A 57,671-nucleotide genomic window follows, 5' to 3' on the forward strand; every position below is an offset into this window, starting at 1 on the left:
CGCTCTCGGGCGTGATCGTCATCGGTTTTTTCAGCCTGAACCTGATCGGCAAAATCAGCGGGCAGCTCAGCTGGATGCGGCATATTTCGGTCTTTTCCTTATTTGATCCCGGTAAGATCGTCGGCAAAACGGCGGATTGGCCAGTGTCCGTCTCTGTTCTGGCAGGCATTGGCGCGGTAGCCTTCGCCGCCGGCATGATTATTTTCCGGAAAAGAAGCCTGCCGCTGTAAATCAAGCTATATTAGGGGAGCAGATAGAGCTTACCGGGCTCGGGGAACGAGCTATGACATCGGGACGCCCGAGGCTTACCGCGAGGTGACCGGAGAACTATGCAGCTTTGTTTGAGTTTTAATTATTCATGTGTTATAACGTATATTTATCCGAATGATGCTGAAGGAGCGCTATACTTGTATAATTTTTTGAAGTAACGAGCAACACGTGGCTGGCCAGCCGGTCATTTTCAAGAATAACTCCTTATGTTATGCCGTCCGACCTGGATAAACGTCACGCCTGGCAATGGGTATATTCAGGTGGACCTATCCAGCATGCGGGTTCCGGACCTTCAGCGAGAAACGGCGCCGGCGGCTGGCCCCGGGCTTCATGTCGTCTTCCGGGACCGGCGAGATACCGTCTGGCTCGAGCAGAGATCACCCATGAACAGATACCGGGCCTCGGACAATCGATCCTGGCGCACGCGCTGGCCTCGACTCCGCTCAAGCAGGGTTTTTCCTGTTACAGCAAGGGAGTGAGACGGTAGCCGCCGGACTCGGCGTCATTCAGGAGGGATGGCTGGGCCTGTACGAGTTTTCAACCAGAAGGGGGAGAAAGCTGCGGCGGTCGCAACGGGAAACGCGGGTTGAACGCAGCGTCTTTATGAGCAGTAATAAGCAGAACGGAACGGAAAACTTGGTGAAAAATTTGCCGGATACTTTGCCGGATAACGTGCCGGGCAGCCAGACGGAAGGCGGTCCCGTCCTGGACGTCTTCATCCGGCAGGCCGGATACGAGCAGGATCAAAGCCGGATCAGCGGAATCCGGCTTCAAGTGAAGCCGGGCGGCCTGACCGGGCTGATCGGACCCAACGGTGCCGGGAAGAGCACCACCATCAAAGCGATTATCGGCATTCTGCCCTTTGCGGATGCCGTAATCGCTTTTCGCGGCGGGAAAGGCTCATACGCCTATGTGCCGGAACAGCCCGTTTATTATGAAACATTAACGCTTTGGGAGCATCTGGCCTTGGCGGCCGCGGTCAACGAGCTCCCGGACGAGGTATGGGTGCCGCGGAGCGAGCAGCTGCTGGAACGTTTTCGATTGGAGGAGGCAAAACATCTGCTCCCCGGCGGTTTTTCCAAAGGGATGCTTCAAAAGATGATGCTCCTGATCGGCTTTCTGTCCAAGCCGGATGTTTATATCGTGGACGAGCCGTTTATCGGCCTTGATCCCCGGGCAACACGCGATTTTCTCAGCCTGCTGAATGAAGAGCGGGAGCGCGGTGCCGGAATTTTAATGTCGACGCATGTGCTGGATACGGCGGAAAAGATTTGCGACGATTTTGTTCTGATCGACCACGGGAGGATGGCGGCGGAAGGGACGCTGGACGATATCCGCGGGTTATGCGGCCGTCCGGAAGCTTCGCTGTTTGACTGCTTTGACCTGTTAACCTGAGTGCAGAGAGGGGAGAGATTTGATGTTCAAGCCGGATATGAACGGCGGTTCGGCCGGGCCAAAACGGCAGGGTGCCGGGAGTACAGCGGTGATCTATACAGCTGAACAAAAAGGACCCTTGGACTCGCCCGAGAAACATAAACGGCTGCTGAGCCCCGGTGCTCTTTACTGGCAGCGGGTCCGCGACCACTACCGCTTTCAGTACAAAGCGCTGACTTCGGTTGTCGACCTGACCATACTTTTGTATATCGTTATACCCGGTCTGCTTTTTGCGGGGAGGGTCTATTACGGCTTATGGACGGAAACGGTGCCTGATATGCTGCTTCAGCTGCCCTTAGCTTCCCTGACTTCCTTATGGCTGCTGTTCACCACGCTGCGGGGGCTTATGCTCCGTCTGGAAAGCGCGGATATTTTGTTTTTGATCAGCCGCCGGAGCTGGATCGGGGGTCTTATGCGGCGGGGCATTGCGGAGTCTATTGGCTATTCGGCCGGTTTGACGTTTATCGGCGGCCTGCTGCTGTCCCCGCTGCTGGTGAGGTTTATGGATCTGGCGCCAGCCCGTGTCGCTGTCCTGGGCATCGTTATTTTTTCCTTCCGAATTGTACATATGCTGCTTCTGCATTTTTGCCGGATCAAATGGACCGGCTGGCAGTCGGCGATGCTTCAGACGTTCAGTCATGCCCTGGTTTTTGTTATGCTGCAGCTCGTTGTAAGAGGAATAACCCATGGAGGCAGCCTAGACTTTGGGCTTGCTTTAGGGGCCGCTCTGATTATGGCAGCGGCAGGTATTCTGCTGATCGTGGCGAGAATGAAGCAGAAGGGGAGCTTTTACGCAGATATTGAAGAGGAGTTGAAGCAGAAGCTGCGGCTGTCGGCCTTCCTTCTCTCTAACGCCGTGGATAAGCCAAAACGGCACCGCAGCAAGCCTTGGCTGTTCCGCCGTTCGAACGCTCTAACCGCCGGGCGTGGAGGGCCCCGAACCCGGCTTGCGGAGCTTACGGTTAAGAGCATCCTCCGGAACGGTACGGCACTGCGGATGCTTCTGATCTATACGGGGGCAGGAGCGGTCAGCCTCCAGTTTCCGCCTTATCCGGTTAATCTCCTGGTGTTTGCCGGCCTGATCCTGCTGCAGGCTTATTGGCTGGACGGCATGCGCCGCGTATTTCTCGAAAGCAGGGTCATGTCCGTTCTTCCAGCCAACGAAGCGCTGGTCTTTCAGGCTGCGGCTCCTGTCATGCGGATGCTGCTTCTGGTTCCTGTAACCCTGTTTTCACTCAGCTTAGGCTGGGCTGTAGTCCGCACCTGGTGGGGAGCCGCGGCCGGCTTTGCGATAGGCCTCCTGCTGTCCTGGTGGCTCGGTTCGTGGCTCTGGAAGCTGTTTGGCGGCTGGCGGAAAAAAATCACCCTCCCGGTACGCCGCTAAGGCAAGGGAGGGTGATTGGAAAAGGTGTTCATACCGGCCGGGACGGGAAGCAGTGCCCTTGGTGCAGGAGGGAGCTGTCCCGATACTCCAGCAGGCCGAAGAAGCAAGGAATTACCGGTTCTGCAGAACGCTCTCCGCTGCGTGCGACCCGGCCGTATGGCCGGTGGAGAATGCAGCGGTTATATTGTACCCGCCGGTATAGCCGTGAACATCCAGAATTTCACCGCAGAAATAAAGTCCGGGCATCAACTTCGACTGCATGGTGGACGGATCGACTTCCTTTAAATGGACCCCTCCCCCGGTTACGAAAGCTTCTGCGAAAGGGCGGGTGCCATTCGCCTGAATCCGGAACGATTTCACTTCCTTAATAAAGGCCTGCCAGGGCTCCTTCGGAAGATGCTCGAAGGTGGTGTCCGGCGAAAGCCCGGCCCTCTGGAAGAGGAGAGGCAGCAGGCGTTCGGGCACTGTGCCTTTAAATACATTTTTTAATGCCTTTTTCGGTTCCTCTTGAGCCATGCGGCGCAGCCAAATTCCGGCATCCTCAGCTGATCTGTCCGGGAACAGGTCGATAGCCAGCGTAACCTCGGGAATTTTGAATTTCTTCCGCACCTGACGGATGAACTGGCTGCAGCGCAGGGCGATCGGCCCGGATAAGCCGAAATGGGTAAATATCATATCTCCGCGGTGCGCGATCACCTTTTTGCCTTTCGGGTCCATGACGGCAAGCTCAACATCCCGAAGCGAGAGGCCCTGAAGCTCCTTGTGCCGGATAAAGGGCTCGTCCGAGGTGATTGGAACTTCAGTCGGATATAGCTCTGTAATGGTATGGCCGGCAGCTTCCGCCCATGGATATCCGTCTCCCGTGGAGCCGGTGTGGGGGACGGAACGCCCGCCGGTAGCCACGATCACTGCACCGGCCTGGAGTTCTCCTCCGCTTTCCAGCTGAACGCCCTGAACGCCTTCCGGGCCGAAGAGGAGTTTTTTGACCGGGGAATGAACCCGCATCTGGACGCCAAGTCCGGCGGCCTTGCCAATCAAAGCGTCAACGACCGTCTTGGCTTTGTCCGACACCGGGAACATTCTCCCGTTATCCTCCTCTTTCAGCCGGATGCCCAAATCCTGAAAAAAATCAATGATTTCATGGCTTCCAAAACGGTTAAGTGAACTATATAAAAAACGTCCATTGCCTGGAATAAAACGAATCAGCTCGTCCGTATCTTTGGCATTCGTTACGTTGCAGCGTCCGCCGCCCGAAATGCCCAGCTTCCTGCCCAGCTTGTCTCCCTTATCGAGCAGGACGACGGATGCGCCCTGCTGAGCGGCGCCAATAGAGGCCATAAGGCCCGAGGGGCCTCCTCCTATAACAATAACATCGAATTTATCCATGGTGATCCTTTCTGCTTTTAATTTGAAGAATTGAACTATCGTCCAGTGGTCAATAATCACCGGCCCATAAACCTTTGCGTATAAATGATGTTTCCAAATAAACGGTGCAAAGTCAACCCTATCCTATAATTATGCCGGCTTCTACTTTTTCTGGAGGAAATCATCAGTTTGCTTAGTTCAGGAGCGAGAATTATTGTAAAATATTGTCGCTTGTGATTTAATTCAATTGAATATATATGTCTGTACATCCCGCTAAGGAGGGATAATTATTGAGCGCAGTCCACGAAATGCTGTTTCTGTTTCTGCTTGCTCTTACACCGGCGATTCTATTTCCGCTGATGTATGAGAGAGCGGATCTCCTATTCCGGCAGGAACAGGATTTGAGAAGAAGAATGAGCTATCATGTTGTGCTGGCGGTAACCTGTGCTATAAGTATGATTTTCTCCTCCATATTTTCAACAAAACTGTATGGCGTAATTCCACTGGCCTATGGGATGGTACCGTTGTTTGCGGCCATGCTTTATGAGAAGACGATTTATTCGCTGCTGCTGGCTGCATTGCAGATGCTTTTGTATTTCATTAGCGAGAATTTCTGGACCTTGTCAGATGTCCTATTAAATACGGGATTGTTGATCTTTCCATTGGTGCTGCTGTCAAAAAAGAGGTTTCTGGATTTGTCCCGAAAAGGCAAATCAGGTATTTTGTCTTTATTTCTGCTGGTAGGCTCAATGCTTTCAACAGCATCCCCGTTTTTTCTACATAAAGAGAGCTTGGATGACCATTTTTCTCTCATCTTTTTAGCTTATTCGAATACTTTTCTTATGATTTTGGCCGGCTTAATCCTGGTTCATATCATTGAAGAAACGCTGGACAAACGCAAGTTTCAATTTCAGCTCGAAGCTTTGTCGCGGAAATATTACCGTGAAGAGGAAAAAATGCAGCAGATGATGGATGCGACACCGCTGTCCGTAGTCCTGGTTGACCGGCAGGGCAGCATCACGATGCTGAATAAAACCTTTATGAAGCTGTATAGGCAGATTCAGCCGGATGCCGTCCGGGAAGATGTGCTGGGGCGGCCTTTGATTCCGGTTTTGTCTTCCCTGCAAATTCATATCGAGCAGCTTGAGCCGGACCTATCGCCTTTCTTCCAGCAGCGATCAATTGTCAGCGAACTGATCCAGAATCAGGAGACGATGTTGTTTACCAGTATTTCCCCAATCATTAAAGGGCATTCTGATGAAGTGATCGGGGCTGTAGTAGTGGTGCAGGACATTACCGAGCTGGAGACGCTGCGCCTGGAGCTTAACAATGTAGACCGTCTGAGCCTGGTTGGACAAATGGCGGCGGGAATTACCCATGAGATCCGGAATCCGATTGCGGTTGTGCGGGGTTTTCTGCAGCTAATGCGGGAGAAAAGCCCGGATTCCCTGGATCATTATTACCGTATCGTCCTGGAGGAGCTGGACCGGGCGAACAGTATCATTAATGACTTTCTGTCGCTGGCTCAGAACCGCCCGGTCCGAAAGGAAGCGACTTCGCTTGAGGATATCATACAGGAGCTGACTCCGCTGCTGTGGGCAGATGCGAACCTGCGCGGTCAAAGCATCGAAGTCAAGCTGGGCGAGCATATCCCCAAGCTTGAGCTGAACCCGAAGGAAATCAAGCAGCTTATTCTGAACCTCTGCCGCAACGGCATGGAGGCGATGGAGGACAAAGGGCTGCTTACGCTCGAAACGAGAAAGGTGCCTACAGGAGTGGAGCTGCTGGTTAGCGATACGGGGCCGGGAATTCCGCCTAACAAACGGGATAACCTGTTTCAGCCTTTCTTCACAACGAAAGCCAAAGGCACGGGACTGGGGCTGGCTTTGTGCAAAAGCATCGTTGAGCGCCATAACGGGAAAGTCAGCGTGGATTCCGAGGTAGGGGTTGGCACGACATTTTCGATTCTGTTCCCCGATCCGCCGCAGGCGGGATGAAGATGAGTTGATTTCCTCCTTGATGAAGGTATAATAAAATAGAATCGGCAAAGCCGCAGTTTTGCCGCAATTAGTGTATGCGAAGCAGAAGGAGTGAATGTTGAAATGGCGATGTCTTTTGATCAATATATGAGAGATATGGTTCAACCGATGAGAGACGAGTTGACCCGTGCAGGTATTGAAGAGCTGCGTACCCCTGAAGAGGTGGAAGAGAAGCTGTCTTCGATGGAAGGAACCGCTTTGGTTGTTGTAAATTCTGTGTGCGGATGCGCGGCGGGCCAGGCTCGTCCGGGTGTTGTCCAGGCGCTGGAGCATGGCGTTAAACCGGATCATTTGTACACGGTATTTGCAGGACAGGATAAGGAAGCGACAGCGAAAGCTCGTGAATATTTTGCGCCGTACCCACCCTCTTCCCCATCCATTGCTTTGATGAAGGACGGAGAACTGGTACATTTTATTGAACGCCATCAGATCGAGGATCATTCCGCGCTTGAAATCGCGACTGATCTGGTCGAGGCCTTTGAACGTTTCTGCCTTTAATAATCAAACTTGTGTTCAGCGCCCTGCAGCCCGCATGTGATTCATGCAGCTGCAGGGCGTTAAGTTATACATATATTCAACTTAAGGAGTGAGTGAAATGAGTTTGCAGCAGGAGATCATCACCAAGCTTGGCGTGAAGCCAAGCATTGATCCGGCAGCTGAAGTACGCAAACGTGTTGACTTTCTGAAGGACTATGTAACCCGTTCCCATACGAAAGGATTGCTGATCGCGATCAGCGGCGGTATTGATAGCGCCGTGGCTGCAGCGCTTTGCAAGCAGGCTACGGACGAGCTGACAGCCGAGAACGGGGAAGAGTTCATCACTTTGGGTGTGTTCCAGCCGTACGGCGAGCAGGAGGACATTGAGCACAGTTATTCGGTGGCCAAGAAATTCGACCTGAAGCATGTCGTAGAGACAAACATTCAGGAGGCGGTAGATGAAGTGGCGCTTGAAGTGGAGCATGGGCTTAAGAAGCTCGGCCAATCCCGCCATATGACACCTCAGGGCAAAGGGAACGTCAAGGCGCGTATGCGTATGGTAGCCCAATACGCTTTGGCTTTTGAACTTCAATTGCTTGTGGTAGGTACAGACCATGCCTCCGAAGCGCTGACAGGCTTCTATACCAAATGGGGCGACGGGGCGGTTGATATTACGCCGCTGAGCACGCTTAACAAACGCCAAGTCCGCCAGATTGCCGCTTATGTTGGCGTACCGCAGGAGATTCTGGATAAAGCGCCTACAGCCGGACTTTGGGAAGGCCAGACGGATGAAGGCGAGCTTGGCGTGAGCTATGAAGCGAACAGCGATTATCTCGAAGGCAAGGACATCGATCCGAAAGCCAAAGACATCCTGGAGAAACTCTACACAAGAACTGAGCATAAAAGGAACGTTATTCCGGGGATTTAACCGTTACTAGGAGTTATTTCATCGAATTAGTGGCTTACCAAGTCAATGATTTAGCGGATAAAATAGCTTTCCCGGACAATAAAAGCTTCCCTGGCAGACTGCCGGGGAAGCTTGTTTGTTTTGAGCTCAGTTCTGGTTTTGGACGCATGATGGCACGGGTTCAAGTCTAGGGCCGGGAGTGGGATGCAGGTGCTGCAGCGCCTTTGGCAGAAGGTTTGATCGGCACGTAAATGTCCATTTCTTTATCGCCTTCGGTCATACAGCGTTCGTCGTACCATTCGATCTCCGGAGCCATGGCGTGCTCGAAGCCTGATCCTGGAAACCATTCGGCAAATACATAATTCCAGGTGTTCTGAATAGCGTCTACAAATTCGTCCGGACCGGCTTTTGGAGTTGTGAATACGGCATATTCCTGTTCGGGAATATGGTATTCAACCAGCCCTAGACCTTCAGGCACTGCTGTATCAGGCGCAACCCGGTAGCCGATGACGTAACCGAATTTCCCTTCCGATGTGCTTTCCGTACAAACGCCGAGCTCAACGTTGTCCAGCTTGCCCGGGATGTTCTCCCAAAGCCTGTTGGCCAGATAATGCTGCCAGAAGGCAGGGATATCCTTGTTGTTCTGTCCATTGTCAATTGTGGTTTCAATGCGGTAGCCGATGATTCGTGTGGCAGGCAAGGTTACTTGCTTGAATTCCATTTTCCAATCTCCCCAATCCTCAAAGTGTTGACCGGTTGTGGAACCTGTGAGTAGTTGCAGCCCGGCAGTCAGTGGAAGCGGCATGCCTTTTCTCCGCTGCTCGGAGGGCTGAATGCCGAAGGCTTTGCGGAAGTTTCGCGAGAAGGTCTCCGGGCTGCGAAAGCCGCATTCCAAAGCAATGTCCAGCACTTTGCGCTGCGTCTGATCGATCAGTGCGGCTGCCCGGTTTAGCCGCCTTTGACGGATATAGCTCATTACAGTGGTCCCCGTAAGGAACTGGAACATCCGGTGGAAATGATATTCCGAATAATGGGCCAGCTCCGCAAGCTCGGCCAGCGTCAGCTCTTCCGAAAGATGCTCTTCAATATAGTCGATAACACGCTGAATGATCGCTTTGTTGTTCATGGACATCCTCCAGACCGGTCATGCTTCCAGTATAAAAGGCGGGAGTGGCGGATTCTTGACGTTTTTTGCTAAAGAGATGCAGGCCCTCCTGTATGCGGTTCGTAGTTTGGTTAATTATAGCATACGCTTGGCCGGGACTCGCATCCTGAGGCATGTCCTGCTACAATGAAGCGTAGATTTACGAATAACCGTTCGATTTTTAAGGGCATCACCGGAAGGAAGTGTTGGATTGATATATGGAATCGGCCATGATGTGGTGGAGATAGAACGAATGAACCGGATTTTGAAAGGAAGCTCGGGAGGCAGATTCCTGCAGCGGATTTTGACGGCTGCTGAACGAGAGCTGCCGGGAGCAGCCTCACGAAAAGCCGAGTTTGCGGCCGGCAGATTTGCGGCTAAGGAGGCGGTTTCGAAAGCCTTTGGATGCGGAATCGGCGCCAAGCTGGCTTTTGACGATATTGAAATTTTGCCGGATGAGGCTGGCAAGCCCAGAGTGACCTTAAACCCGAAAGCCTGGGACAGACTGGGCTGGACGGGGAAAGCCCGTCCGGAGATCCATATCAGCATTACGCATGAGCGCAGCTTGGCTTCGGCTTTTTGCGTGCTGGAACGGGCAGAAGGCGGCCTGCCGGAAGACCGTTTGGGATAACGGAAAGATAGGATAAGAAGCTACTGGGATCCAATGATATCAATAGATTTAATAACGGAATGATTAAGGAATTTAAGGAGCGAGCAATAGCGTGTCTGCAACTGATATGGAGCAATATTTTAGTGAACATTTATTGGAATGGTATGAAACGGCTAAACGTGATTTGCCTTGGCGCAGGCACCGGGACCCTTATTATATTTGGATTTCGGAGATTATGCTGCAGCAGACGCGGGTGGATACGGTAATTCCGTATTTCCACCGGTTTATTGAACGTTTCCCTACGATTACCGATCTGGCTCTGGCGCCGGAAGAAGATGTGCTGAAGTGCTGGGAGGGGCTGGGTTATTATTCCCGGGCCCGCAATCTGCAGGCCGCCGCACAGCAGGTCGTGGAGCTGCACGGAGGACAGGTCCCGAGCGACAAAGCAGCCGTGTCGGCTTTAAAAGGAGTAGGGCCCTATACGGCCGGAGCGATCCTGAGCATTGCCTTCGGCCAGCCTGAGCCGGCGGTGGACGGCAACGTCATGCGGGTGTTGTCCCGGTATTTCCTTCTGGAAGATGATATTATGAAGCCGGCAACGCGGGTCCGCATGGAGACGCTGGCCGCGCGGCTGATCCCGGAGGGCAGGGCAGCGGACTTTAACCAGGCGCTGATGGAGCTTGGCGCTTTGGTCTGCACGCCGAAATCGCCAAGCTGCCGGGCCTGTCCGGTCATGGAGCACTGCCAGGGCCGGCTTGCCGGCGTGGAGACCCAGCTGCCGGTCAAGACCAAAGCCAAGAAACCGCGTCCCGAGTTCCGGCTGACGGCTTTGGTTGAAGGCACCGGCGCTGAAGAGGGCCGCGTGCTGGTTCGTCAGCGCGCGGCGACGGGGCTGCTCGCACGCATGTGGGAGCTGCCCCATGTCCCGGCTGTCGAGGACCAGCCGGGGGAAGGCGGCGGCCTGCCGGATGGTCCGGCTATGGACCGGCTGGCCGCCGCCCTTGCGGCCGAAGGGACACCGGCCCGGCCGCTCGGCCCTTACATGGAAGCGGAGCATACCTTCAGCCATATCCACTGGAACCTGAGGGTGTTCAGGTTCCAGCAGGCTGAGGCGTGTGACGCTTCCACGGGGCTTATGGCCGCGGAGGCCAGCGCGGCCTATGAAGCCGCCGGCGGGGACAACGCCGGCGGCAGTGCTGAGCGGGCTGGAGCTGGCGCAGCGGGGACGGCCCCGCAGCCGGTTACGCGCTGGATTACGCGCGAGGACATGGCGGAGCTGGCTTTTCCCAACGTCTTCCTGCGGATCTTGAACCAATACTTCGACGAGAAGGAAGAGGGCGAGCTGTAAAGCTGCGGGGTTACGGCGTTCAGTCCTTCAGGCTTGAGCTACAGGCTTGAGTTACAGACTTGAGCTACGGTCTGCGGACTCGAGCGATGGGCGAGATTGTGAACGTTGTCTGTGAAGCAGGACAATAATGCAGATTTTCCTATAGTCAAAATCCAATTGCTAAGTTATAATACAAGAACAAACGTATTACCCAATATTATCCATGGTGAAGAACACCTCCGGCACAGGCATCGAGCTGCCCGGGGTGTTCTTTTTGCGTTTTGGGGAAGGTTTGGACAGATTTTTTTCGCATACATAGGTTAAGTCAAAGAGGAAATAAACATCGAGCGGGAAGGAGCTGACGAAGAAGGAGCTGTGTAAGTAAGGTCTAGCTGCAGAGAAGAATAGACGATTAAGCCAGAACAAGTAAAGGAGATACGCTGATGAAAAAGACAATATTAACCGCATTAATGATCGGAGTATTGGCCGCCGGGAGTTTGGGGAGCTATGGCACAGCCTCGGCAGCAGGCAGCACGGGCTTTAAGGATGTGCCCGGCAGCCATTGGGCAGCCTCGGCCATTCAGACGGCTGTAGCCGCAGGTTATTTTAAAGGTTATGCCGACGGGACCTTCAAGCCGGGAGCGCCGGTAAGCAAAGCGGAGATGGCGGCTATTTTGGGCCGGTTAAGCGGCCAGCCTGTAGATGCCTCGGTCAGCAGTCGGTTCACGGATCTCCCGGCATGGGCTGAAGAGGGCGTGAAAGCAGCTGTACAGAAGGGTTTCATTAACCCGGCTGCCTACAGCAGCGGGAAGCTGAATGCCAATGCCTCGTTGTCCCGCGGGGAACTGGCGGTTTGGTTAACGAACGGACTGGCGAAGGTCAATGCCGATTACGGGACTGCGCTGAAGGACGTGACCAACACCGTTGTGCCGGCCAAAGAATATTTTACCGGCAAGCTGCCTGCTGCCTTGAAAAATGCCGTAGCTGTGGCAATGGGCACGGGACTGATGAGCGTCGGGGAGGACAAGCAGTTTGGGGTTGATCGGACAACCACACGAGCCGAAGTGGCCGTGCTGCTTGCCCGCTACGAAGCAGCTGCCCACAAGCAGCCAGCCGACTTCCAGGGCTTGCGGGAGCTGAGAGAAGTGGGACTGACAGGGACGAATTTGAAGGTGATTGCTCCGAGGTATGTGAAGGTTCCTGAGGAAAAATTTTATGAGGGGTATGATTATAGCAAGGTAACGGATGACTTTTCAAAGATTCGGGACAAAGAATTGGTTACAGTAACCGGTTACGCAACGGTCAAAGTTAAAAACTGGATCATTGTAAATCCCTATGTGAGAGGCGATAAACGTAGCATTTACTATCCTGTATTCGTCGATGAAGGAAGCACACTTCTTCATGGTGCATACTACTCATTTGCCGAATTCGATTTAACAAGTAAAGGTTCTAGCCTTTCGCAGGTACAAGCAGGCAGTCTACTTAATTCAGTAAGTTTCGAAGCTTCTACTTCACCCAAATCTAAAGCATTTAAAGAATACTCCTTACCTCACACTAACGATATTACTAAAGCTAGAGGAATCTTTACTGTAAACAATCCTCATTATTGGGGAGATGGGCTCTTGCATTTTGATCCATCGCTCACTACATATGTAAAACTTAGTAGTAAAGACGGTTATGATTTTTGGGTAAGGGCAAAAAAATGAAAGATTTTTGGGTGATCAATTGAAAAAGTATCTCAAAAGAGGATTCGTTGTTTTCCTCACTACTATTTTGTTATTAATGCCGTTAATCTCTATATATGCTGGTGGCGGGCCACAAGGCCAGAAACCAGAACTTAAGTCAACATACTTTGAGCCCTCGACATTTGCGAAATCTCAGAAAAAAATTACAGAAGTAATGGGGATAGGAAAAACAAATATCGGTGTTTATATCTATCAATTAGATAATCTTACTTGGAGAGTTGATGGTGAGTGCAACGATAAAAGACTTGCCAACGATCCTTTAACAAACAAACCTGTTTCATCTACAGTTTGCATTGATCTTGATTTAAATGCGCCTCAGTATGTACCAACCGACTATTTAGACAACAACGATCTGCCACACTCCAAAGATGAGTTTATAATTTCTTCACTACACCCTGTTTATATGGATGACGTGGCTTACTATAACCCTGGGAAGCCAATATTAGTTAGTGTAGATTCTTTCACTGGAACTAGAGTGAAATTCACTTCACAAATTGGTGGAGTAATAGAACCAGATGCATACAGGCCATATAACGGTAACAAGCATACTGCTGACTATATCATTCATACAGACCTATACTGGACGGCGACATCAGAAATAACCAAAGAAATCAGCCTTACCACCGGCGGCCAACTCCCAGTCGGCGCCACCAAGCAGCTTAACGCCGCTGTTCGGACCAAAACAGGCGACGGCAGTTTCGGCCCTGAAACCAACGTCAACACGGGGAGCGGCGGACAGACAACCTGGACGTCGTCTAATCCTTCGGTTGCTTCGGTCAGTTCCTCGGGGCTGATAAGGGCAGTAGGCAAAGGGACAACAACGATCACAGTTTTATGGGTCAAAGACGGGTTCCAGTTGACCACCAGTACGGTGGTGACGGTTGGGGATGACTCTGGAGGAGGCGAGAATCCTCCGGGCGGGGGAGAGCCGATCGGCAGCTGTACATACAGTATAAGCAGTCCGGTACGGGGGACGACGATTTCAGGTTCTGCTATGGAGCCGACTGCCAGCGGCGTCTTGAAGGCCGACAGCCGAGGGGCAGAACGGTTTGACGTCCTAAGGGGGATTCCAACCTCTGAAAGCCTGTATGCCAACGTGTTCGGCGCAAGCTATCTGTTCCAACATAGGTGGGTTAACCTGACCGGAACCGTAACCTATAGCGTTCCCGTCAGCAAAACATATCATAAAACCTGGACCCTCCCAGGCGAATCGGGCAAGGAGCCGGATGACCCGGGCAAACCGCCGGAGCCTCAAGATACAACCGAGCAGGTTCAGCAGACGATCACCGTTAAACGGGACTACAGCTATTGGATCATTGACAATTTGGAGGTTTATCGACTGGCCGAAGCGACCGTAGAAAATTATGCACTGGGCGGATACGGAGGTTCGGTCACGTTAAGTCCGTCAGGGTATTCCGCACCTACGGTCACCACGCAAAATGAAGCAAGCGCAGACGCCCATGTCCATCCGGCCGTCTGCAATGCGATTGATTTGGGGACTCAGGAGGTTTCCGGCGGGGAGACGGAGCCGCCTACGCCGCAGGAAGGCGGATTGTTCCAAGCCCAAGCGGAATCAAGCATCCAGCAGGTTGAAGTCAATAATGACCAGGTGATTTTTAATGGCGCTACGGTCATGAACAATGCCCGGATGAGCAGGTCGGCTCCTGCGCCCGGTTCGATCCCCCAGCCGGGCCAAATCGGCCAGCAGGTGCTGTATCAATCGGGCCTGACAGTCAGCCGAAGTTTGATCAACCAGCCGGACAACCTGACTACCGGTACGCTGCGCTATAGTCTTCTCCCGGGGAATATTAACGGAGGCGCGGATAAAACCTTTTCCATCCCCGGGATGAACCGTGTAACGGTGCATACGCCGGTCGTCATGTATCCAGGTATCACGGATGACAAGAAGCACAACCAGCGGATCACGCCAAACGTCTCCCGTGCCGCGCTGATCCTGGACCGGCCGTTTACGGTGACGCTGCCAACGAACGGCCAGCATCAGCAAGCTCCCGGCTATGGCAACCGGGATTACGCTAAATATACGGCGAGCAAGCAGGTGTTATTTCCGTTTGCTGTTTGGAACTCGGTCAAAAGCCAGTATATCCCGGCCAACACCTGGATCGAGGTTCCGGTCAGCCAGGAGCAGGTGACTTTTCAAATGCCAACCTGGGTTGATGAAGGGGACTATACGGTCTGGTTCCGGTCGATTGCTGAAAATGCACCGGCCAACTTCAGCGGGCAGACAGCAGCGAATCTGGATTTAGCCCACCACGCGGCTATGAACAGCCTGGAGGTGGAGGTGATCGGCCGGCTGTACGATTTTCGGGTCACTGATATTACCGACTACAACTGGGAGCGGGTGTTCCGCAGTGAAATCGGCAAGCTGATGTCCTCCGGTGCGGCCTATTGGGTAGGACTGCGAAATATCGACGGAGGACCCAGGGGGAACGCGCCTCCATTTAAGCTGCCGGTTCATCCGGGCAGCCACCCGGATGCTGCCTACCGCAATGTAGCGGTCAAGACCGGATACACCTTCCGGTTTGATGTCATGACAAAAGGCAATATGTTCTCCGCGCAGGACAGCCTCCAGATTAAACCATCCTTTGATTATGTCAGCCTTACCGGAAGCGAACGGTTTCCGGTCGATCTGTATTACCACAGCGGTGACCAGTCTTTCATCAAGATTGGTTCCCGGGAGGACGTCGTCAGCCGGGGTGTGATATTAAATGAACCGATGAGGAATGTGCCGGATACGGAACTTATTGATACCGCTTTGTACCGGTATGATCACGATTATACATTTGGACAGATCTCCGGGCTGAGCCGCGAAGCGTTTGTCGCCCGGTTTATCGGCGTGTTTGCCAAACGTCCGGTGGGGGAAGGCACGTATCACGCTCTTCAACTGACGGAAGGGCTGCGCACTTTGGCAGGGCCTAAAAGCGGTGTTCCTGCTTCGGTGGCCCCGCAGCGGGCGCTGGCAGCTGTGCAGAAGTGGTACGGCGAATACAGTCTGCCGGCCGGGGTTTATGTGGTGAAGCATGGAACTAACCTGGCGGAATACGGAAGAACGCATCAGGGGATTTCGGAGCATGCGGATATTTTTCTGAAAAACGGCTACATCGTCGTCAATTTCGATATTCAGAGTATAGCGGCTGGGCAGCCCCGGCTAACCTATCGGCAGACGCCGCTGATGAACCAGTGGCAGCTTGAAGGTTATGAAGGACAAGCCCAGGATGCCAAGGGGCATATCTTTCAGTTGAAGGACGGGGACGTGGTCTTCTATGATGCCGACCTGTCCAGCAGGGATGACTTCCTGTCTACGGTGACCCATTAATCGTTCACAGCTGGTTCAGGATCGATACAAACGGAAGTCCTTAGAATAATAACAAAGCAAAACGGCCCTCATCCTTGTCAGGAATGAGGGCCGTTTCTTGTAAAGTCCAGCCGAAATTTACGGCTCGGGCTCGTGCCTCGATACTTCGTGTGATCTTCAGCAAACTGACCACACGGGCCACACTCAATACACGATTACCAAGGCTTAGCGTGCCGCCAGGTAACGTTTATTAACTTCGTCCCAATTAATGACGTTCCAGAATGCGGCGATGTAATCCGGACGTTTGTTTTGATATTTCAAGTAGTAAGCATGCTCCCAAACGTCCAGGCCGAGGATTGGCGTCAGGCCTTCCATCAGCGGGTTGTCCTGGTTTGGTGTGCTTGTTACGGCAAGTTTGCCGTCTTTGCCGACCACGAGCCAGGCCCAGCCGCTGCCAAAACGGGTAGTAGCTGCTTTGGTGAACTCTTCTTTGAACTTATCGAAGCCGCCCAAATCGCTGTCGATTGCCGAAGCAACTTCACCGGATGGCGTGCCGCCGCCGTTTGGACCAATTACAGTCCAGAACAAGCTGTGGTTGGCATGACCGCCGCCGTTGTTGCGGACCGCCGTGCGGATATTTTCCGGAACTGCGCCGAGGTTGGAGATCAGCTCTTCAACGGATTTGCTTTGCAGGTCAGGAGCGCTTTCCAGCGCGTTGTTCAAGTTCGTTACGTACGTATTGTGATGGCGGTCATGGTGGATGTTCATGGTCTGCTCATCGATATGAGGTTCCAGTGCATTTGCTGGATACGGCAGAGCCGGTAATTCATGAGCCATTGCGAATACCTCCCGGGTATTGAATTGGATTTTATTGGCCAAAAACTCAGTTGGAGAAAAGGCCTCCATTATATTACCCGAATTTGGCATTTTCCAAACAGCAGAATGTTATTTTTAGAGGAAGGGGGCGGCCGGGGGGCATACAAATCAAGGGCAAACCTATGAATTATTATCGTTGGATTAATAGAGTGTTAAAATATTCATTTTCAGTAGATTTCCTAATTTACACAAGGTTAATTATCACATGAAATGTAAGCGTTTAATATAAAGCGCTTTCAGAAGAAAATGCGTGTAATCGGGAGATAATTGTGGTTTAATTACTATTGAAACCGATATTTCTCGGTTTTTGTCAGGATTTCCGGACATTGATTTATGTAAAACCCGTCCTGTATTTTACATAAGTCTATCATGCAGAAGAAGAGGGAGATTACAAGCATGCGGGTTCGTTCCTTTCAATTGAGTGATGCTACTCATGTTACAGAACTTTTGCAGGTGTCGTTGTCTGAAGAGTGTTACGAAGATACCAGACGTGCTTTTGCAAGACAGCTTTCTTTTGATTCCGGGCTGATTATGGTGATGGAAGAGGAAGAAGGGGAAGCCGGAATTATCGGCGTGCTGATCGGTACGATCGACCAGAACCTGGGTTGTATCTACCGGGTTGCCGTTCATCCTGAACATCGTCGCCGCGGTGTCGGCAAAGCGCTTGTACAAGCTATGGAGCAGCGTTTCCAGCAGCGCAACGTGAGCAAGATTGTAGTTGCGGGCGACGAGCACAACAAAGCCGCCATGCCGCTTTATGAAGCGATGGGTTATGCGGGCCGTATGCTTGAAGCTTTTCAGAAGCTGAGCATTGCCGCTGTGCATTCTTTGTCCTAGATACAGAATCAGAAAGTAAATAGAACTTAACTGTTTTTTCTTCCGTTATAGCATATCTTCCATCCGTTGCAATCGGTGTGGAGATATGCTTTTCTATTATTATGGCTTAATGAATAAATCAAGAGGTGATCACACTTTGAACCGGCAAAATCCCCAAATTCAACTGAATAGCAACCAAGCTTCTGCGGACTGGGGATGGCTGAAAGAGGAGATCCAGTCGGCTGCCTTTGAGCTGGGCATTGATGCTGTTGGGTTTACGACTGCCGACCCGTTTCTTTCCCTGAAGCCGATTCTGGAGGAGATTCGTGAGAAAGGGTATGAATCCGGATTCGAGGAGAAGGACATCGACAAACGGGTAGATCCCAAGCTGACTATGGCCGAGGCCGAATCGATCATAGCGATTGCAGTGGCTTATCCGTCCAAAATGATCAATCCGCCCAAATCCGAGCCCGGCAAAACACGCGGTATTTTGGCCCGGTCGGCGTGGGGCCGGGATTATCATACGGTGCTGCGCGAAGCGATGGATAAGCTGGCTGATTTTATAAGAGAACGTGTTCCGGATGCCCGGATCGAAAGCATGGTGGATACGGGGGTGCTGAATGACCGGGCGGTCGCCCAGCGGGCCGGAATCGGTTTTAGCGGGAAAAACGGCCTGATCATCTCCCCGACCTGGGGCTCATGGATTTATCTGGGCGAGATGATAACAAATCTGCCTTTTGAACCCGATCCGCCTGTGCTGGAGGACTGCGGTGAATGCACGAAATGCCTGGATGCTTGTCCTACAGGCGCTTTGCTTGGCGACGGAATGCTCAATGCGCAGCGCTGCGTTTCTTTTCTGACCCAAACCAAAGGTTTCCTCAGCGATGAGTTTATGCGCAAGATCGGCAACCGGCTGTATGGCTGCGATACCTGCCAGATGGTTTGCCCGAAGAACAGGGGAAAACATTGGGACCATCGGCCGGAGCTTCAGCCTGAACCCGAAATTGCCAAACCGCTGCTCCTGCCGCTGCTGGATATGAGCAACCGGGAGTTTAAGGACCGTTTTGGACAGAGCGCCGCTGCTTGGCGCGGCAAGAAGCCGATCCAGCGGAATGCGGTGATTGCGCTCGGCAACTTCAAAGATCGTGCTTCTCTGCCGAAATTAATAGAAGTGCTGCTTCATGATCCGAGACCGGAACTGCGGGGAACAGCCGCATGGGCGATCAGCAGGATTGGAGGAGAAGATGCCATTAAAGCAATTAACGAGGCACTCGAAAGCGAACGCGATGAAATGGTTCTGAACTATATTCAAGAGGCGCAGACCAAGCTGCAGGAAGCAGCCGGGGATGCTGCGGCAGACTTGTCCAATGAGCCTGTGGGGGAACAAACGGACGGCGAGGTTTTCTTTTACGAGGAAATGGATTCGCCTATCGGGGCGCTCACCCTGGTCCAAAGCTCGAAAGGCCTTTGCCTGATCGAGTTCGGCGGCATTGAAGCCACCCGGGAGAAGACGCTGAAATGGGTAGCCAAGCAGCGGGACGGAGCGCAGCTCATCCGCTCCTCGGACAAGCTGAAGGAGACGATGGCGCAGCTCCAGGGTTATTTTTCGGGGGAACGTACAAGCTTTGATCTGAAGCTCGATATGAGGGGGACTCCGTTCCAAATGAAGGTCTGGCAGGCGCTGCTGGATGTCCCTTACGGGCGGACGGCCTCCTACAAAGAGATTGCCGAGCAAATCGGGCAGCCCCGGGCGGTTCGCGCTGTCGGGGGAGCCAACAATCGTAACCCGCTGCCCGTTGTCGTTCCTTGTCACCGCATTATTGGGGTTAAGGGCTCGATGACCGGATATGCCGGGGGAATTGAAATCAAGGAAAGTCTGCTCACCTTGGAGCGGCAGGGGAATAAAGCATGAAATACGTCATGATCGAAGATATAGAGCCTGGTCAGATTCTGGGCAAAACCGTATATACCGCAAATGGGACTGTGCTCCTGTCCGCCGGAGTGCAGCTCACCGTCTACATGATCAGCACCTTGAAGCGGATTGGCGTCACCGTGCTTTATATCGAGGATCAGCTGTTTGAGGATATTGAAATGGAAGAGGAAGTGGTCAGCCCTAAGCTGAAGCAGGCCATTTTTCGGGAAATGCATGGCATCTCTCAAGCTTTAAAATCCGGGAAAGACTTTAATGCAGCATCGGTGGCCACTAACGTGGATATGCTGCTAGGCAGCGCTTTGGAGAATAAGGATGTTGCGCTGCATCTGGCCGAAATCCGGACGGCCGACAATGCGGAGTACATTCATGCGCTCAATGTCTGCCTGATCTCCTCTATGATCGGGATCAACATGCAGCTGAATCCGTCGCAGTTAAAAGAATTGGCCATCGGCGCGCTGCTGCACGATATTGGCAAGGTGGTGCCCGAATCGAAGCTGCCATTGGAACAAGGAAAAGAGCATCATGCCTGGCGCGGTTATGACATGCTCAGACAAAAAAGGGAATGGAGCCTGCTTGTCGCTCATATCGCCCTGCAGCATCATGAGAAGCTGAACGGCAGCGGCGAACCGCGGGGGTTGACCGCGGAGGCCATTCAACCATATGCCAAAATCGTAGCGGTAGCCAATACCTACGATAATTTGATCAGCGGCGGAACTTCGGGGGACAAGCCGCTGCTTCCACACGAGGCCTGCGAACAGCTGATGGCCGCTTCCGAGCGGGAGCTGGACCGGGACATCCTGGTGGAATTTATGCGGATCATATCGATTTATCCGAACGGGACTTCGGTCCGGCTGTCGACGAAAGAAACGGGCGTTGTCGTCCGGCAGCACCGCGGGCTGCCGGGCCGTCCCGTCATCCGGATCGTGCGGCGGACCGATGATGAACTGGACATTAAGGAAGTGGATCTGTCCAGTGAAACAACGGTATTTATTGAAGCGGTTCTTTCGTAATTTCATTTGCTACTGCCGGACAAAGAATGCTATTATAAAATCTAGTGCTCTGCACAATTAAGAATTGACATTAACAGGGGTGGCTTAACCAATGTGGGATTATATTATTCCGATTATTACACTGATTGTCGGCCTTGTCGGCGGATTCGCCATTGGCGTATTTTATCTGCGCAGACAGTTGACGAAGATGCAAAGTGATCCGCAAATGCTGCAGCAAATGGCCAAGCAAATGGGCTACAATTTGAACGGCAAGCAGATGCAGCGCGCGCAGCAAATGATGAAGAACCAGCCTATGCCAAAGCCTGGAGCAGGCCGGAAGAAAAGATAAATAGACAAGCTCGGCTGTCTGCTGGAGGGCTGGGCAAAGGGGGCAAGGAACGATGGCAGGCGTTAAAGATTATTTGAATACACAAGTCGGGAAGAATCGGGAGCAGATCGAACATCATATCCGCGAAATTCTGAAACTGGTAGGCGAAGATGTGGAGCGCGAGGGCCTTCTTGATACCCCGGCTCGTGTAACCCGGATGTATGAAGAGATTTTTGCAGGATACGAGGTGGATCCCCGCGATGTATTAGGCGTTACGTTCGAGGAGAACCATGAGGAGCTCGTTATCGTCAAAGACATCGTATATTACAGCCAATGCGAGCACCACATGGCGCCTTTCTTCGGAAAAGTGCATATCGGATACATCCCGAGCGGCCGCATCGCCGGACTCAGCAAGCTGGCCCGCCTGGTTGAAGCGGTTACGCGGCGCCTGCAGGTGCAAGAGCGCATTACCTCGCAGATTGCCGATCTGATGGACGAGGTGCTGAAGCCGCAAGGCGTTATGGTTGTCGTCGAAGGTGAACATTTGTGCATGTGTTCCCGGGGCGTCAAGAAGCCGGGCAGCAAAACGGTAACCTCCGCAGTGCGCGGTACGTTCCGTACGGATTCCGCATCCCGTTCGGAGTTTCTGTCCCTGATCAAGGGCTGATCCGCCGGGCGGAAGCGGACAAGAAGGTCTTGCCTAATCAGGCAGGGCCTTTTTGCATGGAGAGCGAGAGCAAAGGAGAGTGAGCAGACATGGATTGGACCCGCAGCAATTCTACCGGCACTTCGGGCGAAACGTTCGCCAAGCAGGCTCTGACTATTGTGGAAGCTCCGCTGCTGGCGGGCAGGGATATTCTGGAGCCGTTTGCGCGGGAAGAATATTATTGTAAAAAAGTTGGCGAAGGCTCACCGCCTCTGCTGCACATCTGGCGACACCCGCAGGCGATGGTGCTGGGCCTGCGGGACCGCCGGCTGCCGGGGGCACCGGCAGCAATGGAGCGGCTGCGGAGCGAAGGCTGGTCGGTCTGTGTAAGGCCGTCCGGCGGCGCAGCCGTAGTGCTGCATCCGGGGGTGGTGAATGTGTCGCTGATTCTCCCGCATCAGCCGGGAGAACTGAACATTCACCGCGATTTTGCCCGGATGGCCGGGTTTATCAGCGGCGCCGTGCAGCCGTGGTCGGGGGACGCAGTCGCCGGCGAGATCACCGGCGCCTTCTGTCCCGGCGACTACGACATCAGCATCGGCGGCCGGAAGTTTTGCGGGATCGCCCAGCGCCGGCAGCTGAAGGCGTACATCCTGACCGCTTTCGTCATCGTAAGCGGCAACGGAGATGAAATGGCGGGGTTGGTCCGCCAATTCTATGAGGAAGCCTCCGGCGGCCAGCAGGAGGGTTTCCCGGTAGTAACAGGCGGCACGATGGCCAGCCTGCAGGAATTGGCCGGCGTGCCTTCCGCCGAAGCGTTTATCGCTTCGCTGAAGCAGACTGCGCTGCGGGAGTTTGGGTTTGACGCGGCGGATGCTGCCTCAGCCGCAGCGCTGGCCACAGCAGCAACGCCAGAGGCTGAGGCAGCAGCGTCAGCGTCGGAACAAGCGGCGGCATCCGGGGCTTCGCCGGCGGGAAGTACCGGTGTCCCGGCCGGCTTCGAGATGCCGGGCGATCAGCTGGAGCAGCTGATGGCCGCCATGCGCAGCCGATACGACAGCTGACCAAGGCTGGTGACAGCTCCTCGCCGGTCCCAAAGACAAAGAACCCCTTCCCGCCAGAAAGCCCATGTTCTCTGCTTCCCAGAGGCCATGGGCTTTAAACGGTTTGTTCCATGCCGATGTTGTCCCGGAACGATTAATAAGGCTGCCACTGAAGCTGGCGGGCATGTTTGAAGCGTTCAAGAACAGCAGGCCAATAAACGACATTCCACCAGTCCTTGATGTAATCGGCGCGTTTGTTCTGGTGTTTGAGGTAATAGGAATGCTCCCATACGTCGATCGGCAGCAGCGGAACCACATCCCATTGGGACAGGTTCTGGTGTTTCTCGGCCTGCAGAATCTCCAGCCGGCGGGCACGCGGGCTCCAGACGAGAATCGCCCAGCCGCCGCCTTCGACCTTCTCCGCAGCTTTAGAGAACTGCGCGTGGAAGGCTTCAAAGCTGCCGAAGTCGCGGTTGATTTGCTCGGCCAGCGCTCCGCTGGGTCTTCCGCCGCCCTTCGGATTCATCGTATCCCAATAAATCGTATGCAGGTAGTGTCCGGCCCCGTTAAAGGCCAGCTCGCGCTCCCAATGTTTGACCAAGTCGAAGTTGCCGGTTGTGCGGGCTTCCTCCAGCTTTTTCTCCGCTTTGTTCAGATCCTCTACATAAGTTAAATGGTGTTTGTCATGATGAATGCGGACCGTTGCCTCATCGATATGAGGCTCTAGCGCGTTATACGGATAAGGCAGGGGAGGAAGCCGGTGGCCGCCGATCGGCACGGCGCCATCCTTCACGCGTTGGCCCGGGGTTACGGCTGCTTCAGCGGACGCCTGCTCTTGAGCCTCGTGTGTGAGCTGCTGATCCAGCTTGCGCGAGTAGAAATCATTCCTCGGATTAGGCTGCAAATGGTAAGGGTCCACGGCAGGCGGAACCTGGGAGGCTGCCTGGGAGATCAAACCCGGCTGGTTGAGCGTCTCCAGAACGGCCAGGAAATACTCGGATTCGCGGATGATATGCAGCAGAACCACTTTGGCCAGCGGTACGCTCTGCACGGCCTGCGATTGCTGAAGAATCGCATCCAGCTGGCGAATCCACTCCTGAGATTGGCGGAATGCAGCAGCCAGCAGGCGTTCCGTCTGCTTGACCAGCTCCTCATTGGGCTGACTCTTCTGGGGAGCGGCCAGCGCGTACTGCAGAAGCGAATCGGCTGCGGATTCCGTGTCCCCGAAGACCTTGGCCCAGTCGTCCAGCAGCTTGACGTAAACGGGCTCCAGGGACGGGACGATCGCTTTTATGACATCAACATGCTCTTTCTCCTGCTGCTTCCAGAACCGGATTTCCTCCAGCACGCGGATCGGCAGATAAGGGCCATAAACGAATAACATGGATATAAAAACCCCTTCCGACATATATTCTTATTTCAGAATTATGCGACGAAGGGGTTGACTCATGCCTGGTTTTAAGTTAATTGTTAGCCGGCTGCTCTAAAGAGGCGTTGACCTGTCCTAGGAAGGTCGATACCCGGCGTAAATATTCCCGGGAATGCTCGCGGAAGATCAGCTCGTGGTGAGCTCCTTGCACGATCCAGACGCCGGAGAACGGGTTGGTCTGGTTGGCGGCGAGTTTCTCCGCAATCGGATAAGGGGCCTTCTCGTCTTCGGTGCCGTGGATAAAATAGATCGGAAATGGATAATCCTCTTTCTTCACTTCCGGATAAGGAATTTGCCGCAGGCTTGTTCCGTTCAGAACCGGGAGCAGCATCTCCAGAATTTCCAGCGAAGGATGCTCGGGCAGCGGCAGGTGCTGCTTCAGGTTATGATACAGCGTATCCGGTTCAAGCAGGAAGGTGCTGTCGAGAATCATGGCGTTCACGTCATTCGTGTGAAGTCCGGCCTGCAAGGCAGTCCCCGCTCCCATCGAAAATCCCCAGACAATGATTTCTTTAGCGCCTTTCTGCTTCACGTACTGAATGGCGCCAAGCAGCTGCTGGGCTTCTTTCTTGCCTCCTGTAGCAACTTCCTTGCTGTTCTGTGCGGCAAAGCCGTAATCAAACATCAATACATTGAAGTTGAGCTGATGGGCAAAATGGGCCAAATCATACATCGGAATCCAGGATTCCTCGCGATTGGCTCCGTATCCGTGGCTGAAGACGATCGTTTTATTGGAGCCTGCCGCCGGAATATACCAGCCATGCATCGTCCGGCTGTTGTCGAGCGCCTGGAAGTTCACGTCTTCATAGGCCATATTTTTGGCCAGCTTGGGATTGGAGTACAGCGGTGCAACAGTAGGATTGGACAGCACCCAGGCGATAAACCCGTGCAGGACGATAAAGCAGAAGATAAAGAAAAAGAGTATAGAAAGTCCCAAGGCGATCAGGACATGTTTGAATTTTATGAATTTGGCGGGAGTCCAGGGGCCTGCTTCCGCATGGGGACGAGAATCGATCTTTGGCCCGCGGCGAGTGGAATCTCTTCGATCTGCAGTATTATTCATCGAGTCCCTCCTTGCGCTGACAACCTCTTCAACTGAATCGGATTATGTCGAATAAAAGCGTATTATGCCTTTTTAATATAAATTATCGTAAGCTTGGGGTGGCTTAAAGTCAATGCTAATCAGCCATTTGCCAGGATATATGGGTTATGGACGGATTTGACGGTAACGTTTATAATTTATGTAACCATGTTTCATAGTATGAAACGAAGAGGTGTTGGGAGATGGAAGACCGGAAACTGACGGTACGCGCTGTTGAGCGGGCGCTTGATATATTAATGTGTTTTACCCAATCGGAAGAGCTGGGGCTTACTGAAATTGCCGCAGCGATTTCCCTGCATAAAAGCACGGTGCACCGCTTGCTGACCACCCTGGAGGAACGGGGGTTCGTGATCCGCGATAAGGCAACGGAGAAATACAGGCTCGGCATGAAAATTTGGGAGCTGTCGGCTCATTTGACGCATAATGACGACCCGGCCGTCCTGCTGCTTCCGGGGATGGAGAAGCTGAGGGATGCGGTTGGCGAGACCGTCAGCTTATATTTGCGGGATGGCAGCGACCGCTTGCGGATTCAGGCGGTTCAGAGCAATCAGGCGATTCGCCGGGTGGCACCGGTTGGTGCCCGGCTGCCGCTTTATGTCGGGGCCTCCAGCAAGGTGCTTGTGGCTTTTGAGGAAGAGGTTTTTACCCAGTCGCTGCTAAACGCGCCGGATTGGCCGGTGACGGTGGATCGGCAGCAGTACCGCGCCCAATTGGAGCAAATCCGGAAGCAAGGCTACGCTACGAGTTATGAGGAGCGGGAGCCGGGAGCTTCGGCGGTGGCTGCCCCCATCTTCGGGCGCTCCGGACAGCTGGCCGCTGCCCTTTCCGTCTCCGGTCCGGTCAGTAGACTGAACCCCGAGAAGCTGGAAGAGCTAGGTCCCATATTGGTGGAAGCGGCGAGAGAAATGGGGTATATGCTGCCCTGAACGGAACAGTACAAAGACGGCATCAGGTTGATTGGACCGTGCCGTCTTTGTTTTTTTTATTTGGATATTGGTTTATTGGCTGTCAGGTTTAGCTTCTTTGATCCAATTAGCGATATCCTGAATGATGGCTTTGGATACGTGGGAAGGGAGAACATATTCATTGCCTGTCGAGAGAGTATCGGTTTCAGCCAGCAGGTGATTGACCTTCGGATAAGATTTAAATACGACATCCCGATGACCGGCAAGGGCAGTCTGCCAGCCTTTGAACTCGCTCATCGGCACCTGCCAGTCGTTCTCGCCTTGCAGAATGAGCATCGGCCCGGTCTGCTCTTTGGCTAACTCCGCCGGTACATAATCCCTTTGCTCATACCACCAGTAAGCCGGAGGAACAGGGAAGCTTTCCGGCAGATGATCGACGGAATATTGCGGATCGTTCACAAGACCGGCGATTTGTTTCCAGGCGGCTGCCTGCTGTTCGTAAGGGGCAGTATCCTGGCCCAGCGACTCGATACGCTCCTTCAGCTCCTCCTGCTGGAGAACGGCCACATCGATAAAGCTGGAGCTTGGGGCGGAGAGCAGAAGGGTCCCCGCGATCTGATGGCTGGCTGAATCGGCTGCTTTGATCAGCGGCATGGCGAAGCCGCCCTGGCTGTGTCCGGCCACATAAATCCGGCTGGTGTCGATCTCCGGTACGGTGGTAAGCAGCTGTACGGCTTTGAGTGCATCGTCTACGGATTCGTTTCTTAAGGTGAAGTTTGGTTTAGCGGCAATTTTGAAAGTATGCTCATACGTAACCTTGTCGTATCTGACTGTGGCGATGCCTTGGGCTGCAAGGCCCGCAGCCAGATCGCGGAAGGGCTTGGCCCCATAAGCGCTGGAATCGAGATCCTGTGGTCCCGAGCCGTGCACAAGCACGACTGCCGGATAAGGGCCTTCGCTGCTGCCGCCAGCCGGCAGAGTAAGAACGCCGGGGAGGGCGTATTCCCCGCTGCCGATCGTCACCTCTTGCTCCGAATAGCTGGAGGCGTCGTCATAAGGCGCCTTCTGATAGGTATCCGGCGTTTCGGTCGCCAGATACAGATCGTCCACTTGTCCTGCAGGGTTCAGGCGGATGGTCAGAGTAAAAGGTGCCGCGGCGGCCTGAACCCTGTAAACGACGTTTTGATGCACGGCGTTTGCCGTCTGCGATTTAAGCGTGACCGCACCAGCTTTGCCGTATATCCGCTCATAATTGCTCCATAAGGACTGGAGCTGCTCGGGGGTTATGGCTTGCTGCAGAGCCGGACTGGCGAGCTGATAAGCCTCTTGACCCGAGCCTGCGGAGAGCAGGCTCATAAACCGGTCCGCAATCTTCGCTGCTGCAGCATCCTCCTTGCCGTCTGCAGAACCTCCTGTATTTCCTGCACTCCCTGAATTTCCTGTCTCCATATCCGCTTTTAATCCGAAGACCTCCCGCACCCAGCTTTCGGACATCCAGGTTTGGCCATTTCGGAATCCAGCCGGACCTGACTGGCTGTAGGTGATCTGCTTCCCGTTGAAGCTTGCTTCCCCCTTGGCGGGGAACAGCACCAGGTTTTGGCCGCCAAAGGTTAAAGTTACACTTTTATCCGCGGGTCTCCAGTCTACCTGGATGCCGAGGGAGCGCGCAATCTCCCGCACCGGCTTCAATTCGGGTTTCGGATAAGCGCTTTCGGAAGCGGGAGTGTTCTGACCGGCTTCGTCTGCCTGCGCCTCGGCCACTCCTGCGGCAGGCAGGATAAGACCTAAAGCGAGGGCGGCAGCGGTTGCTTTTTTCGAAAATAACTCCTTCTTCATGACACGATTCCTCCAATTCACGGATAAGGATTTTAAGAGACTTTCAGCGTTCACTAGGAAGTAAAAACAAGCAGCAGGACAATAATGACAAACGGGGCAAGGAAAAACAACCAGGCCAGCGGCCGCGCGAAGTTGACGGTCCAGCCGATGCCGACTCTTTTTTCGATAAACAGGGAAGGGTCATTCGGGTTGTAATATGTGCTGCCTCCAAGCTTCCAATGCCGGTCGTCGTCGACGGGAACGGCTGAAGGATTGCCTTCCGTTCCGGATTTCCGGGCAAGCCGGGTTCCGCTTTGTCCGGTGGAGAAGGACATCCAGATCGAGCCGGCTACGATGAGTAGTGGGATGGACAGGGCGACGGGGGAGATCCATTTCGGGTCAATGGAATAAATCATCGTCAGCTGCATGAAGAAGAACAACACCACCAGCAGGAGGCTCATGGCAAAATTAAGACAGACCAGCGCCGGCGGAAAGCTGCGTTCCTGCGCGAGGATTCCTCCGGATCGGCCGGATTCAGCTGCTGCTTGGATTTATAAATAATGAAGTTAATGGACAGCAGCAGGCCCGTCATAAAGAGCTGAAGCAGGTTGGGAAGCAGCAGGATGCGGACGGATTTTGTTTCCATGCGGTCCACATTGCCGTTCAGGTCATAATGCATCGGAATCTGATCCGGTATCCGGTCGTATTGCGCAAGTGCAAACACCGCGCAGGCGATAATGATCGCCAGGTGGATCAGATACCATTTGCCGGACAGGATCAGCCGCTGCTTGCGGAAAGAGGTGTCCAGCGGGAGCGCCGTTTTCCCCGGCGTGGAGGCAGCGGGAAGCGAAGCCTTCAAAGCTTTCATTTTGCCGTAAAAATACAGATGCAGCACAAAAGTGCCGATCAGGAGGGCAACTGCAAAACCCGCTACGGCAATGCCTATTGTGTCCGCCTTCATTTGAACGGCTGCAAACCCGAAGGCGAGGCCGAAAATCAGGCATAATACCGTACTCAGCAGGGCATAACGTTTTCGCATGTCCGCAACAGGCGGACTGTTCCATACCTCCTCGCTGACGGTAATGCCGAAGCTGACCGTTCTCCGGGTTAAATAAGGAAGCGCGATCTGGAGGACGGAGATCGGGATAAAAATCAGGAAGAACAAAACAACGTTAATGGTGTTCATGGCGTAGGCTCCTTTCCGGATTGGGGCGGGGAAGGCGAGATTTGTTCGTACAGCTTCTGAACCTGGCTTAGCAGACCGCTTAGATTCATGCCGCGCAGAATAGACTCGGCAATGATCGGCCGCAGCTGCTCCAGCTGTTTGGCCATAAATTCAGGCGTCAAGCCAGGCAGGCCGTCCGGCTGAACGACAACCCCTTTTTGCCGGTGGATTTGAATATACCCCTCTTGCTTAAGCAGCGTGTAGGCTTTATTGACGGTGTGCAGATTGACCCCGATATCCGCAGCAAGATGGCGGACGGAAGGAAGGGCTTCGCCTGGCTTCAGCCTGCTTGCTGCAATGCCTTCGATAATTTGGTTCATAAGCTGTATATAAATCGGGACCTCGGATTGCATGTCGAGCTGAATGATCATGGCGAAAATCACCATCCTTTTGTTTTAACTGTTATATTTGTAGTATAACAGTTAAAACAAAAGGTGTAAAGGGGACGTGAATGAGCGAGAGTGCAGGAAGGGCGAGCGTGCAGAAGCGCGTGCAGAAGCAGATGCAGAAGCAAACCGTGGAAAAATAAAAACAAGACCTTCCGCCGCAGGGGATAACCCCTAACAATCGAAAGGTCTTGTTGTTGTAAGTGATCTTATAGTGCGGCTGGTATACGTTTAATTAAACGCCTACCTGAATCATTTGGCGCAGTACGGTTTGCAGGATGCCGCCATTATGGTAATAATCAACATCTACCATGCTGTCCAGGCGAGCTGCAACCGGGAATTCAAACTGGGTGCCGTCGGTACGGGTAGCGACAACGGTCAGGATTTGACCCGGCTTCACCTCATTGCTGAGACCGAGAATATCAAAGGTTTCGGTTCCGTCAATGCCGAGGCTCTTCCAGCTGCCACCTTCCTGGAACTGCAGCGGCAGGACGCCCATGCCGACCAGGTTGCTGCGGTGAATCCGTTCAAAGCTTTCGGCGATGACGGCTTTAACGCCCAGCAAATACGTGCCTTTCGCAGCCCAGTCACGGGAGCTGCCTGTGCCGTATTCTTTACCGGCGATAACAACCAGATTATTGCCTTCGCTTTGATACTTCATGGATGCATCATAGATGGACATGACTTCGTCTGTCGGCAGATATTTCGTAACGCCGCCCTCGGTGCCCGGAGCCACCTGGTTGCGGATCCGGATGTTGGCGAACGTACCGCGCATCATCACTTCATGATTGCCGCGGCGGGAGCCGTAGGAGTTGAAATCCTTGCGGGCGACGCCGTGGTCGTTCAAGTAAATGCCGGCCGGGCTGGACGGCGAGATGTTGCCAGCAGGCGAGATATGGTCCGTGGTCACGGAATCGCCGAGCAGGGCAAGCACGCGGGCTTTGCGGATTTCGCCGATATCCTTCAGGCCGTCAGCGATATGCTCGAAGAACGGCGGATTGGCGATATAAGTGGATTTCTCATCCCATTCGTAGAGCTCGCCTTCCGGCACAGGGATAGAGTTCCAGCGTTCGTTCTGCGTAAAGACGTTCTCGTATTTGCTGCGGAACATTTCCGGGCTGACGGACAGGCCGATCGCTTCCTTGATTTCCTGCGAAGAAGGCCAGATGTCCTTCAGGAATACCGGTTCCCCGGCTTGATCGTAACCAAGCGGCTCGGTTTGCAGGTCGATATTGACGGTTCCGGCCAGCGCATAAGCAACAACAAGCGGCGGGGACGCCAGATAGTTGGCTTTCACCTGCGCATGGACGCGGCCTTCAAAGTTCCGGTTGCCGGACAAGACGGCAGCGACGGTCAGATCGTTGTCGGCAATGGCGGCACTGACTTCGTCAGGCAGCGGGCCGGAGTTGCCGATACAGGTTGCGCAGCCGTAGCCGGCTACGTGGAAGCCAAGCTGCTCAAGCGGACCGATCAGGCCGGCTTTCTCCAGGTATTGTGTTACAACAAGGGAGCCGGGCGTCAAGCTGCTTTTGACATAAGCCGGTTTGGTCAAGCCGCGTTCTACAGCTTTCTTCGCGAGCAAACCTGCACCAAGCATAACACTCGGGTTGGAGGTATTCGTACAGCTGGTGATCGCCGCGATTACGACCGCTCCGGTTCCGAGCAGGCTTTCGCGTCCATCCGGATGTTTAACCTGAACCTTCTCGGCGATTTTCTCGTCGCTCAGGCCATAGCCGCCTTTATCAACCGGAGTGCGGATAATATCGTTGAAGTTCTTCTTCATTTCGGTCAGTTCGATCCGGTCCTGCGGACGTTTCGGACCGGCCAAGCTTGGCACTACCGAAGCCAGATCGAGTTCGATCAGATCGGAGAACTCGGGATCGGCCGTTTCGCTGGTCCGGAACATGCCTTGAGCTTTGTAATAAGCTTCGACAAGCGCGACCTGCTCGTCGGTACGTCCCGTGCTGCGAAGGTAATTCAGGGTTTCGCTGTCAACCGGGAAGAAACCGATGGTGGCGCCGTATTCAGGTGCCATGTTGGCCACCGTTGCCCGGTCGGCCAGGCTGATGTTGGCAAGACCCGGTCCGTAGAATTCCACGAATTTGCCGACAACGCCTTTCTTGCGGAGCATTTGCGTTACAGTCAGCGCAAGGTCGGTTGCCGTAGCGCCTTCAGCCAGGCTGCCGGTCAGCTTGAAGCCGATGACTTCAGGGGTTACGAAGTAAAGCGGCTGTCCAAGCATGCCGGCTTCGGCTTCGATCCCGCCGACACCCCAGCCGACAACGCCAAGGCCGTTGATCATCGTGGTATGGGAGTCGGTGCCGACCAGGGAGTCCGGGAAGACAACAGTTTGGCCGTCTACCGTTTTGGTAGCTGCAACCGATGCGAGGTATTCCAGGTTGACCTGGTGTACGATCCCCGTAGCCGGAGGAACGGCGCGGAAATTGTTGAACGCCGTTTGCGCCCAGCGCAGGAAGCGGTAACGTTCTTCGTTCCGCTCAAATTCGACATTCATGTTGTATTCGAGCGCTTCCGGCGTACCGAAAGCATCGACCATAACGGAGTGGTCGATAACGAGATCGACAGGAACCAGCGGATTAATTTGTTTGGGATCCCCTCCGGCTTTCTTGACGGTATCCCGCATGGCAGCAAGATCTACGACAACAGGGACGCCTGTAAAGTCCTGAAGGACGATACGCGCAGGGATAAACGGAATTTCTTTGTTATCATCGCGGCCTTCCGCCCAGCCGGCGATTTGCTTCACATGTTCATCGGTGATCGCGCGTCCGTCGAACTGGCGGATCGCAGCTTCAAGCAATACTTTAATGGAGAACGGAAGTTTGGAAACGCTGCCTAAACCTTGCGCCTCCAGGGATTTCAAATCATAGTAACGGTAGGTTTTGCCTCCGACTTCAAGCTGACGGAGGGCGGAGAACTGATCGTTCAATGGCATATGCTTACCTCCTGGGTTTCATTCTGTGAAACGACATTTCAAAAAATAATTCTAATTTAAGTATAATGCCTGGGCTCAGGCTCGTAAAGGACTTTTTGCCGCTCATAATGCCTATTTTTCCTGCATATCTATTGGAATGGTGCTAGTTATGATGCAAGAGAGCGGAGGGGGATAAGGATGGCGGAAGATTGGAAAAACGTGCTGTCTACCTATATTTTGCAGCAAAATCAGGACGAGGTGGATTATCGGCTGCGGGGTGGCCCGACCGTCGTTACCGATTTGGATTATTTGATGCGCCGGGGCGAACGCAAGGCACGGATGGCGAAATGGTACGAGGAGCGTGAGGCTTCGCCGCTCAGAAGCGAAACGAAAGCTAAGCTGGTCAGCGAGCCGGTGGAAACGGCGGATGAAGTCGAGGTCGATCTGCAGCTGCACCGCAAAATTTATTACAATAAAGCCGGGGTCAAACACCGGGAGGAGCGTTTGGACCAGCAGCGTCTACTCCTGGTTCGCAGCGGCGCGGATTGGGTGATTGAAACGGTGACGCAGAAGGTGCCGGAGCGCAGCCCGGTGTTGGCAGGGGCTTTTCCGAACAGCGGTCTGCCCGGTGATTCTCCGCGGAAAGCCGATAAGAGAGGACCCTATTTGAACCGGGACGTGCTGGGAACCGGCGGCGTGCCGAAGGGGCCGATTTACCGCAGGGAAGATGCAGTCAAATATGCGGATGACTGGTGGGATGGCTTTAATCCGGAATTCGCCGGTTTCGAGGTGGACTGCACCAACTACATTTCACAATGTCTCTTTGCAGGCGGAGCGCCAATAAACTATACTGGGAAAAGAGAATCGGGCTGGTGGTACAAAGGATATGTAGGCTCGCAGGAATCCTGGAGCTACAGCTGGGCAGTCGCGGGCAGTCTTGAGCGTTATTTAAGCACAAGCCGTTCCGCTCTTCGAGCCATATCCGTAGACCGCCCGGAGCAGCTGGAGCTCGGCGATGTAATCATCTATGACTGGGATGGGGACGGAGCTTATCAGCACAGTACGATTGTAACTGCCTTTGATGCCGGAGGCATGCCGCTCGTTAACGCGCATACGGTAAGCAGCCGGCACAGATATTGGGATTACAAGGATTCGTATGCCTGGACGGAGAAGACGAAATATCGTTTCTTTCACATTGCGGACCGGTTCTAACTAACAATTGAGACTTACAATAGATGAAGAGAGGTAAACCATGGGACAGGACAAAATGACCGTCGGCCTGGTATACGGCGGCAAATCCGGAGAACACGAAGTATCGCTGCAGACGGCTTTCGCTGTCATGGGCGCATTTGATTACGACAAATATGAGATCATTCCTTTTTTTATTACGAAAAAGGGTGAATGGAGGGTGGGCGGACGCCTGTCGGCTCCGCTTGCCTCTCTTGACAAACTGAAGCTGGAGCAGGGGGCCGGGGATACCTCGGCAGCCGTACAGCTGCTGTTCGCCGGATTGTCCGGAAGCGGTAAAGGCTTGGATGTGGTCTTCCCGCTGCTGCATGGGACAAACGGAGAAGACGGAACGATTCAGGGGTTGTTTGAAATGGCCAACCTGCCTTACGTAGGGGCGGGGGTGCTGGCATCGGCGGCCGGCATGGACAAAGCCGTCATGAAGAAACTGTTTGCCGACGCCGGGCTTGAGCAGTGCAAATTCTGTTATTTTACGTCGTCCTCCTGGGAGCGGAACAGCCATGAGCACCTGCAGGCCGTAGAAGATGAGCTGGGTTATCCATGCTTCGTGAAACCGGCCAACCTGGGTTCAAGCGTAGGGATCTCCAAAGCGTCCAACCGTGAAGAGCTGATTCAGGCGATTCAATATGCATTCCGTTATGATCTTAAAGTGATTATTGAAGAATTCGTGGATGCGCGGGAAATTGAAGTAGGCATCCTGGGCAATGACGAACCGCTGGCGTCAGTACCGGGCGAAATCGTCTCAAGCAGCGAATATTACGATTACACAGCTAAATATCTCGACGGCAAATCGCAGATGATTATTCCGGCCGAACTGGATACAGAGCTTGCAGAACGGGTACGCGATCTGGGGATCAAAGCGTTTAAGGCAATTGAAGGAAGCGGCTTGTGCCGGGCGGATTTCTTTGTCCGCCGAGATAACGGCGCTATCCTGATTAATGAAGTTAATACGATGCCTGGTTTCACACCATTCAGTATGTATCCGCTGCTTTGGCGCGAAACCGGCGTTTCTTACGCTGCGCTGCTGGACCGTCTGCTGGGGCTGGCTGTTGAACGATTTGAGGCCCGTCAGAATCTGGAGTTCGAAAGCGGCGTGCAATAAACGAACACCGGCTTTCCAAGAGAAAGGAAGTAGCGAATGGGTTTCCAAACCGAATTTAATTCTGTATGCAAATTCAAGAATGAACAGGAGTTCTATGAACTGCTGGAATACGGGCGCTGTAAAATGACCAAGTCCGGTCTCCGTATTTTCCCTACGGGCCAAAAAGTCATCGCTTACACGCCGGATAACCGGGCCGCGGCCATCGTGAAAATTACCGGCTGCATTGCGGAAATTAATTTCCAGGGCCAGGAAGTTACCGAGGTCGAGCTCCAGCTCGTTCGTGAACTGACAGAAGAGGAATCACGGATTCAGACCGCCCTCGCTCATGAAATGTTTTTTGGCGAGGCTCATGGCTGATACGAATAGGATTTTGTACGTTACGAAGCATAACTCTCGATACGGAGTCTGTGGGCGTTAGGCTGGATGCCAAGCTAAAAGGCTGGAGCGTTATCGTTATTTGCCTTGATGGACGAGCTGCCCTAGGATCAGGGCGACAGTGTTTTGAAATTTTCAAATTCGAATAATGAATAAAAACTCGCAAAAAAGAGTTGTCCAGGAACGGGCAGCTCTTTTTTTGTTGTCTAAATAAGGGATGAAGGAAGGGATAATTACAGCCCTAACTATTATTCGCGTTATGTTTACTGACCTAAACTTGACACAATTGTGTAGTTTTTTTTGTAATTTTATATAGTAATAAATAGTATTTTATAGTACAAATAAACTATTATAACTTATTGTTGAATAAAAGTAAAAAAATAATTGCCGAATCCGATAGTGGAAGTTATACTATTCTTATATTTCGTATCACTATATGTTATATAAACTAACATTTGGATGGGGGATTTGTATGAAGGTTAAAGGATTAGCTGCAATGGTGTTCGTGTTAGCATTAGTTACCGCAGGTTGTGGCAACAAGGAAACGGCATCAGGTTCCAGCGGTTCATCCAACTCGGGAAGCGGCGGCAAGGTCATCAAGATCGCTACCCAATCTCCTTTGTCAGGCGGAAGCTCCATTCAGGGCGAGGCTATCAAGCTTGGCGCTCAAATGTCCATGGAGGATCATAAAGAGGAATTTGCCAAGCTTGGTTATTCTCTTGAACTCGTGCCCTATGACGATCAGGGAGATGCCAAGAAAGGGGTAGCCAATGCGGAGCAAATCGGCGCAGATCAATCTATTGTTGGCGTCATCGGTCACTTGAATTCCGGGGTTACCATTCCTTCCTCCGTTGTTTACGAGAAATACAATATCGCGATGATTTCTCCAGCGAGCACGGCTACCGAAGTCACAGACCGCAAGCTGAAGGTCGTGAACCGTGTTGTAGCCCGCGATGATTTCCAGGGGCCTGCGGCTGCTGAATATGCAATCAAGACGCTTGGCGCCAAAAACATCTTTGTCATTCAAGATAAAACGGCATACGGCCAGGGGTTGGCTGACGCGTTCAGAACCGCAGCCGAGCAAGCCGGCGCCACCATTTCCGGTTATGAAGGTATTACGGTCGGCGAGAAGGATTTCAACGGGGTTCTAAATATCGTTCAATCGAAGAATCCGGACTTTATTTTCTTCGGGGGCATGTATGCAGAGGGCGGCCTGATCGTGAAGCAAGCACGTGATAAAGGCATTACAGCTCCGGTTATGGGCGGCGATGCGCTGGATTCCTCAGGCATGGTGGACATTGCCAAAGACGATATCGTCGGCACTTTGTACAGCTCGGTGTCTACCGATATTACGAAGACGGACCCTGGCAAGAAGTGGGCGGATCAATACGAGCAGAAATTCGGCAAGAAACCCGAAGGCTACTCCGCTTATGCCTATGATTCCATGTCCGTTATGCTTGAGGCGGTCAAGAAGAGCATTGAAGACAACGGCGGGCAGCTGCCCGCCCGCGAGAAGATCCGCGATGCCGTACGGGCAACCAAGGACTTTGAAGGTGTAGCGACCAAAGTAAGCTTTGATGATATCGGCGACAACTCGTATGCGAAAGTCTTTATTTATAAATTTGAAGCGGCTTCTTATCCGGGCAGCATGGTTTCGGAGGTCAGCAAATAAGCGGCAGGACAACTTAATTTGACTTGACTAACAAGTCAGCTGCAGCCAAGAGATGTTCCGGTTTGGGGCAGCTTCTTGGCTGTCATTTTTTCATTCATCCGAAAGGAGTATGCCCATGATTTCTAGCATCCTGCAAACTCTGCCGCAGGTGTTGATCGACGGCCTGGCTTTAGGCGCGATCTACGCGGTTGTAGCACTTGGATATACGATGGTCTATGGTATTTTGGAGCTGATTAATTTTGCGCATGGCGAAATCTTTATGACCGGGGCGTTTGTCGGCACTACTGTCCTGTTTATGTTCCAGTCCTTTGGATGGCTGGGCGGGCTGCCGGCCTGGTTCTCCTATCTGTTAATCATTCTGATTGCGATGATGGTGACCGGGAGCCTGGGGGTCGGCATTGAGAGAGTGGCGTACAGGCCGCTCAGGAAAGCGCCGAAGCTCATTTCCCTGATTTCCGCATTCGGAGTTTCTTTTGTCCTTCAGGATGTGGTTCGTTTTATTGCCCAGCTGAAGACCGGCAACTATATCGTGACCAGCGACTCCTTGTTCAGCGGAAGGATGACGCTGGATACGTCCGCGATCAGCAGCGTGTTCGGGAATGCTTCAATTAAAGCCAATACGATAATTATCCTGATCGTAGCTGTTCTGCTCATGGCAGGACTGGATATATTCGTAAACCGTACCAAATGGGGCGTTGCCATGCGGGCTGTGGCGCAAGACCGGGAGACGGCGTCTTTAATGTCGATTAATGTGAACAAGATTGTGGTTTTGACTTTTTTTATAGGCTCGGCGCTTGGCGGAGCAACGGGTGTTTTGTTTGCTCAGCAGTACGGTACGATTGATCCGTATATCGGCTTTATTTTAGGAATGAAGGCTTTCACGGCGGCTGTGCTTGGAGGCATTGGCAATATCCGCGGCGCTATGTTCGGCGGAATCGTGATTGGCATCCTGGAGATGTTCGCCTCGTCCAATCTGGGGATTCTGACGCATGGCAGCTTTGGAGCGGAATACAAGGATGTATTTGCTTTTATGATCCTGATCATTGTGCTGATCTTTAAACCCGAGGGCTTGTTCGGCAGAGCCGTCAAAGAGAAGGTGTAGGTGATCCTGATGGGGAATATGGGGAAACTTAAACATTGGCTTGCCGCGAACAAAGCGGCCCAAGGCGGACTGCTTGCCGCTTTTATCCTGGTTACGGCAGGGGCTGTTTATGGGATGGATAAGTCGGTGGTCGCTTTCCTGCTGCTGCTGGCTTCGCTGCTGCTGCTCTATTTCACTTCCTTCAGCAATAAAATCAAATGGATGGCGGCCGGGCTGCTGCTGATTATCATCATTCCTTTCGCCACCTCCGGCGGGTCGTCTTATGAGGCTTATATGGAAGTGGCTTCCCAATGCGGCATTTATGTGGCAATGGCACTTGGACTCAATATTGTCGTCGGTTTTGCCGGGCTGCTGGATATGGGTTTTGTCGCTTTTTTTGCAGTGGGTGCTTATACGTACGGGATCTTTGCCACCGGGCAGGCCAACAACTTCATATCCGGAGATATGTTCCCGCTATCAGGCGGTTATTTCTGGATATTTATTCTGCTTGGAGGTTTTATGGCGGGGATCTTCGGAATTTTGCTCGGTCTCCCGGTACTCCGGGTCAAAGGCGATTATTTGGCTATCGTCACCTTGGGATTTGGAGAAATCATTAGAATCATCTTCAATAATCTGGAGAAGCCGGTCAATATTACAAACGGGGCGATGGGGCTGTCGTCTATCCAGCCTCCAAACCTGTTCGGGTTCCAATTTACTTTCCCGCATCAATTTTATTTCATCGTGCTGCTGATATTGGGCGTCGTGATCTTTGCCGTGCGCAGGCTGGAATATTCCCGGCTCGGACGGTCCTGGAAAGCGGTGCGCGAGAATGAAATCGCCGCCCAGTCCATGGGGATTCCGCTGATCCGCACCAAGCTGACGGCTTTTGCGATCGGGGCTTCTTTCTCTGGCATGATGGGCGTTGTCTTTGCGGCCAAACAAACGTTTATTGACCCTACCAGCTTTACGCTTATTGAATCGACAACGATACTGGTCATGGTCGTCTTGGGCGGGATGGGCAGTGTTCCTGGCGTTATTCTCGGCGCGAGCCTGGTCACGATTCTGAATCTGCAGGTGCTCACCGAGCTGACGAACTGGCTGAACCAGCTGTCGTCACGGGGTGTCATTCAAGTGCCTGACGCGTTGTCGCCATCCAAGATGCAGCGCCTGATCTTTGGCCTGATTCTGATTCTGGTGGCGGTGTTCAGGCCAAATGGACTGATCAGGGCCAAGAACCGCAAGGTTCAACTGGATCAAACCGATAGGAGCGTGAAGCCCAATCCGATATCCGGTCAGGCTTCAGGGGCGTCATCGGTGAATGAATGAGCGTTTAGCCATAGCTTGTGAAGGGAGGAACCGGAGAAATGACCATTTTGAAGGTGACGAATCTAATGAAGAAATTTGGCGGCCTGGTCGCGGTGAACGGGGTTGACTTTTCTTTCCCGAAGGGCCGGATTTCAGCGGTGATTGGGCCAAACGGCGCTGGCAAAACAACTTTCTTTAATATGATCACCGGCATTTATGTGCCTGATGGCGGCAGCATCGAGCTGGACGGCGAATCGATTGTGAAGGTCAAACCGCACAAGATTACGGAGAAGGGTATTGCCCGTACTTTTCAAAATATCCGGTTGTTTGGCAGTATGACGGTGCTGGAGAATGTGATGGTGGGGATGCATATTCATCTGAAATCAGGGATTCCAGCTACACTGCTCAGCCTGCCTAAGGTGCGACAGGAGGAGAAATTGGCACAGGAAGAGGCTTTCCGGCTGCTGGAGTACGTGGGGCTCGCTCATTGGATGAACGAGGAAGCGGCCAGTCTGCCTTACGGCGCGCAGCGGCGGCTTGAGATTGCCCGGGCGCTGGCTGCGAAACCGAAGGTGCTGCTGCTGGACGAACCGGCTGCCGGGATGAATCCCAGGGAGACGGCGGAGCTGACCGGGTTGATCCGGCATATGCAGCAGGAGCTGAAGCTTTCCGTTATCTTGATTGAGCACGATATGAAGCTGGTTATGGAATTGTCGGATCACATTCTGGTATTGGATCATGGCGAGAAGATTGCGGAAGGTGGACCGGACGACATTCGTTCGAACCCCAAAGTCATTGAAGCTTATTTAGGCAAAAGTGCGGTCGAAGAGGAGGTTGCCAAGCAATGAGTTTGCTGCAGCTGAATAAAGTAGAGGCATTCTACGGCGGAATTCAGGCGCTGAGAGGCATTGACATCACGGTCCATCAGGGCGAGATTGTAACGCTCATCGGATCGAACGGAGCCGGGAAATCCACGACCCTCAAGTCCATCTGCGGGCAGGTTCAGACAAAAGGGGAAATCTTGTTTGAAGGGAAAAATATTACGTCCTGGCAGCCTCATCAGATTGCTATGGCGGGTATTGCCCACGTCCCGGAAGGAAGGCGGATATTCCCGCGGTTGACGGTGAAGGAGAATCTCGAGATGGGGGCGTTCTCCGTCAAGGACAAGAAACAGGTCAAACAGCGGATCGAGCAGGCTTTTGTTTATTTTCCCAGATTAAAGGAGAGGTACCACCAGGCGGGAGGGACAATGAGCGGGGGAGAACAGCAGATGCTGGCCATAGCCCGGGCTTTGATGATGAACCCCGACATCCTGCTGCTGGATGAACCTTCGATGGGGCTGGCCCCTGTTCTGGTCGATCAAATCTTTGATATTATTCAGGAGCTGAATGCTGCCGGGATGACCATTCTGCTGGTGGAACAGAACGCTTATCATGCTTTAAAGATTGCTCACCGGGGTTACGTCATCCAGACGGGAGAAATTGTGATGCAGGATTATGCCGACGTGCTGTTGTCGAGCAATGAAGTGCAAGAAGCCTATTTAGCCTGAAGCCGCCGAAAGGCGGCTTTGTTCTTTTAACCACAAGTATTTTCTTATACAATATAGATGAATAACATCATAGGTTCGTTCATTGAGGCTTCACAAATCGGAGGTATTCAAAAGGTACGGTAGGGGTTAAGCTGGTTCTAGCAGCCTTTTTTTGGTAAAAACACGCAACTTTATTTCATCCCAAACGTATTCTAACAGGAACGGGCAAGTAGATTGCTATAGAAAGTAGAGGGATCTAGGTTGGAAGACAATAAGAAACCCGCCTTTGTGGTGGGCAGCAAGTCTTATACCGCGGTTGCTATCAATGCGGCAGCCAAAGCGGGAGAATGGATTAAGAGCCGAGTGGGCATTTATAAACAATTGGATACCAAAACCTCCCCGCAGGATCTGGTAACAGAAGTGGATAAAGGCGCAGAAGTCATGATCCGCAAGCTGATTCAGACCCATTTTCCGGACCATGATTTTCTGGGTGAAGAAAGCGTCGAGCCCGGCGCGGAAGCATCGGCCAAAGCGGTGGCCGGCTATGCGGATTCCGAATATCTCTGGATTGTGGATCCGATCGACGGTACAACCAACTTTGTGCATGGCAATCCTTATTTCTGTGTGTCCATCGCTCTTGCGGTGAAGGGCGAACTGATGCTGGGCGTCATTTATGATCCGATGCATGACGAGATGTTTGTGGCGGAGAAAGGCAAAGGCGCCTATGTTCACGGCAACCCGATGGCCGTCTCCAAAGAAGCGGCTTTGTCAGACAGTCTGATGGCAGTCGGGTATAACCCGGACCGGAATTTTGCGCTGCCGCTTAACATGAAAGGCATCACGGCTTTGGCCACACAGACAAGAAGTTTGAGAACGATGGGTTCAGCAGCGCTGCAGTTGGCATACGTGGCAGCCGGGCGGTTGACCGGTTATTACGAGGTGGGTCTGAATGCTTGGGATATTGCAGCCGGCGTGCTGTTGGTAACGGAATCGGGCGGCAAGGTGACGGATACCCAAGGCGGCGCATTCAGCCTGCAAACCCGTCATCTGGCAGCGACCAACGGTTTGATTCATCAGGAACTGCTGCAATCGCTGGAAGCATCCAGAGCGACCGGGCTGTAGCTTCCGGATTATAGTGGGGAGCGAAGGAATGGTCCGGTTTCATTTCTGTTAGCGGAGACTGGTTCAGCGGGTAAGAGGTATAGGGATCTAACCTTTCATTTTTTTGCTGAGATAAGGAGGTCATCCTATGGACAATGAGAAGGACAAGAACCTGGAAGAGAAGTTGTCCGAGCTGTTAACCGAAGGGGAACTGGAGGAGACTGACCGTCAGGAAGAAGGCCGCAAACGGCTGTCTCCCCGTTATGAAGTGCGGATTCAGACGACGTTTGACCCGATCGTGGAGGAAACGATCAAATTTCGCAGCATGGCTAAAGAGATTGACGGACGGTACGATAAATATGTAGAACCGTCTTCTCAAGCCAAGACAAGGAACAAGAATGTTGATCCTGAAGAATAACAGCCTATTAAATCAAATATAGAAGAATTGGATGAAGCCTAAGGGCATCAGGGAAAGCCGGCTTCAGATCAACCTCAAACCTCCGAGCAAACCGGGGGTTTTTTTGGTATGGGCTGGAATTTGGCTGTTTGGCTTGGCAACGGGGAATTCATTTCGTGCAAGGATCCGAGGCAGGCTATTGACGCTGAAGCTGGTCGGCAAGTACAATTTTCCTCACTGGATGATAAACGCTGCATAGGAATCAATTTCAAAATAAAAGGGAGTGTGGGTAAGAGGATGAAGGGAATAGCGGGTAGAAGAAAAACGGGCAAGGTATTAGGCGGGCTGCTGCTGGCAGCGGTGCTGGCTTTGCCGATTCAGGCGGGGGCGGCAGCCCAGGCAGGCAGCGTTTATAAGATCGTTGCTCTCGGGGATTCGGTGACCGCGGGATATGAACCGGCGATGGCTGCTCAAACGAATCCTACTGTATACGGATACGCCGAGCGGCTGAAGGAGCAGGCCTTGTTCCATGGACGGGCGGAGCTGGTGAATGACGGAATTCTGGGCCTGACGAGCGAAGGTTTGGCCAACTATACGGGAGCTATTGAAGCGGGCACGGCCGTTGCGGCCGACGCTATTCAACCAGGCGTCTCCGATCCGCGGATTGCCAAGTTTGCTTCGGGCATCGCTCAGGCGAAATCAGATGTGGCGGATGCCGATCTCATTGTGATTACAATCGGCGGCAATGATATCAAACCGCTGCTGTCAGAAGTTAAGACGCTGGCAGCAAACGATTTGGAAACCAAGGTCAAAACGCTGCTGGCGGATTATTCGGCTAACATCATAGAGACGATCGGGCATTTGCGTACGGTTAATCCGCAGGCGCTGATCGTCCTTGCCGACCAATACCAGCCGGTACCGGCGATTGCCGGGAAGGCCGACTACGACAAGCTGGAGCAGGCAGCGGCTTTGTACACGTCTACCGTGGATCAAGTTGTAGCCCAAACCAACACGGCGACGGGACCGGTAAAAGTCGCCCATGTTGCAGCAGCTTTTGTCGGCAGCGAAATGAGCTACACGCATATTCTCGAAGGGGATATCCATCCGCAGCAAGCCGGCTATGAGGCAATTGCCAAAGTATTTGCCGGGGTCATTTGGGGCGAATACCGCCAGACTGCGGCAGCTGCCGGCAAGGAGCCGATTTCAATCGTGATCGGCGGCCAGGAATGGAATTCGGCGAACAAACCGATTTTGAAGAACGGGCAAACTTTTGTGGCCATCGGCGATATCGTGCAGGCTACCCATGCAGCCTCGAAATGGAACAGCAAAACAAGTACGGTTACTGTCACTTTGTCCGGACGCACAGTCGTTATTCCGATCGGCTCTTCCACCATCCAGGTGAACGGAACCAAAGTAGCGACATCTGCTCCGGCTTTCCTGAATAAAGTCGGCGTCAATTCGAAAACGTACGTGCCGCTCGCTTTGCTGGCAAACGGACTTGGCTTTGAAGTGCAGTACAGCCCGAAGATGAAAACGGCATTTATTAATTTTTAATTGTTGATCATGTCGATCGTGCAAGATAATTGTGGACCGTCCCTGGCAGGGGCGGTCTTTTTGCGGTTTGGCGTGCCCAGCTAAGCACGCATCTTCTAGCCGGTGAAAGTCCGGTCACAGGAGGGGCCAAGCCCCTGTGTAGCTAGGATACCTGCGTATGGCGAAAGCTGTGCGTAGAAGCGTATCGACGAAAGTACCTGTCGGAGACAGGGCGAGCAACATGTCAGGCCGTAACATAAAGTGAATCCTGCCGCGTCGTCAAAAAGGCCTCGCAAGAGGGAAAAGAGGAAGCCGAGCCCCGCGAGCATGGGCGAAGGCCATGGAAGCTGATAAGAACTTGGAGCGTCAGCGAAGAATCCTCCGGCGTAGAGGGATCGGCATGGGATGAAAGAGGATGCAGTGAACTGGGGAGACCCTCCCCTGCACGGAGATTTTTTTTTTTTTCGAAACCGTAAAGAGACGCTCTATAAGCCAAAAGGTGAAGTGATCCGTCTGCAGGAAGGGAGTCCGAGGGGCGAATAGTACCGGGGAACGCAGGACAACACAACCTGCGGGAGGGAAGGCGCCCTGCTTTGTTCAAGCTTCACAAGGAGGTACGAGTGAGTGAATGCCAGAAGGCTAACGACACCAACAGAAAAAGTTCAACAACTCCAAGAGAAGCTAGGTCATGCGGCCAAGACGAGCAAGAGCAGAAAGTTCCATGCACTGTACGACAAAGTCCATCGATTGGATGTGCTACAGGAAGCGTGGCGGAGAGTACGGGCAAACAAAGGAGCGGCAGGCATCGACGGTGAAACCTTGGCAGATATAGCGAAGATGGGTGAAGACCGATTCGTAGCGGAATGCCGAGAACGGCTCCAGAAGAAGTCCTACCGCCCCCAGCCCGTGCGCCGTCACTACATTCCGAAGAAAGACGGACGGAAACGCCCGCTCGGCATTCCAACGGTAAGGGACCGCGTCGTGCAAATGGCAACGAAACTCATAGTGGAACCGATCTTTGAAGCCGATTTTCAGGAATGCTCGTTTGGCTTTCGACCGAAGCGAGGCGCAAAACAAGCGCTGGAGCAAATCCGTAAAGCCTGCAACCGCAAAGGCAATTGGGTGGTCGACGTCGACATCCAAGGCTACTTCGACAACATTAACCAAGAGAAGCTCATGAAACTGGTAGAAATGCGAATCAGCGACAGACGCATTCTCAAGCTCATTCGGCAATGGCTCGGAGCAGGAGTGACGGAGGAAGGAACGGTCAGACGTTCCGATCTGGGAACGCCGCAGGGCGGGGTGATCTCGCCGCTACTGGCGAACATCTACCTGAACTACTTCGACCGATTGTGGGAAAAGCATGGCAAAGAGGTCGGGGAACTCACGCGGTACGCAGACGACTTTGTCGTCGTGTGCAAGACAAAGAAAGATGCGCTCCATGGGTACAAACTCATTCAAGCGATAATGGAGCGTCTGGAACTGACCTTGCATCCGGAAAAGACGCGGATTGTGGGGATATGGACGGGAGAAGAAGGGTTTGACTTCCTCGGCATGCACCACCGGAAGACGAAAGCAGAAACGGGGCAGAACCGCGTGTACTATACGACGCAACAATGGCTCTGTGTTAAAGCAGAGAAACACATTCGGGAAGTCGTTAAAGAACGACTCGCGCCGCCGAAAATGCGGCACGTTTCGTTCCAAGAACATGTGGACTGGCTCAACCTGAGAATCCAAGGCTGGAAGAACTACTATTCGACGCCATACAGTTCCAAATGGATGACAAAGTTAGATGGGTACATCCGCACAAGGCTAACGAAGTGGTACGCAAAGAAGCGCCAACGTAGTCGCTGGCGCAGTTCTGGAAATGAGGTTAAGTTGCTCTGCCAAATGTATGGACTCAAAACGCTTTTGTAAGTCGCACGCACATGAATGACGAACATCGGAAAGCCGTATGAGGGAAAACCTCACGTACGGTTTGATGAGGAGGGGCTGAAAAAAAAAAAAAAACTCAGCCCTTTACTCTAGCCCATGCAATCAAGTAGGAATGCACATAAGTTCATTAGCCCCGCACCTTTGGAAGGAGTGTCCGATCGGCTATGCTCAGGGAAGGAGCAAGCCGCAGCCGGCTTGCCGCGAATACCGGATAAGGAGATGTTGGAGGTATGCCGAAAGCGGCGGACAGATATTTGCAGGTCGACCCGTGGGCAGTGATCGAGGAAGGGTTTGATCCGGCGCGCAGCCGGGTGTCTGAATCGATTTTTTCGCTCAGCAATGAATATATGGGCGTGCGTGGATACGCGGAGGAAGGTTATGGAGGGGATACGCTGCTGGGCAGCTATTTCAACGGGCTGTTCGAGCAAATGGAGCTCGCGGCCCATTATAAAGGCATCATCAGATCGCTGCGTTATATGGTCAATTCGGTGGATTGGCTGTACACGCGTTTAACGGTGGACGGGGAAACCCTGGATCTCTCCAAATCAAAATTTACGGATTACCGGCGAAAGCTGGATTTTCGCACAGGGCTGTACACCCGGGAATTTACCTGGCATACAAACAGCGGGAAAATACTGAAGCTGCGCTTTGAACGGCTCGTCAGCATGACCCGCGCCCAGGTAGGCGGCCAGCGGATTACGCTTGTGCCGGTGAATTTTTCGGGAAAAGTTCAGCTCCGTACGGGACTTGATTTCTCGATTCTCCATGAGGATCAGGGTAAAAATCTGTGGCGGGTGATCCGCAAAACGCCGGGATCAGCGCAAGGCCTTGCCGGCAGTCTCTTGGGGGCGACGCTCACCACGGGCAACCGGTTGTATTCGGCCTTTGCCGTCCACTCCGATCAAATCGCGAACGCCGTACCTGAAGAAGAAGAAAAATATATCGGACTGGCGCTGGAGCTCCAGCTGGAGCAGGGTAAAGAGGCTGTGTTTGACAAGCTGGTCAGCAATGTAACCGACAAACAGACCGGCAGGTCCGACGAGGAGGTCTGGACAAGCGGCAGCGAAGCGGCGGATGCGCTGAACAGCTTGACCCTGGACGAACTGATGGAAGAGCAGCGCACTTATTGGGCTCACGTCTGGGAGACCTCGGATATCCAGATTGAAGGGGATCCGGACAACCAGCAGGGCATCCGTTTTTGCATTTTCCAGCTTGTGCAGACCTATCACGGGGATCATCCGGGCTTCAACATCGGGGCCAAAGGGCTGACGGGCGAGGCGTACCGCGGCTTGGCCTTCTGGGATACGGAGTCCTACTGCCTGCCGTTTTATATATTCAACAACCCGAAGGCGGCCAAAAGCCTGCTTGAATTCCGCTACCAATCCCTGCCGCAAGCGCTGGAACGGGCTAAGGAGGTAGATTGCGAAGGGGCTTTTTACCCGATTGCTACAATTGACGGCACCGAAAGCTGCGATTTATGGCAGCATTCCAATCTCCAGCTTCATGTCGGAACGGCGATTGCTTACGGCCTTTGGCATTATGAGAAGATCGTGGGCGACAAACCGTTTTTATATGAAAAAGGGGCGGAAATGCTGCTGCAGATCAGCCGTTTCTACCGGACCAGAGGCCAATGGGGCCAGAAGTCAGGGCAGTTTGGTTATTACGGCGTCATGGGGCCGGACGAATTCCAGCTTATGGTCAACAATAATGCCTACACGAATTACATGGCGAAAAAGCTGTTCGAATACACCCTCGAAGTTGCGGAAGAAATGAAACGCGAGGTGCCGCAGCAGTGGGCCGAGCTTGCCGAACGTTTGGGACTGCAGGAAGAGGAGCTGTCGGAATGGCGGCGGCTCGCTGACCATATGAAAATCCCGAAAGACGATTCTACCGGCGTTTATGAGGAGCATGACGGCTTTTTTGATATGCCGCATATCGAGATTCAGGACATTCCGGTCACGGATTTCCCGCTGTATTCGAATTGGTCGTATGACAGGATCTACCGGTACGACATGATCAAGCAGCCGGATGTGCTGATGTTCCTGCTGCTGCACAACCAGTCCTTCAGCCTGGAGGAGAAACGGGCCAACTATGAATTTTATGAGCCGAAAACCATTCATGAATCGTCGCTGTCGCCGTCGGTCCATTCCATCCTGGCTGCGGAAATAGGCCGGCATGAGGAGGCTTACAAGTTCTTCGAATTCGCTACCCGGCTTGATCTTGACAACTACAACCGGAATACCCGGGAGGGACTGCACACCACGTCCATTGCCGCGGCCTGGATGAACATCGTCTACGGCTTTGGGGGCATGCGTTCCGACGGACCGGAGCTGTTGTTCCAGCCGACGATTCCGGAGCCGTGGAGCAGCTACAGCTTCCGCATTACGTACCGGGACACCGTCATCGCTGTTCAGGTTACGAAAGACGAGGTGCGCATGCAGGCTTTGGAAGGCGAAGCCGTCACCGTTCAAGTCTACGGGCATAGCTGCAGGGTTGATGCCGCAGGCGTAACTGTAGCTTTAAAAAGCGGGCAGCCGGCGTAAACCCGGGGAGACGTCAGGGAGGGAGTTAGAACATGAGCTGGATAGTGAAGGAAACCGGGTTTGATCCGGAGCGGACCGCCACGAACGGCAGCAAGTTTATGATCGGCAACGGGCGGTACGGTTACAGAGGCACGCTGGAGGAGTTCGGGAAAAAGGAGCTGGCCGCCGTTATTCCGGCGGGCCTGTACGATCAGGCGGCAGGCAGGTGGCGGGAGCCGGTGAACCTGCCGAACGGACTGCACACGAGGATTTACGCGGATGGCGTACTGCTGAGTGTGCAGGAAGGGAATAGCGTGCTGGAGCACAGCCAGCAGCTGGATCTGAAGGCGGCGGTGCATGGCCGCCGCACGGTGTTCGCCGCAGCCGGGGGAAGCCGCGTGACGTTTGAGGCGCAGCGTTTCGCAAGCGCCAAGCGGCTGGACCTGCTGGCTGCGAAGTGCAGTCTGACGGCCGAGGAAGACTGCGAGATCGTCATCGTCACCGGCATTGACGGTGACGTGTGGGACATCAACGGCCCGCATCTGGAGGATTGGGCCGTGAAGGAGACGGCGGGCTGTCTCGTAGTGACAGCCCGGACCCAGGAGCTCGGCGTCGGGGTCGCCGTGGCTGAGACGGCGGTGTTTGATTTTGAGCACCGCCAGGAAATCGAACCTGCGGCCGGAGGCGCAGGTTCGGCCAGCAGCAGTATTTTCCGCCGAATTTCCTTCACCTGCAGGGCGGGGGAAACTTACAGCTGGACGAAATACGTATCCCTGCATCATGAGCTGGAACGCGCAGGGGGAGTGGAACCCGCGGGGGGAGTTTGGGCAAACGGGGAAACCCGGCAAAACGGGCAAATCCGGCCCATCCGCCAGGAGGCGCAGGATCAGCCGGAGGTTTTGACGCCCGGAGAAGCTGCCATGCAGTCCAGTCTCCAAGCTGCCCGGGACGGTTATAACCGTCTTCTGGAGGAGCATGCCGCATGCTGGAACCGGGAATGGGAGCGGGTCGACGTGAAGATTGAAGGCGATGAAGAAGCTCAGTTTGGCCTGCGTTACAGTCTGTATCAGCTGCTGATCATCGCGCCGGGCGATTCGGAGCGGGTGTCCATCCCGGCCAGGGGATTATCGGGCCAGGTATACAAGGGGGCTGTGTTTTGGGACACGGAGATGTTTATGCTGCCGTTTTTCCTCCTGACCCGGCCGGAGGTGGCGCGCAATTTGATGATGTACCGGGTGCATACGCTCCCGGGCGCGAAACGGAAGGCGGCGGAATACGGCTTCCAGGGAGCTTTTTATGCCTGGGAGAGCCAGGACAGCGGCGATGATGCCTGCACGCTTTTTAATGTGAACGATGTTTTCACCGGACGGCCCATGCGGACTTATTTCCGCGACAAGCAGGTCCATATCAGTGCCGACGTGGTGCACGGCATTTGGCAGTATTACCTTCATACGGGGGACGACCGTCTGCTGATGGAAGGCGGCGCGGAGGTCATCTGGGAGGTGGCCCGTTTCTATTATTCTTATGCCTACTACAACGTTTACCGGGAGCGATTTGAAATTCTGGATGTGACAGGTCCGGATGAATATCATGAGCGGGTGAACAATAACGCCTTTACGAACCGGTTGGTGAAAAAGGCTTTAAGCATTGCGCTGCAAACGGAGGAACTGCTCAGCAAACGGAATCCTGAGCTTCATGCGGCCGTTACGGGCGGCGCTGACGCGGCGATTACGGTCGAGAAAATCCGCGAGCTGCATGACGGTTTATACGTTCCGGAGCCTGATGCGGAGACTTCAGTCATTGAGCAGTTTGACGGTTATTTCAAGCTGGAGGATGTATCCCTTGCCGATCTGAAGAAACGGGTATTGCACCCGAGCGAATATTGGGGCGGCGGCAACGGGCTGGCGACCACAACGCAGATCATCAAACAGGCCGATGTCGTCCTGATGCTGCATCTGTTCAAGGAAGAGTTCAGCCAAACGGTCAAAAAAGCCAACTGGGACTATTATGAGCCCCGGACCGAACACGGCTCCAGCCTCAGTCCCTGCGTTTATGCGCTGGTCGCCGCCGATACCGGCTCGCCGGATTGGGCTTATCCGTATTTCATGCGGACAGCCACAATCGATTTGACCGGCGACTCGAAGCAGTACGTCGGGGACCTGTACATCGGCGGCACCCATCCGGCGGCAAACGGCGGGGCATGGATGGCGGCGGTACAAGGATTTGCCGGTATCCATGTGGAGCCGGGACTGCTGCAGATTCGCCCGTCTCTGCCCTCCGGGTGGAAGGCGATCGAATTTACACTGAACGTACAAGGGCAGTCTTTGCGCGTGCACGTATCAGCCGGAGAGGTGAAGCTCCGCTCCCTTTCAGCTTCAGCTCCAGAACCGGCACAGAAGGGGCAGGCGGGACAAGAGCCGGAGGCGACTGCGGCGTCCGTGGAATACGAGGCTGCAGGCGGACTGCTGCCAGCCATTCCGGGAGCTGCTTCCGCCCTAACTGTCAGCGTCTTTGGCCAGCGGCATGAGCTTCCCGCGGGCGGCTCCGAGCTGGTAGTGGCCGTTAAGGCGGCGGCCGGAGCTCCGCCGCTCCTTGCTTAACTATTTTTCTAACTTTATAGGGGGAGAGAATAAACATGCTGGAACATATGAAAGGAGCTATCTTCGATCTGGACGGGGTGATCGTCGATACGGCTAAATATCATTTTTTGGCCTGGCGGGAGCTGGCCGCCCAGCTCGGGTTTGAATTTACAGAGCAGGATAACGAACGGCTGAAAGGGGTCAGCCGGATGGAATCGCTTCGGATCCTGCTGGAGGTTGGGGGGCTGGAGCTGCCGGAGGAGCAGCAGCAGAAGCTGGCCGAATCCAAAAATGCCAAATATGTGGAGTATATCTCCAAACTCGAGCAGTCCGAGCTTTTGCCCGGCGTAAGGGAGTACCTGACCGGCCTCCGGGAGCAGGGGGTTAAAATCGCCCTCGGCTCGGCAAGCAAAAATGCCGCGTTTATTCTGGAGCGGCTCGGGATCGCTGGTTTGTTTGATGCCGTGGTAGATGGAACCAAGGTCTCTAAAGCCAAACCGGATCCGGAGGTTTTCCTCACCGCCTGCCGGGAGCTGGGCCTGGCGCCGCAGGAGTGTGTCGTCTTTGAAGACGCCGCTGCCGGCGTGGCGGCCGCGAAAGCGGCAGGCACCGGCATCGTGGGCATCGGCCGTCCGGAGGTGCTGGGGGAGGCCGATTGGGTAGTAGCCGGCGTGTTTGAGCTTGTCCAGGCGAACAATAAGTAAACGTGACTGACTGGCTGAATGGATTACTGCATAAGGGATTCTGCCGCCAGGTGACCGCAAGCCTCCTTCCCCTCTCCTGAACAGAGGAAGGAGGCTTGCGGCTTTTCCTTTTCCGGTGGAGAACGTGTGGAGGGGGAGGATAACTCTCTTCGCAGGGAGAATATGATGCTAGAGGATTGTTGAATACGTTTGCAACTATGTTCAAATGGAGGTTGTTTTTGTGCATCTGCCTATAAATCCTAACCCAGATCCTAAAGGGTCAAGGGGGAAGCCGTTGCGGAATTCCGTAGATGCTCCTAAGAGAAAACACCGGAATCCGCTGGGGAGCCTGACGGTTAAGCAGCAGCTGTTTCTGCTGTTTCTGGTGCTGGGCGTGCCTCTGTTCGTGTTGTTCAGCTATGGGAGCTGGAAGACGGAAAACGTGCTCAAAAGGCATGTCACTAACGCCTACATCGAGCTGAACAAACAAAACTTTATCATCATCAACAGAGACACGGAATCGATCAACAAAATTACGTCAACGGTGATTCAAAACCCGCTGCTGCAGCAGATTGACATGAGCGGAAAGGACGGCATTCTTTCACGGCTGAGCACCTACATCAAGCTGGAAAATACGCTGGCAGGCTACTCCCAGGCCGCGAATGGCAGGGAACCCAATTATTATTCGCTTTATATTTATGATCCGAACAATTATTATTCGTTTGCTCCCAATTACCCGGAGGTCCGCAAGGCGGGGGTTTATTTCTTCACAGAAGACGAGAAGCCGGACTGGTACGACGAAGCCGTAGCGAAGAAGGGCAACGGTTATCTGCGCATTCTCGACCAGCTTTCCCCTTTCAGTCCGAAGGAGCAGACCCTGGGTTATGTTCGGGCAATCAATAATATTTCGCAAGGGGGCACCATCGGCGTGCTTGTCGTTACCCGCATGAACGATAAGTTCAACGAAGCTTTCCGCAACGTATCGCTGCCCGAGGGCAATATCTATTTGACGGACTGGGACAATCGGGTGCTGGCCAGTACGACAGACGAGACGAACACCCTGCTGGATTTGCCGCAGGAGGTGTCTCCGCCGAGCAAAGGGGAAGGCGTTGTTGATGTCATAACCTCCGATTTCATTTATGTCGTGAACTATAATCATTATTTGGGCCAGAAGCTGGTTTATCAAATTCCGACCAAGTCCCTTCTGCAGCAGCAAAAAGAAATCAAACACGTCATGCAGCTGATCTCGCTGGTATACGCTTTTGCTGTGTTTGTGCTGATCACTTATTTCTGGAGGGCGCTGATGACACCGCTGCAGAAGCTGGCTTTTTTCGTGCGGAGGTATGAGCCTGGCGGCCCCGTTCCCAGACTGCCGGACCATGGCCAAGACAATGAGGTGGGCATCCTCATCCGCTCGACTTACGAGATGGCCAGCCGTTTAAACGGCATGGTCCGCAACCAGTATGAAATGGAAATTAAGCAAAGGGAAGCGCAGCTGCAAATTTTATATCAGCAGATCAATCCGCATTTGCTGTATAACACGCTGGAGAGCATCTATTGGAAAAGCGAGCTGGAAGGCAGCCACGAATCGGCTGAAATGATCAAGGAGCTGTCCAAACTGATGAAGATCAGCTTGAGCCGGGGACGCGAGCTGATCACGCTGGAAGAGGAGCTTGAGCACGCGCGCGCTTATGTCAAGCTGCAGGAGCATCGTTATGAATATGGGTGCAGGGTGAGCTGGCAGCTTGATAACCAGCCTGATGTACGCGGCACGCTGATTCCGAAGGTTACGCTGCAGCCGCTGATCGAGAATGCGATGATTCATGGTGTGAAGCATATGGGTGAAGACGGCGAAATCGTGGTTTCGACATATGAGCGGGAGGATCGGGTTGTGATTCGAATCGAAGATAACGGCTATAAGAAAGTCGATTTCGAAGCGCTGGAGAAGCTGCTTTATGACGAGAACCCGGACCATTCGTTAGGCTATGGCATTCGCAATGTACAGCAGCGCATTCGTCTGCATTTCGGCCAACCGTTCGGGCTGTCCTACCGGCCGCGGGAAGGCGGGGGAACGGTCGTGGAAATGCTGCTGCCGAAGCATTCGAGTCAAGCAGAAGGAGAGGATCAAGATGTATAACCTGTTAATTGTGGATGATGAACCCTTAATTTGCCGGGGGCTGCAGAACCTGCTGGCTACCTCTGGGCTCGACATTGAACAGATTTTCACCGCCAGCAGCGGACACGAGGCTCTGGATTATATCCGCATGGAAGAAGTCGACCTGTTGATTACCGACATCCAAATGGGCTCGATGAGCGGCATCGAACTGATGCAGCAGGCCAAACTGGTAAAACCGCAGCTTCAGGCCATTATTATTTCAGCACATGAAACTTTTCAGTACGCCCAGATGGCCATCCGGCTCGGCGCCAAAGATTATTTAATCAAACCGCTGAACAGCGAACAGTTTCTCGATACCGTCCGCAGCACCCTGCTGAAGCTGGAGAAAATGCAGCCGAAGCTGGAGCAGTTCGTTATGAATCTGGATGAGCACTTCAGCATGCATGATCCGCAGCCGGAGCAAGCCAAACTGCTCAACCGGCTGCTGGACAATCCGGCGGCCGTGCTGCAAGAGACAGAGTCCGGCGTTAAGGGTCATCAAGCCCAATGGACCGTCTTGGAGCAGCTTAAGCTGGAGGGGCCTTATTTTGCCGTCATTAAAGTCAAATTAAGCCGGGAGGCCAATCCGCAGCGGACGCTTACCGACCGGGATTTGCAGCTGTTCCGGTATGCCGCGCTGAATATCGTTCAGGAGCTGTTGGGGCAGGAATGGAACTTCGAAGCTTGTTATTCGCAGGACGACCAAATCAGCATCATCCTGCAGTGGCAGGAAGGCGATGACGAGGATTCGGCCGTTCACAAGCTGAACCAGCTGGAGATGATCGGGCGCAGCCTGCACCATAATCTGCATACATTTCTGCATATCCATGCCGTGATCGGCATCAGCCAGATCCTCAAAGGCCTTCTTTTTCTGGATGTGCTGAACAAGCAGGCTAGCAGAGCGACCTTATGGAATCGTGAACACCGGGATCATTATGTGTTTTATTACGGCGATTTCAACTGGGGCGGCTACAATCAGGAGCCTTCCGACGAAGAGATGAATTCGCAGAGCAACCAGATCGTAGAGAAGACCAAGGCCTATATTGAACAGAATTACGCCCAGAAAGGGCTGACGATTCATGAAGTGGCGAAGAAAAACCATGTCAGTCCCAACTATCTGAGTTATCTCTTTAAGAAAAATACCGGCTACAACCTGTGGGAATACGTGATCAAGCTGCGGATGGAAGAAAGCAGGCAGCTGATCCAGCATACCGATATGCGGCGGTACGAGATTGCCGAGAAGGTCGGGTACGAGTCGCCCGAGCATTTTAGCAAAATTTTCAAAAAATATTACGGCATCAGCCCAAGCGAAATGAAGAAGTAAGATAGGCTACCATTACCATAGAACTGCACATGTGCGGCCCCTCCAGGATTTCCTACAATAATTAGAGAGACCGGAATCCCGGTTAGAATCATCAGAGGAATGAGGGAGACAAGATGGGCCAATCCGCAATTGCCGCAGAACAGGAGATTAAGCCTGAATCCGCTGTTCACCGGAGAAGAAACGGCCGCTGGAAGAAGCATCTTTGGGGCTATTTATTTTTACTTCCAGCCTTGATTATTTTTGTGCTGTTTCTGTGGGTCCCGATTATTAAGGGGTTCGTGTACAGTTTTTATCATGTCGATTTCGTCAAGGGCAACGAGTTTGTCGGCTTTGACAACTACGCCAAAGTGTTCCATGACGGCGATGTGCTGATTTCCATTAAGAACACGTTTTATTACATGCTGCTTTGCCTTGCTATTGGCTTTTGGGTCCCTATCGCCGTATCGATCGCCATTTCGGAGCTTAGAAAGTTCCAGGGATTTGTACGGATTGCGGCCTATCTGCCCTACGTGGTACCGGGAGTGGTCCTCTACGGCTTGTGGAGATGGCTGTATGATCCGATTGGACCGATCAACGGAGTGCTGACAACGCTTGGCTTTGATCCTGTGTCGTTTATCTCCGACAGCAGGTGGTCCATGGTCTCGCTGGTGGTGATGGAGACCTGGCAGCAGTTCGGTTCGGCGATGCTGATCTACCTGGCTGGGGTGCTCGCCATCCCGAAGGACTGGTATGAAGCGTCCGAAATTGATGGCGCGGGCGTTTGGGCCCGTATCCGCCATATTACGCTGCCTTCGATGAAGGGGCTTATCGTACTGATGCTGATTCTGCAGCTGATCGGCACCTCCCAGGCTTACCAGGCCCAACTGGCCATGCTGGACGGCGGTCCGAACAAAGCGACCTTGACTTATGCGCTTCTGATCGTCAAGTATGCCTTCACCAGTTTGGATTACGGAACTGCAACCGCACTGGGTGTGCTGATGTTTATCGTACTTGGCGTGCTTGGCATTCTGCAGTTCAGACTGAGCAAGGAGGACTACTGAGATGGCTAAGCATACACACGAACGCGGCATACTGTCGAATCACGATTTGAAGAAACCGATGAACCGGTTCGTTTACGGGATTATGATTCTGTTCATAGTCATTATGGTCTTAACGATGCTGTACCCGATCCTGATGACGATGTTTAATGGGCTTAAATCCAATCAGGAGGTCAACTCGTTCCCGCCGCATTTTTTCCCGGAGCAGTGGAATTGGGACAATTTCAAGGAGGGCTGGAATTACATTGACCTGGTCAGCTTCTTGAAAAATACCGTGTTCATCTTCCTGGGCAACATGGTGATGACCGTTGTCATTCTTGGTTTGGCCGCCTTCAGCATCTCTCGGCTGAACGTGCCGTTTAAGAAAGCTTTTTATTTCTTCTTCCTGATGACGTTGTTTATTCCGGCGTCCAGCTACATGATCCCGAACTTCGTTAACCTGAAGGAGCTAGGGCTGCTCAACAGTTATCTGGCGTTCTGGCTGCCGGCCGGGGCCAATACGTTTTTCTTCCTGCTGCTGAAGAATTTCTTCGACGGCATCCACATTGAAATCTTTGAAGCGGGCCGGATCGACGGGGCTTCCGAGGTGGCAAGCTTCTTCCGGATTGCCGTGCCGCTGTCGCTGCCGATTATTTTTACACTGGCGATCTTTACGTTCTCAACAGCCTGGAATGACTGGTTCTGGCCGTCTCTGGTCATGCAGACCGAAGACAAATATACGCTGGCCACCGCGATCTATAAGTACGTGATTAACGTGCGGGCGCTGAACACCAACATCAAGTTTGCAATTTTGTTTATGGTCATGGTGCCGCCGATTTTCGTATTCCTGGCCTTCCAGAAGTTTATTATGCGCGGCGTCAACATGTCTGCCGTCAAAGGCTGAAACCGGACTGACCCTCCTGGGGCCGCCGGTTTCGGCTTTGTCCGGACGCCCGGCTGCTGGCGGGTGCCCGGCATATGCCATAATCAAAGCGTAAACCTGCACACACGATGAATAAGATTGCACATCGTCATAGAGGGCAGCTTTTTCTAAGATAAGGATGTAAGTTACTCATACGCGAAAAGGGGAAATGATCATGCGCAAGTTTACGGCGGTGCTTCTGTGCCTGCTAATGACCGGCAGTATCCTGGCTGCATGCGGCGGGGGCAACAACAGCAAAAATAACGCCTCCGGCAATGCGGGCAGCAGCAACAATCCTGCAAGCGCTTCAACGAACAGCGGAGGCGACGCTTCGGCTTCCACCGATGATATCGCGAGCCGGAAAGTGACGATCAAAATTCATTATCCTACGCCTGACCTGACGGAAATGAGGGCTCAGGAGGACGATAAAATCAAGCGGTTTCAGGAAGTTTATCCGAATGTAGAGATCGTTAAAGACGACTGGCAGTATTCGGTGAACGAAATCGGCATCAAGATGGCTTCCAACGAAGCGCCAACCTTCTACAACACTTTTGCGACCGAAGCGAAATTCCTGATCGAAAAAGGCTGGGTAGCCGATATCACCGATCTCTATAACAATTGGGAATTCAAAGACCAGATGAATCCGGTTTTGCAAGACCAGTTCATTGTGGACGGCAAGGTATACGGCATCGCGCAAAACGGCTACATCACTTCGACCGTTGTGAACAAAAAGCTGCTTGACGCCAAGAGCGT

At 53.3% G+C, this 57,671-nt stretch carries 47 protein-coding genes (2 of these 47 only partly in view); 37 read left to right on the forward strand and 10 right to left on the reverse strand.

Features of this window, described 5'->3' with window-relative positions; all coding sequences use genetic code 11:
* The 3 genes from AWM70_RS21910 to AWM70_RS21920 all read left to right on the forward strand — a co-directional run.
* Window positions 1-230, forward strand: the final stretch of a protein-coding gene (locus AWM70_RS21910; RefSeq protein WP_068700019.1) for an ABC transporter permease subunit. Its footprint begins 583 nt before the window's first position; only the last 230 of its 813 coding nucleotides appear in the window; the start codon falls outside the window, past its left edge; it ends in the stop codon at window positions 228-230.
* Window positions 231-873: 643 nt separating this feature from the next.
* Window positions 874-1,665: an ABC transporter ATP-binding protein gene (locus AWM70_RS21915; protein ID WP_083180489.1), complete on the forward strand. Its 792-nt coding sequence runs from the start codon at window positions 874-876 to the stop codon at window positions 1,663-1,665.
* Window positions 1,666-1,687: 22 nt separating this feature from the next.
* Window positions 1,688-3,088 carry an ABC transporter permease gene (locus AWM70_RS21920; protein WP_068700021.1) on the forward strand — a complete coding sequence of 467 codons (1,401 nt, stop codon included), beginning with the start codon at window positions 1,688-1,690 and terminating at the stop codon, window positions 3,086-3,088.
* Window positions 3,089-3,199: 111 nt separating this feature from the next.
* On the opposite strand, the gene AWM70_RS21925 is transcribed toward AWM70_RS21920, so the two are convergent.
* Window positions 3,200-4,474: a BaiN/RdsA family NAD(P)/FAD-dependent oxidoreductase gene (locus AWM70_RS21925; RefSeq protein ID WP_068700023.1), complete on the reverse strand. Its 1,275-nt coding sequence runs from the start codon at window positions 4,472-4,474 to the stop codon at window positions 3,200-3,202.
* A gap of 269 nt (window positions 4,475-4,743) precedes the next feature.
* Between AWM70_RS21925 and AWM70_RS21930 the strand changes: the two genes are divergently transcribed.
* The 3 genes from AWM70_RS21930 (at window position 4,744) to nadE (ending at window position 7,897) form a co-directional block, all read left to right on the forward strand.
* On the forward strand, window positions 4,744-6,450 hold the full coding sequence (locus AWM70_RS21930) for a two-component system sensor histidine kinase NtrB (protein ID WP_099093118.1): 1,707 nt from the start codon (window positions 4,744-4,746) through the stop codon (window positions 6,448-6,450).
* 105 nt (window positions 6,451-6,555) lie between these two features.
* A complete protein-coding gene (locus AWM70_RS21935; RefSeq protein WP_068700025.1) occupies window positions 6,556-6,990 on the forward strand; it encodes a BrxA/BrxB family bacilliredoxin in 435 nt (144 codons plus the stop codon).
* Window positions 6,991-7,087: 97 nt separating this feature from the next.
* Window positions 7,088-7,897: an ammonia-dependent NAD(+) synthetase gene (gene nadE, locus AWM70_RS21940; protein ID WP_068700026.1), complete on the forward strand. Its 810-nt coding sequence runs from the start codon at window positions 7,088-7,090 to the stop codon at window positions 7,895-7,897.
* Between the two features lie 166 nt (window positions 7,898-8,063).
* Here nadE and AWM70_RS21945 read toward each other — a convergent pair whose 3' ends face one another.
* Window positions 8,064-9,002 (reverse strand): AraC family transcriptional regulator, encoded by a 939-nt coding sequence (locus AWM70_RS21945; protein ID WP_068700028.1) that lies wholly within the window; start codon window positions 9,000-9,002, stop codon window positions 8,064-8,066.
* A gap of 229 nt (window positions 9,003-9,231) precedes the next feature.
* On the opposite strand from AWM70_RS21945, the gene acpS reads away from it, so the two are divergent.
* From acpS to AWM70_RS21965, 4 genes are all read left to right on the forward strand, one after another.
* Entirely contained in the window at window positions 9,232-9,651 is a 420-nt protein-coding gene (acpS, locus tag AWM70_RS21950; RefSeq protein ID WP_068700030.1) for a holo-ACP synthase, read from the forward strand.
* A gap of 106 nt (window positions 9,652-9,757) precedes the next feature.
* On the forward strand, window positions 9,758-10,978 hold the full coding sequence (gene mutY, locus AWM70_RS21955) for an A/G-specific adenine glycosylase (protein WP_068700978.1): 1,221 nt from the start codon (window positions 9,758-9,760) through the stop codon (window positions 10,976-10,978).
* 422 nt (window positions 10,979-11,400) lie between these two features.
* Complete coding sequence (locus tag AWM70_RS21960) at window positions 11,401-12,663, forward strand: S-layer homology domain-containing protein (protein ID WP_068700032.1); 1,263 nt, start codon at window positions 11,401-11,403, stop codon at window positions 12,661-12,663.
* Window positions 12,664-13,177: 514 nt separating this feature from the next.
* Window positions 13,178-16,036, forward strand: coding sequence for a DUF5704 domain-containing protein (locus tag AWM70_RS21965; RefSeq protein ID WP_068700034.1), 2,859 nt, complete (start codon window positions 13,178-13,180; stop codon window positions 16,034-16,036).
* Between the two features lie 204 nt (window positions 16,037-16,240).
* Here the strand turns inward: AWM70_RS21965 and AWM70_RS21970 are convergent, their stop codons facing one another.
* A complete protein-coding gene (locus AWM70_RS21970) occupies window positions 16,241-16,852 on the reverse strand; it encodes a superoxide dismutase (protein ID WP_068700036.1) in 612 nt (203 codons plus the stop codon).
* A 435-nt stretch (window positions 16,853-17,287) separates the two neighbouring features.
* Between AWM70_RS21970 and AWM70_RS21975 the strand changes: the two genes are divergently transcribed.
* The 6 genes from AWM70_RS21975 (at window position 17,288) to AWM70_RS22000 (ending at window position 22,667) form a co-directional block, all read left to right on the forward strand.
* Window positions 17,288-17,728, forward strand: a complete 441-nt coding sequence (locus AWM70_RS21975) for a GNAT family N-acetyltransferase (RefSeq protein ID WP_068700038.1) — start codon at window positions 17,288-17,290, stop codon at window positions 17,726-17,728.
* A 109-nt stretch (window positions 17,729-17,837) separates the two neighbouring features.
* The gene (gene queG, locus AWM70_RS21980) at window positions 17,838-19,619 is read left to right on the forward strand and encodes a tRNA epoxyqueuosine(34) reductase QueG (protein WP_083180591.1); all 1,782 of its coding nucleotides are present in this window, start codon (window positions 17,838-17,840) and stop codon (window positions 19,617-19,619) included.
* On the forward strand, window positions 19,616-20,650 hold the full coding sequence (locus AWM70_RS21985; protein ID WP_068700039.1) for an HD-GYP domain-containing protein: 1,035 nt from the start codon (window positions 19,616-19,618) through the stop codon (window positions 20,648-20,650). The genes queG and AWM70_RS21985 overlap by 4 nt, the downstream gene beginning before the upstream one ends.
* Before the next feature lie 91 nt (window positions 20,651-20,741).
* Window positions 20,742-20,978 (forward strand): YneF family protein, encoded by a 237-nt coding sequence (locus AWM70_RS21990; RefSeq protein ID WP_068700042.1) that lies wholly within the window; start codon window positions 20,742-20,744, stop codon window positions 20,976-20,978.
* A 52-nt stretch (window positions 20,979-21,030) separates the two neighbouring features.
* Window positions 21,031-21,624 carry a GTP cyclohydrolase I FolE gene (gene folE / locus AWM70_RS21995; protein WP_068700044.1) on the forward strand — a complete coding sequence of 198 codons (594 nt, stop codon included), beginning with the start codon at window positions 21,031-21,033 and terminating at the stop codon, window positions 21,622-21,624.
* An 89-nt stretch (window positions 21,625-21,713) separates the two neighbouring features.
* Window positions 21,714-22,667: a lipoate--protein ligase family protein gene (locus tag AWM70_RS22000; protein ID WP_068700046.1), complete on the forward strand. Its 954-nt coding sequence runs from the start codon at window positions 21,714-21,716 to the stop codon at window positions 22,665-22,667.
* Window positions 22,668-22,800: 133 nt separating this feature from the next.
* Here the strand turns inward: AWM70_RS22000 and AWM70_RS22005 are convergent, their stop codons facing one another.
* Together AWM70_RS22005 and AWM70_RS22010 are read right to left on the reverse strand one after the other, a co-directional pair.
* Window positions 22,801-24,030 (reverse strand): Fe-Mn family superoxide dismutase, encoded by a 1,230-nt coding sequence (locus AWM70_RS22005; RefSeq protein ID WP_068700048.1) that lies wholly within the window; start codon window positions 24,028-24,030, stop codon window positions 22,801-22,803.
* Between the two features lie 79 nt (window positions 24,031-24,109).
* Window positions 24,110-25,138 (reverse strand): alpha/beta hydrolase, encoded by a 1,029-nt coding sequence (locus AWM70_RS22010; protein ID WP_068700050.1) that lies wholly within the window; start codon window positions 25,136-25,138, stop codon window positions 24,110-24,112.
* 221 nt (window positions 25,139-25,359) lie between these two features.
* On the opposite strand from AWM70_RS22010, the gene AWM70_RS22015 reads away from it, so the two are divergent.
* Entirely contained in the window at window positions 25,360-26,103 is a 744-nt protein-coding gene (locus tag AWM70_RS22015) for an IclR family transcriptional regulator (protein ID WP_068700053.1), read from the forward strand.
* Between the two features lie 72 nt (window positions 26,104-26,175).
* Here the strand turns inward: AWM70_RS22015 and AWM70_RS22020 are convergent, their stop codons facing one another.
* The 5 genes from AWM70_RS22020 to acnA all read right to left on the reverse strand — a co-directional run bounded on the left by AWM70_RS22020 (window position 26,176) and on the right by acnA (window position 32,461).
* On the reverse strand, window positions 26,176-27,918 hold the full coding sequence (locus AWM70_RS22020; RefSeq protein WP_068700055.1) for an alpha/beta fold hydrolase: 1,743 nt from the start codon (window positions 27,916-27,918) through the stop codon (window positions 26,176-26,178).
* Between the two features lie 53 nt (window positions 27,919-27,971).
* Window positions 27,972-28,358, reverse strand: a complete 387-nt coding sequence (locus AWM70_RS23030) for a DUF5808 domain-containing protein (RefSeq protein ID WP_169823489.1) — start codon at window positions 28,356-28,358, stop codon at window positions 27,972-27,974.
* Complete coding sequence (locus AWM70_RS22025) at window positions 28,355-29,083, reverse strand: DUF1648 domain-containing protein (protein WP_083180492.1); 729 nt, start codon at window positions 29,081-29,083, stop codon at window positions 28,355-28,357. Before AWM70_RS22025 ends, AWM70_RS23030 begins: the two co-directional genes overlap by 4 nt.
* Complete coding sequence (locus AWM70_RS22030; RefSeq protein WP_068700057.1) at window positions 29,080-29,493, reverse strand: GntR family transcriptional regulator; 414 nt, start codon at window positions 29,491-29,493, stop codon at window positions 29,080-29,082. Before AWM70_RS22030 ends, AWM70_RS22025 begins: the two co-directional genes overlap by 4 nt.
* A gap of 250 nt (window positions 29,494-29,743) precedes the next feature.
* Window positions 29,744-32,461 (reverse strand): aconitate hydratase AcnA, encoded by a 2,718-nt coding sequence (gene acnA, locus AWM70_RS22035; protein ID WP_068700059.1) that lies wholly within the window; start codon window positions 32,459-32,461, stop codon window positions 29,744-29,746.
* A 177-nt stretch (window positions 32,462-32,638) separates the two neighbouring features.
* Here acnA and AWM70_RS22040 point away from each other — a divergent pair, with 177 nt between their 5' ends.
* From AWM70_RS22040 to AWM70_RS22140, 20 genes are all read left to right on the forward strand, one after another.
* A complete protein-coding gene (locus AWM70_RS22040) occupies window positions 32,639-33,652 on the forward strand; it encodes an amidase domain-containing protein (RefSeq protein ID WP_068700061.1) in 1,014 nt (337 codons plus the stop codon).
* A gap of 40 nt (window positions 33,653-33,692) precedes the next feature.
* The gene (locus AWM70_RS22045) at window positions 33,693-34,790 is read left to right on the forward strand and encodes a D-alanine--D-alanine ligase (RefSeq protein WP_068700063.1); all 1,098 of its coding nucleotides are present in this window, start codon (window positions 33,693-33,695) and stop codon (window positions 34,788-34,790) included.
* Between the two features lie 36 nt (window positions 34,791-34,826).
* Window positions 34,827-35,147, forward strand: a complete 321-nt coding sequence (locus AWM70_RS22050; protein WP_068700065.1) for a hypothetical protein — start codon at window positions 34,827-34,829, stop codon at window positions 35,145-35,147.
* A gap of 490 nt (window positions 35,148-35,637) precedes the next feature.
* Window positions 35,638-36,837 (forward strand): branched-chain amino acid ABC transporter substrate-binding protein, encoded by a 1,200-nt coding sequence (locus tag AWM70_RS22055; RefSeq protein ID WP_068700067.1) that lies wholly within the window; start codon window positions 35,638-35,640, stop codon window positions 36,835-36,837.
* A 115-nt stretch (window positions 36,838-36,952) separates the two neighbouring features.
* A complete protein-coding gene (locus tag AWM70_RS22060; protein ID WP_068700069.1) occupies window positions 36,953-37,939 on the forward strand; it encodes a branched-chain amino acid ABC transporter permease in 987 nt (328 codons plus the stop codon).
* A 9-nt stretch (window positions 37,940-37,948) separates the two neighbouring features.
* On the forward strand, window positions 37,949-39,244 hold the full coding sequence (locus tag AWM70_RS22065) for a branched-chain amino acid ABC transporter permease (protein ID WP_068700980.1): 1,296 nt from the start codon (window positions 37,949-37,951) through the stop codon (window positions 39,242-39,244).
* Between the two features lie 38 nt (window positions 39,245-39,282).
* Window positions 39,283-40,071, forward strand: coding sequence for an ABC transporter ATP-binding protein (locus AWM70_RS22070; RefSeq protein ID WP_068700071.1), 789 nt, complete (start codon window positions 39,283-39,285; stop codon window positions 40,069-40,071).
* Complete coding sequence (locus AWM70_RS22075; RefSeq protein ID WP_068700073.1) at window positions 40,068-40,772, forward strand: ABC transporter ATP-binding protein; 705 nt, start codon at window positions 40,068-40,070, stop codon at window positions 40,770-40,772. Before AWM70_RS22070 ends, AWM70_RS22075 begins: the two co-directional genes overlap by 4 nt.
* 240 nt (window positions 40,773-41,012) lie before the next feature.
* Window positions 41,013-41,873 carry an inositol monophosphatase family protein gene (locus AWM70_RS22080; RefSeq protein WP_068700075.1) on the forward strand — a complete coding sequence of 287 codons (861 nt, stop codon included), beginning with the start codon at window positions 41,013-41,015 and terminating at the stop codon, window positions 41,871-41,873.
* A gap of 127 nt (window positions 41,874-42,000) precedes the next feature.
* A complete protein-coding gene (locus tag AWM70_RS22085; RefSeq protein WP_068700076.1) occupies window positions 42,001-42,270 on the forward strand; it encodes a hypothetical protein in 270 nt (89 codons plus the stop codon).
* A gap of 276 nt (window positions 42,271-42,546) precedes the next feature.
* Entirely contained in the window at window positions 42,547-43,803 is a 1,257-nt protein-coding gene (locus tag AWM70_RS22095; RefSeq protein WP_068700080.1) for an SGNH/GDSL hydrolase family protein, read from the forward strand.
* A gap of 732 nt (window positions 43,804-44,535) precedes the next feature.
* The gene (gene ltrA, locus AWM70_RS22100) at window positions 44,536-45,699 is read left to right on the forward strand and encodes a group II intron reverse transcriptase/maturase (RefSeq protein WP_237167918.1); all 1,164 of its coding nucleotides are present in this window, start codon (window positions 44,536-44,538) and stop codon (window positions 45,697-45,699) included.
* Window positions 45,700-45,947: 248 nt separating this feature from the next.
* A complete protein-coding gene (locus tag AWM70_RS22105; protein WP_068700081.1) occupies window positions 45,948-48,260 on the forward strand; it encodes a glycoside hydrolase family 65 protein in 2,313 nt (770 codons plus the stop codon).
* 32 nt (window positions 48,261-48,292) lie between these two features.
* Entirely contained in the window at window positions 48,293-50,839 is a 2,547-nt protein-coding gene (locus AWM70_RS22110) for a glycosyl hydrolase family 65 domain-containing protein (protein ID WP_068700083.1), read from the forward strand.
* 35 nt (window positions 50,840-50,874) lie between these two features.
* Window positions 50,875-51,522, forward strand: coding sequence for a beta-phosphoglucomutase (gene pgmB, locus AWM70_RS22115; RefSeq protein WP_068700085.1), 648 nt, complete (start codon window positions 50,875-50,877; stop codon window positions 51,520-51,522).
* Between the two features lie 274 nt (window positions 51,523-51,796).
* Window positions 51,797-53,638 carry a cache domain-containing sensor histidine kinase gene (locus tag AWM70_RS22120; RefSeq protein WP_068700087.1) on the forward strand — a complete coding sequence of 614 codons (1,842 nt, stop codon included), beginning with the start codon at window positions 51,797-51,799 and terminating at the stop codon, window positions 53,636-53,638.
* On the forward strand, window positions 53,631-54,980 hold the full coding sequence (locus AWM70_RS22125; RefSeq protein ID WP_068700088.1) for a response regulator: 1,350 nt from the start codon (window positions 53,631-53,633) through the stop codon (window positions 54,978-54,980). The genes AWM70_RS22120 and AWM70_RS22125 overlap by 8 nt, the downstream gene beginning before the upstream one ends.
* A gap of 113 nt (window positions 54,981-55,093) precedes the next feature.
* Complete coding sequence (locus AWM70_RS22130) at window positions 55,094-56,020, forward strand: carbohydrate ABC transporter permease (protein ID WP_068700090.1); 927 nt, start codon at window positions 55,094-55,096, stop codon at window positions 56,018-56,020.
* Between the two features lies 1 nt (window position 56,021).
* Window positions 56,022-56,900 (forward strand): carbohydrate ABC transporter permease, encoded by an 879-nt coding sequence (locus AWM70_RS22135; RefSeq protein ID WP_068700092.1) that lies wholly within the window; start codon window positions 56,022-56,024, stop codon window positions 56,898-56,900.
* A gap of 193 nt (window positions 56,901-57,093) precedes the next feature.
* Window positions 57,094-57,671, forward strand: the beginning of a protein-coding gene (locus AWM70_RS22140; RefSeq protein WP_068700093.1) for an ABC transporter substrate-binding protein. The gene runs 883 nt beyond the window's last position; the window shows 578 of its 1,461 coding nt (coding positions 1-578); it begins with the start codon at window positions 57,094-57,096; its stop codon lies beyond the right edge, outside the window.

The organism is Paenibacillus yonginensis, assembly GCF_001685395.1.
GTDB lineage: Bacteria > Bacillota > Bacilli > Paenibacillales > Paenibacillaceae > Fontibacillus > Fontibacillus yonginensis.

What these genes read in the sequence shown, in the direction of transcription:
- nadE (WP_068700026.1), top strand. Translation starts at nt 7,088, where the DNA reads ATGAGTTTGCAGCAGGAGATCATCACCAAGCTTGGCGTGAAGCCAAGC.
- AWM70_RS21915 (WP_083180489.1), top strand. Translation starts at nt 874, where the DNA reads ATGAGCAGTAATAAGCAGAACGGAACGGAAAACTTGGTGAAAAATTTG.
- AWM70_RS22110 (WP_068700083.1), top strand. Translation starts at nt 48,293, where the DNA reads ATGAGCTGGATAGTGAAGGAAACCGGGTTTGATCCGGAGCGGACCGCC.
- acnA (WP_068700059.1), bottom strand. Translation starts at nt 32,461, where the DNA reads ATGCCATTGAACGATCAGTTCTCCGCCCTCCGTCAGCTTGAAGTCGGA.
- AWM70_RS23030 (WP_169823489.1), bottom strand. Translation starts at nt 28,358, where the DNA reads ATGAGCCTCCTGCTGGTGGTGTTGTTCTTCTTCATGCAGCTGACGATG.
- AWM70_RS21985 (WP_068700039.1), top strand. Translation starts at nt 19,616, where the DNA reads ATGAAATACGTCATGATCGAAGATATAGAGCCTGGTCAGATTCTGGGC.
- AWM70_RS22025 (WP_083180492.1), bottom strand. Translation starts at nt 29,083, where the DNA reads ATGAACACCATTAACGTTGTTTTGTTCTTCCTGATTTTTATCCCGATC.
- AWM70_RS22005 (WP_068700048.1), bottom strand. Translation starts at nt 24,030, where the DNA reads ATGTTATTCGTTTATGGCCCTTATCTGCCGATCCGCGTGCTGGAGGAA.
- AWM70_RS22105 (WP_068700081.1), top strand. Translation starts at nt 45,948, where the DNA reads ATGCCGAAAGCGGCGGACAGATATTTGCAGGTCGACCCGTGGGCAGTG.
- AWM70_RS22050 (WP_068700065.1), top strand. Translation starts at nt 34,827, where the DNA reads ATGGGTTTCCAAACCGAATTTAATTCTGTATGCAAATTCAAGAATGAA.
- AWM70_RS22095 (WP_068700080.1), top strand. Translation starts at nt 42,547, where the DNA reads ATGAAGGGAATAGCGGGTAGAAGAAAAACGGGCAAGGTATTAGGCGGG.
- AWM70_RS21945 (WP_068700028.1), bottom strand. Translation starts at nt 9,002, where the DNA reads ATGAACAACAAAGCGATCATTCAGCGTGTTATCGACTATATTGAAGAG.
- AWM70_RS22060 (WP_068700069.1), top strand. Translation starts at nt 36,953, where the DNA reads ATGATTTCTAGCATCCTGCAAACTCTGCCGCAGGTGTTGATCGACGGC.
- AWM70_RS22085 (WP_068700076.1), top strand. Translation starts at nt 42,001, where the DNA reads ATGGACAATGAGAAGGACAAGAACCTGGAAGAGAAGTTGTCCGAGCTG.
- AWM70_RS21920 (WP_068700021.1), top strand. Translation starts at nt 1,688, where the DNA reads ATGTTCAAGCCGGATATGAACGGCGGTTCGGCCGGGCCAAAACGGCAG.
- AWM70_RS22125 (WP_068700088.1), top strand. Translation starts at nt 53,631, where the DNA reads ATGTATAACCTGTTAATTGTGGATGATGAACCCTTAATTTGCCGGGGG.
- AWM70_RS22010 (WP_068700050.1), bottom strand. Translation starts at nt 25,138, where the DNA reads ATGAATAATACTGCAGATCGAAGAGATTCCACTCGCCGCGGGCCAAAG.
- AWM70_RS21970 (WP_068700036.1), bottom strand. Translation starts at nt 16,852, where the DNA reads ATGGCTCATGAATTACCGGCTCTGCCGTATCCAGCAAATGCACTGGAA.
- AWM70_RS22000 (WP_068700046.1), top strand. Translation starts at nt 21,714, where the DNA reads ATGGATTGGACCCGCAGCAATTCTACCGGCACTTCGGGCGAAACGTTC.
- mutY (WP_068700978.1), top strand. Translation starts at nt 9,758, where the DNA reads ATGGAGCAATATTTTAGTGAACATTTATTGGAATGGTATGAAACGGCT.
- folE (WP_068700044.1), top strand. Translation starts at nt 21,031, where the DNA reads ATGGCAGGCGTTAAAGATTATTTGAATACACAAGTCGGGAAGAATCGG.
- AWM70_RS22075 (WP_068700073.1), top strand. Translation starts at nt 40,068, where the DNA reads ATGAGTTTGCTGCAGCTGAATAAAGTAGAGGCATTCTACGGCGGAATT.
- pgmB (WP_068700085.1), top strand. Translation starts at nt 50,875, where the DNA reads ATGCTGGAACATATGAAAGGAGCTATCTTCGATCTGGACGGGGTGATC.
- AWM70_RS22070 (WP_068700071.1), top strand. Translation starts at nt 39,283, where the DNA reads ATGACCATTTTGAAGGTGACGAATCTAATGAAGAAATTTGGCGGCCTG.
- AWM70_RS22030 (WP_068700057.1), bottom strand. Translation starts at nt 29,493, where the DNA reads ATGATCATTCAGCTCGACATGCAATCCGAGGTCCCGATTTATATACAG.
- AWM70_RS22015 (WP_068700053.1), top strand. Translation starts at nt 25,360, where the DNA reads ATGGAAGACCGGAAACTGACGGTACGCGCTGTTGAGCGGGCGCTTGAT.
- AWM70_RS21925 (WP_068700023.1), bottom strand. Translation starts at nt 4,474, where the DNA reads ATGGATAAATTCGATGTTATTGTTATAGGAGGAGGCCCCTCGGGCCTT.
- AWM70_RS21990 (WP_068700042.1), top strand. Translation starts at nt 20,742, where the DNA reads ATGTGGGATTATATTATTCCGATTATTACACTGATTGTCGGCCTTGTC.
- AWM70_RS22065 (WP_068700980.1), top strand. Translation starts at nt 37,949, where the DNA reads ATGGGGAATATGGGGAAACTTAAACATTGGCTTGCCGCGAACAAAGCG.
- AWM70_RS22130 (WP_068700090.1), top strand. Translation starts at nt 55,094, where the DNA reads ATGGGCCAATCCGCAATTGCCGCAGAACAGGAGATTAAGCCTGAATCC.
- AWM70_RS22045 (WP_068700063.1), top strand. Translation starts at nt 33,693, where the DNA reads ATGGGACAGGACAAAATGACCGTCGGCCTGGTATACGGCGGCAAATCC.
- AWM70_RS21935 (WP_068700025.1), top strand. Translation starts at nt 6,556, where the DNA reads ATGGCGATGTCTTTTGATCAATATATGAGAGATATGGTTCAACCGATG.
- AWM70_RS21975 (WP_068700038.1), top strand. Translation starts at nt 17,288, where the DNA reads ATGCGGGTTCGTTCCTTTCAATTGAGTGATGCTACTCATGTTACAGAA.
- queG (WP_083180591.1), top strand. Translation starts at nt 17,838, where the DNA reads ATGAATAAATCAAGAGGTGATCACACTTTGAACCGGCAAAATCCCCAA.
- AWM70_RS22040 (WP_068700061.1), top strand. Translation starts at nt 32,639, where the DNA reads ATGGCGGAAGATTGGAAAAACGTGCTGTCTACCTATATTTTGCAGCAA.
- AWM70_RS22055 (WP_068700067.1), top strand. Translation starts at nt 35,638, where the DNA reads ATGAAGGTTAAAGGATTAGCTGCAATGGTGTTCGTGTTAGCATTAGTT.
- AWM70_RS21960 (WP_068700032.1), top strand. Translation starts at nt 11,401, where the DNA reads ATGAAAAAGACAATATTAACCGCATTAATGATCGGAGTATTGGCCGCC.
- AWM70_RS22020 (WP_068700055.1), bottom strand. Translation starts at nt 27,918, where the DNA reads ATGAAGAAGGAGTTATTTTCGAAAAAAGCAACCGCTGCCGCCCTCGCT.
- AWM70_RS22135 (WP_068700092.1), top strand. Translation starts at nt 56,022, where the DNA reads ATGGCTAAGCATACACACGAACGCGGCATACTGTCGAATCACGATTTG.